Here is a 57,671-nt window from a genome sequence, read left to right on the forward strand (position 1 = left end):
GTGCGTTCGGCGACGATCTGCGCATAGAGCAGCAGGTCGTAATCCAGGCTCATCGCGTATTCCGCCATGCGCGCGTGGTCCACCGAGCCGTGCAGGTTCCAGTGGAAGGGATGAAACAGGAATTTGCTCAAGGCGCAGGCGGTGCGGTGCTCGCCGGCCAGGAACAGGATATTGCCCATGGACTCGACGGTGCCGAGGTTGTGGGTGTCCACCCGGATCGGCAGCGAGCGCAGGAAGTTGTACAGGCTGAAACCGTAGCTGCACTCCCCGCCCATCGTGGCGATGTTCAACTGCAGGCGTTCGGCGCCTTGTTGCAACGCGCGCGAGCAGGTCGTGATCAGGTTGCCGCAGGTGGAGGAATTGATCGGTCCGGTGAAGTGAATGATATGACTGGTCATGCTCACCTCGTATCAGGTCGGTTGCCGAGGACCTGACGGCGCCTCGGCGTCTTCCGTGGATCAGGCGTCGTCGGCCTTCACGTCCTTGCCGGGTGCCTTGTGCTCGGCCAGCTCGCCCAGGTGCTGATAGCGCTTGCGCAGCTCGTGCAACTGCTTTTCGTCCAGATCATCGAGCCCGAGCAAGGCATTGTGCGCGCGCTTGGTCGTGCGCAGCAGTTCGTCGATCTTGATGTGCAACTCATCGGTGTCGCGGTTTTGCGTGTTCTGGATCAGGAACACCATCAGGAAGGTCACGATGGTGGTCGAGGTATTGATCACCAATTGCCACGTATCACTGAAATGAAACAACGGCCCGCTGAGCCCCCAGACCACCACCAGCCCGAAGGCGATACCAAACGTCATCGGCCGGCCCGTCCAGTTGGCCAGCTTCTGCGCGAAACGCGAGAACTTCATGTGGGTGCTCCTCACAACACCATTCGACATTCGGTGGAGAGGCTGGCGAGGGCAAAGTTCAGTCAATCTCACCTGCCGGCGCCACTCGTCCATCGCCCTGAACGCATCGCCAAAACTTCCGGTCGCACGCCATAAGATCCCTCGCAAAGGACACCCCGGTGAGCGAGATCCATATTGGTATTTCCGGCTGGCGCTACGCCCCTTGGCGCAAGCAGTTCTATCCCGAGGGCCTGGTCCAGGCGAAAGAGCTGGCGTTCGCCTCGCGGGCGGTCAGCAGCATCGAGATCAATGGTTCGTTCTACGCCCTGCAAACCCCGCAGCGCTACGCCGAATGGCGCGACGACACGCCGGACGGCTTCGTGTTCGCGGTCAAGGCACCGCGCTACATCACCCATGTGCGGCGGCTGAAAGAGATCGCCGAACCGCTGGCCAATTTCTTCGCCTCCGGCCCGCTGCAGCTTGGCGACAAGCTCGGGCCGATCCTCTGGCAGTTTCCGCCGAGCATGACGTTCGATCCCCAGCGCTTCGCCGACTTCTTCGAACGCCTGCCCCAGGACCGCCATGCCGCCACGCACTGCGCCCGGCAGTGCAGCGCGCGCATGAACAAGGACGGCGCGTTCGACAGCCATGGCGACGGTCCGCTGCGCCATGCCGTGGAGATCCGCAACGAGAGCTTTCGCAACGCCGAGTTTATCGACCTGCTGCGCAAGCACGGCGTTGCCCTGGTGGTGGCCGACACCGCCGGCAAGTGGCCGTACCTGGAAGACTTGACCGCCGATTTCCTCTATCTGCGCCTGCATGGCGATGCCGAGCTGTACGCCAGTGGCTACACCGAATCCGCGCTGGAACGCTGGGCTCAGCGCATCCGTACCTGGAGCCGCGGCCAGCAGCCCGCTGATGCCCAACTGGCCGGGGGGCGCAAGGACGCGGTGAAAGGCGCCAAGGATGTCTATTGCTACTTCGACAACGACCTCAAGGTCCGCGCGCCCTTTGATGCGCGTGATTTGTTGGAGCGGCTGAAGCTTGCGGGTGGGCTGGAGACGGTGCCGGGGGAAGTCTGGGAGGTTTGAGAGAGGGGCGGCGTGCGGGCCTCATCGCGAGCAAGCTCGCTCCTACAGGGGTCGGTGTCGTGGTGACGGTACTGTAGGAGCGGCGCTCGATCGCAGGGCCGGCTCAAGGCGAAATCGGGTCGCTCGCCGGAAATGTCTCTTCCAGTGCGTTATCCACATTGGATTCGTTCGGCTGTTCCGGCTTGCCGTCGCCACAATGGCATTCGCCCATGCTGCACGGCTCTTCGTGGGCATGGCCGCCGGCGCAGGCCTCGCAGCAATAGGCCTGGCCATCGCGGACTACGGCATTGGCGTCCACTTCGCAGGTGCAGCCGGGACAGGCGCAGTGATGATCGGACATGGTCATTTCCTCCTCGTTCATTGTTCTTCGTCATCGCCTTCGGCAGGCGAAACGCGGTCGGTCCAGGGTTTGCCATCCAGCGGCGCCGAGCGGGCCAGTTCGGCCTCATCAAGGCCAAGACCACCGCCAATCTCTGCGCCATCGACGCGACGCAATTCCTGGTCCGCAGGGCCATCGCCACCGCGCTCGAACGCATCACGGGCGCCGGTCTGGTCATACAGCGTGTCGGGGCTAAGGTCGTCGTAGTTGACGTTGTCTTCGTGCTGGCTTTCGGTGAGGGTCTCTCCGCCGCTCATGCCGCTGCGCTCGACGCGCTCACGGGGAAATTCCTCGTCCACCTCGCGGCCCGGACGGGCATCCCCGGCACGGCCCTGGCGCTCGTCGTTGCGGTCGCTGAAGTCCAGTTCGCGCATTTCACCCATGCGGTCCTGGATATCGTCGATTTCCTGGGCCTGATGTGGCGTGGCTTCTGCGGGTTTATCGCTCTTCTCGATCATGACTGCCTCGGTGTCAGATGGGCTCTCATGGAGTCGACTCCCCCACCGCGCCAATGATTCAGACTTTCCGCCATCCGGTCGGCGGCAGGCGGATTGAACTCCTGTCGCCAGCGCCCGCTCCCACTTGAAAGGACGCAGATTCCTCTCGCCATCAATCGGAGCCCGCCATGGCCAAGCCCAAGCCCTTGCAGGAGTACCAGCGCAAGCGCGACTTCGCCGCCAGCCCCGAGCCGGCCGGCAAGCAGGCCCGTCGCAAACCGGCGCAGGCGTTGCAGTTCTGCATCCAGAAACACGATGCCAGCCACCTGCACTACGACTTCCGCCTGGAGCTGGATGGCACCCTGAAAAGCTGGGCGATTCCCAAGGGTCCGTCGCTCGACCCGAGCGTGAAGCGCCTCGCCGTGCACGTCGAAGACCACCCGCTGGACTACGCCAATTTCGAGGGCCACATCCCCGAAGGCCATTACGGCGCCGGTGACGTGATCGTCTGGGATCGCGGCGTCTGGCTGCCCGAAGGCGACCCTCGTCAGGACTATGCCCGCGGCCGTCTGCATTTCGAGTTGCAGGGCGAAAAACTTGGCGGTCGCTGGGCACTGTTTCGTACCCATCTGGCGGGCAAGAAGGAACAGTGGCTGCTGGTGAAATCCGCCGACAAGCAAGCCCGTGACGCCAGCGACTACGACATCCTCGAAGCCGAGCCGGACAGCGTCATCAGCGACCGCAGCCTGCCCTCGACGACGAAACCCGCCACTGCGAAAAAGACCGCCCGCCCCGCTAAAAAAGCCGCCGCGCAAAGCGCCCTCCCCGCGCAGATCAAGCCACAACTGGCGACCCTGGTAGACGCCGCGCCGGACGGCGACTGGCTCTACGAAATCAAGTTCGACGGCTACCGCATCCTCGCCCGCATCGACGCCGGCGAGGTGAGCCTGTTCACCCGCAATGGCCATGACTGGACGTCGAAAATGCCCCATCAGGTCGCCGCGTTGAAGAAGCTCAAAATCCGTTCGGCCTGGCTTGACGGCGAGATGGTCGTCGCCGACGAAAACGGCGTGGCGGATTTCCAGGCCCTGCAAAACGCCTTCGATACCGAGCGCGACGAGCCCATCACCTACTACCTGTTCGACCTGCTGTTTCTCGACGGCCACGACCTGCGCCAATCCCCGCTGCAAGAGCGCCGCGCGGCGCTGGAGAAACTGCTGGCCAAGGCGCCCGACGCCCTGCGCTACTCGGCGGCGTTCGCCGAGCCGGTGGATTCGCTGCTGGAAAGCGCCTGCCAGTTGAACCTCGAAGGGCTGATCGGCAAGCGCCTGGACAGCCTCTACGTCGAGCGCCGCAGCAGCGACTGGATCAAGCTCAAATGCAAGAAGCGCCAGGAATTCGTGGTGCTCGGCTACACCGATCCGAAAGGCAGCCGCAGTGCCTTCGGCGCCTTGTTGCTCGGCCTGCACGACGACGGCGAATTGCGCTACGCGGGCAAGGTCGGCACCGGCTTCAGCACCGCGACCCTGAACAGCCTGCTGCAACGCCTGAGCCCGCTGGAAGTCGAGCGCCCGCCGCTGGCGAAACCGCCCACCGGCGCCGAGGTGCGCGGCGTGCACTGGCTGAAACCGAAGCTGCTGGCGGAAGTCAGTTTTGCCCAGATGACCCGCGACGGCATCGTCCGCCACGCCGTGTTCCACGGCCTGCGCGACGACAAACCGGCCAACGGCATCAACCTGGAGCGCGCCATGCCCGCGAAAAAAAGCGCCAGCCTGCACCTGACCCACCCCGAGCGCATCATCGACGCCAGCAGCGGCACCACCAAACTCAAGGTGGCGGAGTATTACGCGCAGGTCTCGGAACTGATCCTCCCGCACCTCAAGGACCGCCCGGTCGCGCTGGTGCGGGCGCCGGACGGCCTGAGCGGCGAGCTGTTCTTCCAGAAGCACGTCGCCCACCTTGATCTGCCAGGGGTCAAAAGCTACGACAAGGACCAGGCCGGCCAGGCGGCGATGGTCATCAATCGCCAGGACACCCTGCTCGGCGCCGTGCAGATGAACATGCTCGAACTGCACACCTGGAACGCCACCGACAGCCAGTTCGAGCGGCCCGACCGCTTCATTCTCGACCTCGACCCGGATCCCGCGCTGCCGTGGAAAGCCATGGTCGAAGCCACCACCCTGACCCTCACCCTGCTGGATGAACTGGGCCTGCGCGCCTTTCTCAAGACCAGCGGCGGCAAGGGCATTCACGTGGTCGTGCCGTTGGTGCGACGGGCCGGCTGGGACGAGGTGAAGGACTTCAGCCACGCCCTCGTCAATCACCTGGCCGGGCTGTTTCCCGAGCGCCTGTCAGCGGTGTCGGGGCCGAAGAACCGGGTCGGACGGATCTTCATCGACTACCTGCGCAACGGCAAAGGCGCCACCACCGCCTGCGCCTGGTCGCTGCGAGCGCGGGAAGGCATGCCGGTGTCGGTGCCGATCTGGCGCGAGGAACTGGGCGAGATCAAAGGCGCCAACCAGTGGAACCTCGCCAACATCGACGAACGCCTCGCCGAGGGCAACGACCCGTGGCAGGACTACGCCGGCATCCGCCAATCCATCAGCGCCAGCATGCGCAAGCGAATGGGTGGCAAATAATGGACTGGATCGATCTGCTGCAATGGCCGGCAATGCTGGCCACGGTGCTGGCGGCCTGGTGGATCGCCTCGCAGCGACCCGGCCGGCGGCGTATCGGCTTCATCTGTTTTATTGCGAGCAACCTGCTCTGGGCCGTGTGGGGCTGGCACACCCAGGCCTGGGCGTTGATCGTGCTGCAGGCGTGCCTGTTCGCCATGAACCTGCGCGGCCTGCGCAAGAACGACACGCCCGCCACCGCACGTGCCAAGGAGTCAACCTCATGAGCATCATTCAGGATTTCGATCTGGGCAGCCTCGACACCCTGCTGCGCAGCTTCACCGAGCGACCGCAGGCGCTGCACCTGGATACCCAGTTGCCGCTGGTGATGCAATCGCTGCAGCGGGACCACCTCGACCTGCTGCCCTTGCCCGGCCAGGGCCACACCCTGCAACGCTGGCAGACCCTGGCGCGGGTCGCCGGCTGCGACCTGGCCCTGGCCAAGCTCTATGAGGGCCACACCGACGCCTTGGCGATCCTCGCCGAGTGCGGCGCCAGCCACCGGGTCGGACCGGGCATCTGGGGCGTGTGGGCCGCCGAGCCGCCAGACGCGCGCACGCGCATTGTCGAACGCGACGGCGAGCGGGTGATCCTCGAAGGTCGCAAGGCCTGGTGCTCCGGCGCCCTGCAAATCGACAACGCCCTGGTCACCGCCTGGGATGCCGACGAGCAGCCGCAACTGGTGGCCATCGAGTTGTCGCACCCGAGCCAGCGGATCATCGCCGAGGGTTGGCAGGCGGTGGGCATGGCCACCACCACCAGCGTGCTGCTGGAATTCGACCGTTCCCCGGCGGTGGCCATCGGCTCGCCGGGGCAGTACCTGTCGCGGCCCGGTTTCTGGCAGGGCGGCGGCGGCATCGCGGCGTGCTGGTACGGCGCCGCCGAAGCGCTGGCCGACTACCTGCGCGAACACTGCCGCAAGCCGCGCCCGGACCCGCACGCCGAAGCCCACCTCGGCGCGGTGGACGCCGCGCTGTGCGGCGCCCGCGCCACCTTGCGCGAGTGCGCCGCGTGGATCGACGAGCACCCCGGCGGCAACGCCGAACTGCCGGTGCGCCGTGCGCGGGCGCAGGTGGAAAAGGCGGTCAATCAGGTGATCGAGCATGTCGGCCGCGCCCTCGGCGCAACGCCTTACTGCCACAACAGCCACTTCGCCCGGCTCAGCGCCGACTTGCCGGTGTTCCTGCGCCAGAGCCACGCCGAGCGCGACCTCGCGGCATTGGGCCGGCAACTGGCGCAGTTCCCGGCCGGAGCGTGGCAGCTATGAGCCGCGAACTGTTCGAGCGGCCGGCCACCCTGCCCGCCGACTGGCAGCATTCGGCGCACCTGGCCCGAGCGACCTGGATCGAGCCCGAGCAACTCTGTCCGCCCGGCCAACGCCTGGTGGTGGTGGCGCCGCACCCGGACGACGAGATCCTCGCCTGCGGCGGCCTGCTCGCCAGCCTGCGCGGGCGTGAGCAGGACCTGCTGCTGATCTCGGTCACCGATGGCGAGGGCAGCCACCCCGGCTCCACCCACTGGACCGAACACCGCCTGCGCCGCCAACGTCCACAGGAAAGCCGCCATGCATTGCAACGCCTCGGCCTCGACGTGCAGGCCTTGGCCTGGCAGCGCCTGAACCTGAAAGACAGCGCCGTGGCGCGGGATGAAGCCTACCTGGTCAATCACCTGAGCCAGCTTCTCCAGCCGGGTGACCAAGTGCTCTGCACCTGGCGCGGTGACGGCCATTGCGACCACGAAGCGGTGGGCCGCGCCTGTGCCCAGGCGGCTCAGGCCAAGGGCGTCCAATTGCTGGAAGTGCCGGTGTGGGCCTGGTACTGGGCCGAGCCCGAGGACAGCCGACTGCCGTGGGAACGGGCCTGCAAACTGCGCCTCGGCAGCGATGCACTGCAACGCAAGCAGCACGCCATCGCCGCGCATGTCAGCCAGATGGAAACCGATGAGGGCCGTCCGCCGGTGCTGCCGGCGGCGACCCTCGAATGCCTGATGCAACCTTTCGAACTGGTGTTCCGATGAGTGTCGATGCGCAGTATTTTGCCGGGCTGTTCGCCGCCAGCGACGACCCGTGGGCGTTCCGCACTCGCTGGTACGAACGGCGCAAGCGCGAGCTGATCATGGCCAGCCTGCCGCGGCAGTTTCACGAGCGGATCTTCGAACCGGCCTGCGCCAACGGTGAACTCAGCGCCGCCCTTGCCGAGCGTTGCTCCGAACTGCTGTGTCACGACCTCGACCCCACAGCCGTGACGCTGGCGCGAGAGCGCCTGGCCCCGCTTCCGCATGCGCGGGTCGAACAGGGCCGGCTGCCCGGCGACTGGCCGGGTGGCAGTTTCGACCTCATCGTTCTCAGCGAGATCGGCTACTACCTCGATCCCGGCCAGTGGCTGCAGGTGATCGAACAGTCGGTCGCCAGCCTGACCGAAGACGGCGGCCTGCTCGCCTGCCACTGGCTGCACCCGATCGACGGCTGCCCGCAGCAGGGCCGTGAGGTTCATGCGCTGCTGGAGCAACGGCTGCCGCTGTACCGCGTAGTGCGCCATGAAGAAGCGGACTTTTTGCTGGAGTACTGGAGCTGCCAGCCCAGCGTAATCGACCTGGACGAGACCTGCCCATGATTGCCGTGATCATCCCCGCGCATAACGAAGCCGACGCCCTGCCGCGCTGCCTGAGCGCGGTGCAACTGGCAGCCCGCGCTGCAGAAGGGGCCGGACACCGGGTGGAAATCCTCGTGGTCCTCGACCGCTGCGACGACGACAGCGCCCGCATCGCTGCGGCACATGGCGTGGGCACGCTGGAAGTGAATGTGCGCAATGTCGGCCAGGCGCGGCGGGCCGGGGCAGCGCTGATGCTGGAACGCGGCGCGCACTGGCTGGCCTGCACCGACGCCGACAGTTGCGTGCCGCCGGACTGGCTGCTGTGCCAACTGGACTGCGCCGCGGACGCGGTGTGCGGCACGGTGCACGTCGAGCAGTGGCAACCGCAACAGAATGCGGCGTTCCAGGCGCTGTACCTGAGCCGTTATCAGGCGCGGGAAGATCACCGGCATATCCACGGCGCCAACCTCGGCATCTGCGCCCGCGCGTACCAGCGCGTGGGCGGGTTCCCGCCGTTGGCGTTGAACGAGGATGTGGAACTGGTCAACGCCCTGATGGCCAGCGGCGCCCATATCGTCTGGACCGCGCGTAACAGCGTCAGCACCAGCAGCCGGCTGGACAGCCGGGCGCGGGGTGGGTTTGGGGATTATTTGAAATCGTTGGGGGGGTGACGCAACACCTTGGCTTGACGCGCAACCCTGTAGGAGCGGCTGTTAGCCGCGATGGGCCGCATAGCGGCCCCAGAACCATCCAGCGCCTTGCTTCTGGCAGGTCTGGGTCTCACATTCAAGCCTGCTCAAGGTCGAAAGAAATACCGGATGCACACCGCTAACTCGTGCGGGATGGTTTTGGGGCCGCTGTGCGGCCCATCGCGGCTAACGGCCGCTCCTACAGAATGGCAAGCGGCCGACGATTTGCGAGAGGTTCAAATCCCCATGCAGCAATAACGCCTCTCACGAAGCCTTGCGCCCCGTCCTCTTGCTCGCCAGCGCCTTCTTCTTCGGCTCCGCCACCTTGCCACCCTTCCCGCCCAGGCTGCGTTTCAACAGCTCGGTCAGATCGATGATATCGGCGCCCTTGCCGCCGCCGCTTTCCTCGCCCTGTTCCACCACCGAAATCTTGCCCTTGCTGGCCTTCTCCTCCACCAGATCCATGATGGTCTGGCGAAACACGTTCTGGTATTCATCCGGCGTCCAGCTACCGCTCATGTCTTCCACCAGGCGCTTGGCCATCTGCAACTCGCTCTTGTTGACCTTGGCCGTGGTCACACTGCTGTCGAGCTCCAGACTGTCGATGCCGCGCACCTCATCCGGCCAACGCAAGGTGATCAGCACCAGCGCATCCTCCAGCGGCCGCACCATCGCCAGATGCTGCTGGGTGTGCAGCACCAAAGTGGCGAGCGCCACTTTGCCGGTGCTTTCGAGGGTGTCGCGCAGCAACGCATAGACCTTGCCGCCGCGCTTGTCCGGGGCCAGGTAATACGGCGTGTCGAACTGCTGCAAGGGGATTTCCTGCGCGGCCACGAACGAGAAAATATCGATGGTCTGGGTCGCCTCGGGCCGGGCCTTGCGAATCTCGTCTTCGCTGATCACCACATAGCGGCCTTTCTCGTACTCAACGGCCTTGACGATATCTTCCTTGCTGACCTCGTTGCCGGTGACCTTGTTGATCCGCTTGTAGCCCACCGGGTCCATGCTGCGCTGGTCCAGCCAGTCGAAATCGACCCGCTGGCTGCGCGTCGCCGACGCCAGCGCAACAGGGATATGCACCAGGCCGAAACTGATCGCGCCTTTCCAGATTGCTCGTGCCATAACGCGCTCCTAAGAGTGGGTGATCCCAAGCCGGCGATAGCGCACGGCACCGCAGCGCTCACAGCACTGGCAATCCATTTGCTCGACGTCACTGCTCGACATCGAACGCCACTGGCAACCACGCAACAGGCAGATGAAGGTCATCGGCCACCTCCCGGGTACCCGTGAATCGGGCTCTTACAGGTAGTGACTCGCGGGAAGTGGAAAAGGTTTAGCCGGGATGTGTAAACGACCGGTCGGTTGTCACCGGGCCTACCAAACCTGCGAACTGTCCCGGCGCTCCGACCTTCGCGGACGGCACGCCGAGGCTGCGCGGCTCAAGACTGCCAGTTGGCAGCGATCACTAAATCAAGGGCGGCATGCTGGGACTGGCTCAACGAAGTCTGCCCAGCCGGCGGCGGAGCGAAGGCGGACATGGCGTCCACAAGATTTTGCACCTGCGCCTCCAGTAGCACATCGCCGCTGGCCGTCACGAACGACTCGACGCGGTTGGCGCTGCCCTGATACCAGTCCTTGACCGTGATTTTGTCAGTAGTGCCAACAATACTGATCTCCAGGTTCTGGGTACCACTGACCGACTTGAACCACAACTGATCACGGGCGATCCCGTCCATGAAGCGAAGCAGGTCGGCATTGCCCGCCGTCACGCCATTCTCAACCACCGTATCGCTGCCATACGACCTGCCAAACAAATAGGTATCGTGACCTTCACCGCCCACCAGCACATCAGCTCCCGCGCCACCGTCCAGAAAATCGTTGCCCGCCCCGCCAGTGAGAGTGTTAGCCGCGCTATTTCCCGTCAGCCGGTTGTCTGACGCGTTACCAGTGCCGTTAAGCGCGGTGCTACCCAGGAGCGTAAGGTGCTCCAGGTTATTGCCCAGGGTCAGCGAAACGCTCGACTCGACGGTGTCGATACCCTCGTTGACGTTTTCCACTACCACGTCGGTGGCTCGCTCAACCACATAGGTATCGTCACCAAGCCCGCCCTGTAGGGTGTCGGCACCCGCCCTGCCGTCCAGGCGGTCGTTCCCCCCACCGCCAATCAATATGTTGGCAGCGCTGTTGCCCGTTAGCACGTTATCGAGCTCATTGCCGGTGCCGTTCAACGCAGAGTTGCCGAGCAGCAAAAGATTTTCCACGTTAGCCTTGAGTGTCAGGGAGATGGAGCTTTCGACCATGTCGATGCCCTCGCCCAGGTTTTCCTGTACGGAGTCACCGGCATTGTCCACGACATAGGTGTCGTTGCCAGTACCACCAATAAGCGTATCGGCTCCAGCCGCTCCGTCGAGGCGATCGTCACCGCTACCGCCTTCTAGGCGGTCGCTGCCGCTGCCGGCAGTGATCCGGTCATTGCCCGCGCCACCGAGCAGGGTCTGGTTATAGGCCGCAGTAACACCGACCATCACGTCGTCGCCGTCGGTGCCGAGCTGCAACATTAGTGCGGTGTTCAGTGAAGCACTGGTCCAAAGCGTGCCATCGGCGAACTCGATACGCTCCACTTGATAACGGCTACTGGCCTCTAAGAACCAGTCGAGCATCGTCACCCGGTCCTGACCATTGGCATGGCTCAGCACCAGGCTGGTACCCGAGCGGCTGGTGGTGATATCGGATGCGGCGATACCGACTCCGAAACTCAAGGCGTCGGTTCCCGAGAAGGTCCAGTTGTCATCGGAGATCACATCCTGGCCATCGCCCAGATTGAACACGTACCGGTCGGAACCCTGACCACCATTCAGACGATCATTGCCGCGTCCGCCTTCTAGCCGGTCGTTGCCCTCTCCACCGGTCAACGTGTCATTCCCACCGTTGCCCAGCAGCACCTGACTGAACCCAGCGGCAAGGCCGGTGATGATATCGTCGCCCTCACCACCGCTTTGCTGAAGGAACGGCGCCGTCACCTGGGCGCTGGTCCACAGGGTGCCATCAGCGAACTCTATACGCTCCAGTTGATAGCGGGTGCCAGGGTCATAGAACCAGTTAAGGATCGTCACCCGGTCCTGACCATTGGCATGGCTCAGTACCAGGCTGGTGCCCGAGCGGCTGGTAGTGATATCGGATGCGACGATGCCGACTCCGAAACTCAAGACATCGGTTCCCGAGAAGGTCCAGTTGTCATCGGAGATCACATCCTGGCCATCGCCCAGGTTGAACACGTACCGGTCGGAACCCTGACCACCATTCAGACGATCATTGCCGCGCCCGCCTTCTAGGCGGTCGTTGCCCTCTCCACCGGTCAACGTGTCATTCCCACCGTTGCCCAGCAGCACCTGACTGAACCCAGCGGCAAGTCCGGTGATGACATCGTCGCCCTCACTACCGCTTTGTTGAAGGAACGGAGCCGTCACCTGGGCGCTGGTCCACAGGGTGCCGTCAGCGAACTCTATACGTTCCAGTTGATAGCGGCTGCCGGGGTCGCCGAACCAGTTAAGGACCGTCACCCGGTCCTGGTCGTTGCTATGGCTCAGCACCAGACTGGTACCCGAGCGGCTGATTGTGATATCGGATGCGGCGATACCAACCCCGAAATTCAAGACATCGGTTCCCGAGAAGATCCAGTTGTCATCGGAGATCACATCCTGACCATCGCCCAGGTTGAACACGTACCGGTCGGAACCCTGACCGCCGTTCAGCCGGTCATTGCCCACCCCACCAATGAGCACATCATTGCCTTCTCCCGCATTAAGGACATCGTTACCCAGACCACCTTCGAGCATGTCGTTGCCGCTGCCTGAAGTGATGGTGTCGTTCCCACCCAGGCCTGACATCATCTGGTTGCCAGAGTTGGCACCTACCAGAATGTCATCGACCTCCGTCCCCATCGAAGTCATCAAAGGCGCGGTCATCTGGTCGCCGGTCAGGACGGTTCCGTTCGCGAACTCGAACCGTTCCAGTTTGTAACGGCCACCCGCCTCGTAGAACCAGCTTAGGATTGTCACCTGATCCTGGCCATTGGAGTGGCTCAGAACCAGGCTTGTGCCCGAACGGCTGGCGGTGATATCCGACACTGCGATGCCGGTTCCAAAGGCCAATACATCGATATCCGAGGAGAGCAAATGGCTATCGAAGATCACATCCTGGCCGTCCCCCAGGTTAAAGACGTACCGGTCGGCCCCTTGACCACCATTCAGACGGTCGTTGCCCCTCCCACCCTCCCACCTTCCAACCTGTCATTTCCATCGCCGCCTGTAAGCGTGTCATTGCCACCATTGCCCAATAGCGCCTGGTTGAAAGATGCGGAAAGTCCGTTGATGACGTCGTCGCCTTCAGTGCCGCTTTGTTGAAGGAATGGCGCCGTCACTTGGGCTCGGGTCCAAAGGGTGCCATCAGTGAACTCGATACGCTCCAGTCGAGGATGGTCACCCGATCCTGACCGTTGGCGTGGTTGAGGACCAGGTGGGTGCCCGAACGGCTGACGGTAACGTCGGAGGCGGCGATACCAGCTCCGAAGCTCAACACATCGGTGCCCGAGGAGATCCAATTGTCATCGAAGATCACATCCTGTCCATCGCCAAAGTTGAACACGTACCGGTCGTCACCTCGACCGCCGTTCAAGCGATCATTGCCACGCCCGCCGATCAGCACATCGTTGCCATCACCAGCGCTCAACACATCATTGCCGAGTCCCCCCTCAAGCATGTCGCTACCACTACCCGAAGTGATGGTGTCGTTGCCCCCCAAGCCCAACATAGTCTGGTTGCCGGAGTTGGCCCCCTCCAGGGTGTCATCCGCGTCCGTTCCCATCGTGGTCATCAACGCCGTGGTCATCTGATCGCCAGTAATGACAGTGCCGTCCGCAAACTCGAACTTTTCCAGCTTGTAACGACCACCGGCCTGGTAGAACCAGTCGATAATCGTCACCCGATCCTGGCCGTTGGCATGACTGAGAACCAAGTGAGTGCCCGAGCGGCTGGCAGTGATATCGGACGCAGCGACACTGGCTCCGAAGCTCAACACATCAGTGTCTGAGGAAATCCAGTTGTCATCGAAGATCACATCCTGGCCATCGCCCAGGTTGAACACGTACCGGTCAGAACCCTGACCACCATTCAAGCGGTCATTACCCCGCCCGCCTTCCAGCCTGTCACCGCCATCGCCGCCAGTCAGAGTATCGTTGCCGCCATTGCCCACCAGCGATTGCCCGATGCTCACATCCACCGCCGTTAGTATGTCGTCGCCTTCCGTCCCCACGGGGTTGAGCAAGGCACTGCTCAGTTGCGCGCCGGTCCAAAGGGTTCCGTCGGCGAACTCAATGCGCTCGATCTGATAGCGCGGGCCGGTCTGGTTGAACCAGCCCAGCACGGTGATCTGGTCGAGACCGTTGGCATGGCGCAGTAAGAGGTTGGCACCCTGGGTACTGACGCTGATGTCGGAAGCAAGGACTCCTTCCCCAAAGCGCACCACGTCAATATCGCCAATGACCGTGGAGTTCTCCAGAATGACATCCTTGCCATCGCCAAGATTGAACAGGTAGGTATCCGAACCACTGCCCCCTTCGAGGCGATCATTGCCGCTGCCACCGACGAGTACATCGTTGCCCTGCGCTGCGTACAAGATATCGTTGCCCGTACCACTGCTAAGAGTGTCGGCCCCCGAGTAACCATACAGCGTGTCATTGCCGTCAGTGCTGAGCGCAACGGCGGCCATGATCTGCTGCGGCGTCCAGACCGTGCCGTCGTTGAAACGGACTTGCTCAATCTGATAGAAATTGACGCCGTCGTTGATGAAGAAATTGACGACCGTAACTTTATCCGTGCTGCCCGCCAGCGACAGTACCAAGTTGTCACCCGCCCGACTGGCACGCACATCAGCGGTCGCAACAGTGGCATCGAACACGATGACGTCCTGCTTGCCACTGCTACTATCGAAGTTGTTGAGCGTATCCTGCCCCCAACCACGGCTGAAGTGATAGGTATCGGAGCCCGCATCACCGCTCAGATAGTCATTCCCGCTGCCTCCGTCCAAGGCATCATTGCCGGCATCCCCGTACAGGGTGTCGTTGCCCGACAAACCAACCAGGACGTTCGCCTGCACATCCCCATAAAGCTCATCGTTACCGCCTCCGCCCAGCGTATGCCCTAGATCCCCTAACAATTGATCGAAACCTTGCCCCGCAGGATCAGCGGTTTTGCGCAGACTGCTCAGCATTACCTGGTTCCAAACGCCGGGTGCTACGTCAAGTGCGTGCGCGAACGCCAGCAACTGATCTTTGCCGGCAACCGGATCGGCGTTGTAGGACGCTCTGAAGGTTTGCACCAGCGCAGCCACATCGAATGAGTATTGATTGCCGTCGAAGGTCCACAGCAGCCCCGCGACCAACGGCTGGTAGTGAGTCTGCAACATCAACTCCGCAGCAATGGAGTCGGACAAAACCGCGTAAGCCTGCATCAATTTGGCGGCTGCATTAGGCCCGGGATTGCCAGTGCCGACGTTGGTGCCCGAGGACTGAATGAACGATGATCCAAGGAAAGCCTCAAGCGCGTAGATTTTCCGGCCATCGTCGATGTAGCCGCCCCGGCTGCTGCTGCCGTATTGGCTGGCACCACTCCAGGCGAAAATGATCTTGTCCACCAACGTCTGTCGGGCCGTGGCGTTGGTCTCACCCGCGAAAGCCTCAACCAGCTCCTTCAATGTGCCGCTGCCGTCGCGGGCCATCGCTTGGTGCAGACTCGCCACATTGCCAGAGCCCTCAGCGTTAGGCAGCGCCTGTACTTCAGCCCTCAGAGTCACGAGATTGAGGTCGACGGTCCTAGCGTTGTCCACGCTGAACCAGACATCTTTCACATCGTGCACAGCGCCTTGGCTGTTGGTGTACGAACCGGCCTGGCGAATTTCGTTACCGTGCACATCGACCTGGGTCTGGTTGATATACGCAGTGCCAATACTGGCAACGTTGGCCTGGTCGAGGGTAAGCAGTTCTCCCTCGCCGAGCCTAGCGTTGCTGTCACTGTCCTTCCAGATGCGCAACTGGGCAAAAGCGCCATCGGAAGAATCGACCTTGCCATCCTGGTTGCTGTCCAGTTGCGCGAGTGCGGCAAAGCCGTTGGCCGCCTTCTGACCATTGGCCAACACCGTGTGGTTGCCGAACAGTTCGCTGCCGTCGTCAATCCGACCATTGCCGTTGCGATCCCATACCAGCACACCGTCATCCGCACCGACCCAGCCGGTTTGCTCGGCGAAACCGGTGCCGTCATGGTCGAAGTAGATATTGGAGCTCTTGCCGAGGGTTTCGACACCATCGCCATCTAGGTCGAGGATCAAGGGCGAAACCGTTTCGTTGGCTTTGTCGAACAACTGCTTGGTCCAAAACAACCTTTCGAAATTGGCGATGGGCAGTATTTTCCCTTCATAGCCCGCTGGGTTAATTCCACCAGCACCCATGGCGCCCCAGACAAAGTCCACACAACTATTGTTTAACCAATTGTAGTTTTTCACATCAAAACCGTACGCGGCGGGATCGTTGACAAACTTCTTCACTGCCGCGTACTGCGCATCAGAGATTTCTATCGTCTGCGAGTAAGCCACATACTCGTACGTCGAGTTATCTAAATGCGTGATATTTCCAGGGCCTACGGGCGTACCTGATGTTTCCGGCCCAAAACCGTAGGTCCCGGTCTCACCGGCGCCATTCTTCAAGTCGAACCACATATGTCCGCCAAATGAGTTCCCACCATTGGTCAATGATGCTCCAGGCAAGGTGACCTTAACAGTTACGCTAGGCATCGGCAGGACTCTCTACAGTCAAGTAACGGTTAATCATCCAGAATCTAATGAAATACTGTCGACAGGTCATCCCGATATCGCGACCAGGAATCTTTCGAGTGCAAAAAAAAATAGATAGAAAAGAACTTGCGTCAATGTACACCCCGCCAACACGTACACACTGCCAAGCAGCGTCGCTGCAAGCGGTGATACTTTGGGGCGCCGTTTAAACTTTCGACCCGCGAATACAATGGCAATGAGCGCTCCTGGCAATGAAGCCATATGCAAAACGCCAACCATCCCGTCCTGATGCTCGGAACGCCAGTTGATCTGTAAGACTAGAATAAATTCGATGGCCAGTGCTACACCCAGGCCGACAAGGAAGCCTTTGCCTGGTGAAAGCCAAATTGTAATCAGCAGGGCAACCGCAGGAACTGCAAGGTAATAATAAAGCCCCGCATACATTGCATCGCCATATATCATAACTAGCGACGGAACAATCAATGAAATCAAACAAAACCAGACAATATCGTTTCGACACAACTGAGTCATAATCTTCTCCGCACTCAACTAAACCTCAGCGCTCCGACAAACTTTCGCCCACAAGACGTTCAAGCGGACTAAGAAAATAATCAATAACCTTGCGCTTGTCGGTTTTAATTTCAGCGCGCACCGCCATTCCCGCAGATAACGGAAACTGCGTGCCTCCGACCTGCACGCGGTCCTCCTTCAAATGAATAAGAACGCTATAAAGCGGACCGCGCTTTTCATCTTCGATGGCATCTCCGGAAATACTATGAACAACGCCATGGACAACGCCGTACTTAGTGAATGTAAACGTTTCGACCTTGATTTCCACGGCTTGCCCAGGGCGAACAAAACCGATGTCTTTGTTTTCAAGCATGGCCTCCACTTCCACCGGCTGGTTGGCCGGAACGATGGCAAGCAGCGGCTGGGCCTCAGTAACGACCCCACCCTCGGTGTGAATGGCCAATTGCTGCACTGTGCCATCCACAGGAGCAACCAGCCGGGTCAGACGATTGCGCTGTTCGGCTTTGTGTAACTCCTGGGTCAGCGACGCAACCCGCTGGTCCGCCTCATGCAACAGATCAAGGGCAGTGCGCCGGGCCTGTGCCAAAACGCTGACCTGCCGGCGCTCCAGCTCCTTTTTCGAAGCCAACAATTCCACCACGCGGGCCTGCTGCATCTGCAGATCCCGCTCCTGGTTCAGCCGTGATTGCTCCTTCTCCAGCCAGAAGTGCTTGCCAATGATTGCTTTGTCCAGCAAGCGCCGGTAATCCGCCGAGAGTTGGCGGGCAATAGGCAAGGTTTCCTTCAACGATGCGACATTGATCCGGGCTGCCTGGATTTCAGCCATCTGTTGCTCGATCTGGGCCTCCCCCTGATCGAGAGTGGCACGCATTTCCTGGTACTGACTCTGCACCCAGCGTTGTGCGGCAACCTGCCGCGCGGGCGCCGCCTCGGGGATCAAGCCGACGAGCGAGGCAGGCTCACGATTGTTGTCGATCGCCTGCAGAAACACCGCCGCCCGGGCGCTATCGATCTGGGCGGCAAGCAAATCGCTGTCAATCCGCTCGACATCGGCCCCGGTGATTTGCCCATCCAGCTCAACCAGCACCTCACCGGCACGCACCTGCTGACCGTCGCGAACATGAATCGCTTTGACCACGGCGACATCGCTGGGCTGGATGATTTTGGTTTTGCCGCTGGGAATGATCTTGCCGCTGGCCGTCGCCACTACGTCGATCTCTCCGACACAAGCCCAGAGCAGTGCCAAGACACTGAACAGCATTATGGTCCAGAGGATGTAACGCGGTGCCGGGTGCACCGGCTGCTCTTGTAGCGCCAGCGCCGCCGGCAGGAACTGCACCTCGTGGGAGAGGCGCGGCGACGCAGCCATGGCTTTGCGGTTGGCCCATGCGTGACGCCAGACCGCGCGGTAACGCTCCAGCAACGACAGGTCGGCAGCCATCGGCTTCATCAGGCGCCACCTCCCTGCTGCAGGCGATGCAATCGCGAATAATGGCCCGCCTGGTGGGCCAGCAGTTCGGCATGGGTACCCTGCTCCACAATCTGCCCGCGGTCCATCACCACAATCCGGTGCGCATCACGCACCGATGACAACCGATGGGCAATGATGAGGACGGTGCGCCCAGTGCAAATGCCTTGCATGTTGTTCTGGATCACTCGTTCCGACTCGTAGTCCAGCGCGCTGGTCGCTTCGTCGAAGATGAGAACGCGCGGGTCATCGATCAGCGCACGAGCAATGGCTATACGCTGCTTCTGCCCGCCCGACAGCGAAGCGCCATGCTCACCTACGATGGTGTCATAGCCTTCTGGCAATTCGAGTATGAACTCATGTGCACCGACCAGCCTGGCAGCCTCAATGACGGCCTCCATCGGCTTTCCAGGATCGGTGAGGGCAATGTTCTCGCGAATGCTGCGGTTGAATAGCAAGTTGTCCTGTAGCACCACACCGATCTGCCGACGCAGCGAAGACACATCGACCAACGACAGATCCATCCCATCGATCAATACGCGCCCTCGCTCAGGGCTGAACAAACGCTGGATCAACCGCGTCAAGGTGCTTTTGCCGGACCCCGAGCGGCCAACGATACCGATCACCTCGCCGGGTTGAATCAAAAAGCTAACACCGCGCAGCACCTCGGCCCCCTCAGGCCGATAGCGGAACGCCACTTGGTCGAACTCGATGCCCCCGACAGCATGGGCATGCTGCTACGCGCGGTCTGGGTAAGCTCGCTGCGGGCATTGAGAATGTCGCCCAAGCGCTGCACTGAAACACCTGTCTGCTGAAAGTGGCTCCACAACTGAGCCAGCCGCATGATCGGCTGCGAGACACGCCCGGCCAACATGTTGAAGGCAATCAGTTGGCCTACGCTGAGTTGCCCTTGTATCACCAGTTGCGCCCCTGCCCAGAGCGTTGCGACCGTCACTAGCTTGCCTACAAGGGCAACCGATTCACTGGCGATCGACGACAGATTCTGAGTACGGAACCCTGCTGCGACATAACCCGCCAACTGGTTGTCCCACTTGCGCATGAAGTGAGGTTCTACCGCCAACGATTTCAGGGTATCGATGCCGTTGACGGTTTCCACCAGAAACGCCTGGTTTTCCGCACCGCGGGCAAAACTCTCGTTCAGGCGCGCGCGCAACAGAGGAGTAATGAGCAGTGAAATCAGGAAATACAACGGCAATGACAGCACCACGATAAGTGTCAGCCACCCGCTGTAGAGAAACATCACAGCGATAAACACCACCGAGAACAGTACGTCGAGCAGGAGGGTGATGGAGTTACCAGTGAGAAAACCGCGAATATTTTCCAGCTCGCGAACCCGAGCGACCGAGTCCCCCACGCGCCGCGCCTGAAACCACGCCAGCGGCAGGCTGATTAGGTGACGAAACAGCTTCGAACCCAACTCTACATCGATGCGGCTGGTGGTATGTGCGAAGACATAGGTACGCAGACCGCTCAAAGCTGTCTCGAACAGCATGATGCCCAGCAGGCCCATGGCAAGTACATCAAGAGTCGAGAGCCCGCGGTGCACCAATACCTTGTCCATGACCACTTGAAAAAACAAAGGCGTCAGCAGCGCGAAAATCTGCAATACGAACGAAACCAGCAGCACCTCGCCAAGCAACTTGCGGTACTTGACCACTGCGGGGATGAACCAGGTGAAGTCGAAACGTGATGTTTCGCCCGTGGATGAAGCCTGGGTGCGCACGAGAATCAGCTCACCTGTCCAGCGTTGCTCAATCGCCTCAAGGCTGATGACTTCCTGGCGTAGGGTTGACGGGTTGTGGGTCAGTACACGTCCTTGTTCCAGGCGGGCAATGATGAAGAATTCGCCATCCTTGCCAAACGCGATGGCGGGCAGAGGTGTCTGAGTCAGGCGCGAGACACTAGTGGAAACGTAGCGAGCCTTGAGCGAAAGATGTCTGGCGGCCAGCAGTAGAGCGGTCTTGCCGAAGCACCGACCGTCCTCGCCGAATTCGTGAGCCAATTGTTCAGCCGTGACAGCGATGTTGTGGAAGCGGGCGAGCATCACCAGACAAATCAGTCCGGTATCTCTGATGCACTGTGCACCCTCTGCATGCGAATCCATTTGCATGACTCACCTCGGCGGGAGGCTGACGCGGCACGTAAAGGCTGTCACCGCCCGGGGCGGCAACGGCTGCAGCTCGATAAAGTCGTGGGTCTAGAGACGACGCTGAATCCCTGCCATACCTTTTCGGATACTTTCTGGTGACTCCCTTAGAGCAAAGAAGGTCACCTTACCAATGTCAAGAAGCCATCAAGAAAAAGTTGCGACAGCCATCATCCTCCTGGCACCCACGCGACCATCTAGATCGCGTCTGAAAAGTAAGTTGCTGTTCTGCCAAACATCCGTGCGATCAGTTGTCACTGTCCTTGCTCGGCGCCAATTGCGACGCCGGGTTCTCCGCCGGCTGCTGCATCTGCAGCGACGGTTTGCTCGGGTCGGAGTCCTTGCCGGGGTGGTTGGAGTTGTCGAAACAGCCGCCCAGCAGCAACAGGCCAGACAGCAGGAATACCGATGCACTTTTCATGGACAGTGCCCTCCACAGCGCTGCAAAAACAAAGCGGCGCATCGGACCCAGGCCACGATGCGCCAGTCAGACGGGGCACTGTTCATGCCCCGCCAGGTACTGCTGTGATGACGGAAGCTGTGATTACGGAAAGACCCCGCAATCAGGAGCGACCACCCTTGCGGCTGGTGTCGGTGGTTTTTTGCTTGTCCTGATTCATCCCACCCGAGTGCTGGCCGCCTTTGCGTCCGGCTTCTGACGCTTTTTCCCGGTCATTGGCGAAGTTGCCCGGGTTGCCACCCTGCTTGCTACCTGTCTGACCAGTGCTTTTTTCGTTGTTAGCCATGATCTTTCACCTCATTGGAAAGCGAAGGGTGCACGGCTGATGCCGTACATGAATTAGGAGCACGGCTGGCGGGAGGGATTCGGTTTATTTGAGCACTGCCGGACAAGTGGCAGTAAATGACCGCAGGCGCTTGTTTGGCGCGCCAAGGGATTCATCACAAAGGAAAAACACGGGGCAGCGACGCCGCCCCGCGAGGATCACATGTTGCCGTGATCGTGATGCATGGCGTGGCCGCCGGCATCGTTGAGAGCGCGGACGGGCGCCTGCACCTCGATGGATTGCGAGGTGCCCTTGGCGTCCTCGATCACCAGGGTCAGCGGTACTTGCTCGCCTTCTTTCAACTGCTGGTTCAGGCCCATCAACATCACGTGGTAGCCGTTGGCATCGAGCACCACGGCCTTGCCGGCCGGCAGCGCCAGGAATTCCACCGGGCCCATGGTCATCACGTCGCCGTTCATCTTCATCTGGTGGATCTGCACCGTCTTCGCCACCGACGAACGCACCTCCACCAGCTTGCTGTCGCTGTCGGCGGTGAGGGTCATGAAGGCGCCGGAGGATTGCTGGTTGGCGACGGTGGCGCGGGCCCAGGCGTTGTCGACGCGGGTTTGCGCCAGCGCCGGCAACGCAGCGGCGCACAAGGCCAGCACTGCCAGGGCAGGTTTGAACAGGGAACGCATCAGCAAATCTCCATGAGGGTCAGCAGGTCTTCGGCGCATTCCTTGGCGTTCAGCGAATGGGACAGGCCAAGGTACAACCGGCCACGAGAATCGAAGACGAAACTGGTGGAAGAATGGGACACGGTGTAGGTGTCGCCCAACGGCACCTTCTCGTAGAACACGCCGAATTCCTTGGCGGTGGCAGCGATCTGTTCCGGTGTACCAGACAGCGCGGTGAAGGTCGGATCGAACGCCTTCACATAGTCATCCAGCACCTGCGGGGTGTCGCGCTCGGGGTCGAGGGTGATGAACACCACTTTGAGGAAATCGCCATCGCGGCCCATCAGCTTCTTGATCTGCACCGCACGCGCGAGGGTGGTCGGGCAAACGGCCGGGCACTGGGTGAAGCCGAAGAACACCATCGGCATCGAGCCGTAGAAACTCGACAGTGCGTAGGTGTCGCCGTGGACGTCCTTGAGTTTGAAGGAGCGGCCGAGGATCTTGTTGCTGAGGTCCTTGCCGTACTTGAAGTCGAGCTTTGGCGATGTGTCGCAGCCAGTCAGGGCACCGAGCCCCAGCAGGCTGAGCCCGGCGATAACCTTGCGCCGGGTCAGTAAATCATTCATGTAACCGTCCTTTCGGGAAGGTACGAGCCTCACAGCGAAGCCGTTCATTTCATGGTTTTTTGCGAGGCGGCATTTTGTCACGGTCGCTGACACCCCTGCCAGCGCACAGCGCCCGGCGGATGCGACCCGATGTCGCAGTTGCGTAACGGAGTCGTAACAGCGCGTGACGAGACTCGCGAAAGTGGCCACGCGCCAGCATCCGGGTTATTGTCGCCGTTTTTCTGACAGGGATGCGCTCGAAATGCTGTCAGTGCCACTGACACAGCCTGTCAGTGCGCCACGCTAGAGTCGCCGCCAACGTCCACCCGACACAGGACCCGTCATGGCGGCCCACGAACACGACACCCTGGCCCTGCGCCTCGCGGAAATCCTCCGTCTGATGCAATCGGGCGAGCGCCCTACCCGCCTGCAACTGGCCGAACGCTTCGGCGTCAGCGAGCGGACCATCTACCGCGACCTCAACCGCCTGGGCGATGTCATCGAGCCCGGCGCCAACGGCGTCTATCAGCTCGCCAGCCATTACCGCAGCAGCCTGTCGCCCGCCGACCTGCAGACCTTCGCCCGCATCAGCGGCGTCGAGCAGTTGTTTCCGGCCAGCGACCGCCGCTCCTGGCTCGACCTGCTCAAGCCGGGCCCGGCGAGTTTCCTGGTGCGCGACGGCCATTCAGGCGCGAGCCGCCCCGACCACCACGCGTTCCGCCAACTGGGCCAGGCCATCGAGCGGCGCCAGCGCTGCCAGTTGAGCTACACCGGCAAGCTGCGGCGGGTCGAGCCCTACCGGCTGATCCACAACAAGGGCATCTGGTACCTCGCCGCCACCGAAAACGATCACCTGAAAAGCTTCGCCCTCGGGCGCCTCGGCGAGCTGCGCGTGCTGGATGAAACCTTCGCGCCCAACGCCGATATCCAGGCGCAGATCGAAAACGACGATGACGTCTGGTTCGGCCAGGACCGCCTCGACGTCACCGTGCGGGTCGCCGCCAGCAACGCCCACTACTTCCTGCGGCGCAACGTGCTGCCGCACCAGCAACTGATCGAACAGCAGGACGACGGCCAACTGGTACTGCGTTGCCAGGTCAATCACCCCAACCAATTGCTGCCGATCATTCGCTACTGGATTCCCCACGTACGCATTCTCGAACCCGTCTGGCTGCAGCAAAAACTGCGCGACGAACTGACCGACTACTTGCACTGAGGCAGGACACCCCATGACCGAAATGGAAAAGCCGCTGGGCGACGACTACGACAAAGACGACAGCATCGACTTCGAGCAGGTCGCCGAGGAGCAGGCGAAACGCATCGAAGGCGAGCTGTTCGAAAACACCGAGAACGCCAACAAGACCACTGCGGTGATCGCCTCTTTCGTCGCTTCGTGCAATGCGCGTGGCGAGAAGCCGCTGGAGCTGTGGCTGAGTGACGAGTTCCGCAAATATCCGGACCTGTGGAAGGACGAGCAAGACCTGCTGCAGACCAGCCGCGAGGTCATCCAGTCAACCACGGCGTTCAACCGGTCCCGCGAATCGCTGCAAGCGCACCTGGACACCGGCCGCAGCAAGGCCTCGTGGCTGGCCGGCGAGATCGAGAAAAATGCCGCCGTCACCGGCTCCGTGAACGTCGGCCAATACGCCGGCGGTATCGACCGGGCGCTGGCCGACGCCAGCGAAAACGCCCGGAAGATCATCACCACCCAGGCCGGCCCGATCAACCAGAACCCCAACCTCAACGGGTTGATCGCCGAGCAGCATCACGTCGACACCTTCAATATCGACGCCGCCGCCAAGGGCAGCCCTTACCGCGCGCGGGTGGTCGGCTCTCAGGAACTGAACTCGGTCGACATCGAGATCGTCGACGGCAACGGCAATGTGGTCGGCAAATACCAGTCAAAGTACGGCGCCGACGCCAAGGCTACCAATACCCAACTGAACGGCGGTGACTACAGCGATCAGAAACGCCTGGTCCCCGAAGGCCAAAGCGCCGATGTGCCCGACAGCACCGAAGTGATCGAGGTCGACGGGGTCAAGTCCAAGCCGCTGTCCAAGGAAGAAGCCAAGGCCCTGCAGGAAAAGGCCCAGGCCGAGGAAGAGTCACGCCAGTACGATTGGAACGACACCAACCGCATCGACATCGCCAAGCAGATCGGCAAGCAGGCGGTGGTCGGCGCCTGCATCGCGGTGGGCATGCAGGGCACGCGGATCCTTGCCCGACGCGCCTGGAACTGGCTGAACGGCCGGGAAAACCCCAGCGCCAATGACGAACTCAAGGAGTTCTTCGACAGCTCCCTGCGCGCCGGCACCAACACCGCCGCGCAGGTGGCGGTCTCCGGCGCCGTGGTGGTCGCGGTGAAAAACGGCTGGCTCGGCGCAGCGCTGCGCGGCACCCCAGCGGGGCTGATCACCAACATCGCCTGCGTCGGCCTGCAGAACGCCAAGATCCTCTACAAGCTGGGCAAGGGCGAGCTGACCGGCGAAGAAGCCGTCGACGCCATCGGCAACACCACCGTGACCACGACCATGGCCATCGCCGGTGCCACCAAGGGCGCCTCGTTGGGCGCGGCGATCGGCACGGTATTCGGCCCGGTGGGGATTGCCGTCGGTGGTTTCGTCGGGGGCGTGGCCGGCGGTATCGCCGGCGGGCAGATCGGCGAGGTGGTCTATTCGGCCGGCAAGGCCGTGGCCAAGACCGCGCTCAAGACCGTGGCGCGTGTCGTCGAAGGGGCCGGCCGGGCGCTGGAATCCATCGGGCGCGGCATGAGCAATTTCGCCTCTTCCCTCTTCTCCGGCTGGTAAGCACTGATGAACCTGCTCGAACTCAAGGACAAGATCAAATCTCACCTGGTGGCCGGGTATCCGGGGCTGTACATCCACTCCGGCGAAGAGGCGCGGGTCGACGCCATGCTCCAGGACGTCGCCGCGCAACTGAACCTGCATCCCAAGGAATGGAACCTCGGCTACGGCTGGGTGGACTTCTTCAACAAGCAACCGCGGGGCAGCCAGGGCCCGAAGACCGAGCTGGCGGACAGCCTGCCGGCGCTGCTCGACGACGACCTGGACGGCAAGCTTTTCATCATCAAGGACGCCCGCAGCGCCCTGGAAAACCAGCCGCTGGCGGTGGCCCGGCTGAAGCAGTTGCTCAACCGCATCCAGCGCCATCATCGCGGCAAGGCCGCCGTGGTGCTGGTGTCGGAAACCCTGCACATCCCGCCACCGATCGAAGCGCAGATCACCCTGCTGCCACTGCCATTGCCTCGCGGCGAGGAAATCGGCAGCCAGCTCGACAGCGTCTGCCAGCACCTGGAATTGCTGGTGCCGGAACACCTCCGGCAGCGCCTGCACGCCGCCTGCAGCGGCCTGAGCCAGGAAGAAATCCGCTCGGCGCTGGCGATGGTCCGCCTGCAGCACGAACAGATCAACGATGCCGCGCTGGCGCTGATCCAGCACGAAAAGGAACAGATCATCGCCAAGAGCGGTGTGCTGGAAATGCTCCGGGTCAGCGAAAACGCCACGGACATCGGCGGTCTGGAAAACCTCAAGCTGTGGCTGGGACGCCGCGCGCAGATTTTCCGCCGCCTCGGCGAAGCGCATGAAGCGCGGGTGCAGGCGCCCAAGGGCGTGCTGATCGCCGGCATGCCCGGCTGCGGCAAATCGCTGACCGCCAAGGCCGCGGCCGGCCTGTTCCAGTTGCCGCTGCTGCGCCTGGATATCGGCTCGCTGCTGGGCAAATACGTCGGCGAAAGCGAGCACAACATGCGCCGCGCCCTGACCATGGCCGAATCGGTCAGCCCGTGCATCCTCTGGATCGATGAACTGGAAAAAGCCTTCGTCGGCATGACCAGCGGCAGCGGCTCGGAAGTCTCGTCGCGGCTGTTCGGCTATTTCCTGACCTGGATGCAGGAAAAGACCGGCGCGGTGTTCGTCATCGCCACCGCCAACAACATCACCGCCCTGCCCCCGGAACTGCTGCGCAAGGGGCGTTTCGACGAGGTGTTTTATGTCGGCTTCCCCAACGCCGCCGAGCGCGGGGCGATCCTCGATATCCACCTCAAGGGCGAGGAGCTTGAGCTCTCAGCCGAGCAGCGCAGCACGCTGGTCACCCAGTGCCGCGACTACGCCGGCGCGGATATCCAGAACGCCATCAACGAGGCGCGGGAAGCTGCCTTCCTCGACAGCCGCGCGCTGAAGTTCGAGGACGTCGAAGCGGCCATCGAGTTGACCGTGCCGCTGCGCGAAACCCTGCGTGAGCAAGTGGCGAAGTACGAGGATCTGTTCGAAAAACTCAAGCTCAAGCCGGCCTCGGCCTGCGACGGCCTGAGCGTGGCGCAGATGATCCAGATGGCGGACAGCGTCAACGCACTGCGCCGCGAAGAAGTGGCCAGAAGTGAAGATTGCCCGGACGACCTGCTGGAAAAACTCGCGGGCGATCAGGTCGAAGACATCCGCATCGCGGTGTACAGCAACCCCAATTGCCCGGAGCGCGTACTGACCCTGCGGATCAATATCGAGGACGACCATCCCGACTTCGACCTCGACCTGCTGCACCTGGCCTGCGTTCACCCGCAGGCACCGCAAGACCTGCTGGCCAGCGAATTCCATCGCCTCAAATTGAAGCCCGAACACCGGCGCCTGCTGGCGCTGAAGAGCAGCCACGAACCGCTGCTGCGAGAAATGCTGCTGGACAAGGACGCCGAAGTTCGGCGCGCCCTGGCGCAGAACCGCCATATCGGCAACGACACGCAGCGCCAGCTCAGCAAGGACAGCGCGGACAACGTGCGCCTGGCCTTGGCCGGCAATCCGCTGCTGTCCAGCGAGGCGCAGTCGCTGTTGTCGCGGGACGCGGAGGCCGATGTCCGCGAAACCCTCGCCAGGCTGCCGGCCTTGAACGAGGCGGTACAACTGAACCTGGCCCGGGATGAGGACGCCGAAGTGCACCTGGCGCTGGCTTCTCGCGGCGGTGAAGCCGCGTTGCCCGACTCGGTGCAACTGGAACTGGCCAACGACGGCATGGACGTGCGCCTGCAACTGGCCAGCAACCCGGCCATCGGTGCGCCCGCGCAATTGTTGCTGGCCCAGGACAGCCACATTGAAGTGCGCAAGACCCTGGCCCGCCACCCCGCCCTCGCCAGCGCGACCCTGCAATACCTGGCCAAGGACAGCGAATCGGTGCAGATCGAACTGGCCGCCAATCGCAACCTGGGTTCGGCACTGCTGCAACGCAGCCTCGTGCAGAGCGAATCCGCTGATGTCCGTGCGGCGCTGGCCGGCAACGATCACGCCAGCATCGAAATTCTCGGTCTGCTGGCCCGCGACCCGGACCCGGCGGTGCGCGAAAAACTGGTCAGCAACGATGCCATCAACGTGCAGATCATCGACACCCTGCTGCAGGATCCGCACACCGAGGTGCGCGAAGCCATGCTGATCTGGTGCACGGCACTGTCCGCCGAACAGCAGCAACGCATCGTCAATGATCCCGAGCCGAGCGTCCGCGAGCAATTTGCCTGGCACTGCGAACTGAACGACGACGCGCAAGCACACCTCGCCGGCGACACGCCGCAGGTGCGCGAAAACCTCGCACGCAACTACCGCATCGGTGCCAGCATCCAGCAGCGGCTTGCCGTCGACAGCGAGGTCGATGTGCGTCGCGCGCTGGCGCGAAACCTGAGTCTGGGCGGCCCGGTCCAGGCACGCCTGGCGGAAGATCCTGACATTGCGGTGCGTGTCGATCTGGCAGGCAACCTGGAACTGACCGCGCCGGTGTTCGCCGAATTGCTGAAGGACGTCAAGGCGGTGCAGATCGAACTGGCCCGGCATGCCAGCCTGACGCAAGGGCAATATGCGCAGTTGGTCAGAAGCGAGTTCGACGAGGTACGGCAAACCCTGGCCGGCAACACCAGCCTCGGCGAAGACGTGATGCGTGAGCTTGCTCAGGCGACGCCGGCGCCCGCCCTGCACAGCGCCTGGTATGTGATTCCCGAGCCGTCGAAGGTCGACCTGGCCTTGGCGGGCAATGCCAAACTGCCAGCGAACTTGCAAAGCGATTACCACAGCAATTGGGTCAAATCGGCACCGCTGATGGAAGTGCTTGCCGGCAACCCGGCGCTCGATTCAGCGCTGCAAGGGAAGCTGGCAACACACACCGAGTACACCGTCCGCGCGAAGCTCGCGGCCAACCCGAAGCTGGCGCTGGACGTGGCGCAAAAACTGGCCAAGGACTCCACCGTTACCGTGCGCTCGGCACTGATCGGCAGCCAGCCGCTGCCCGCCGATATCGAGGAGCGCCTGTGCGACGACCACTCGTACAGCGTTCGTGTCGACCTGGCGGCCAACCCGCACCTCAGCAAGCGGACCCAACAAGCGCTGGCTGCGGACAATCATGAAGAGGTGCGTACCGAACTGCTCAAGCGGGCCAACGGTCACCCGGGCTACGCCCTGAAATTGCTGGCCCAGAGTCTGCTCGCACAGGACGACGAATTCGAGATTCGCGCCTTGCTGGCCGAACACCCGCACCTGAGTCTCGCCCTGCAAAGCCACCTCGCCGAGGACGACTCCGTCACCGTGCGCAAGGCCCTGGCCGCGCAACCCAGCAATCGCTGGGGCCGGGCACTCAGCGAAGAGGTGCAACTGCGCCTGTTGATAAACAGCGAAAGCAGTGTGCGCGTGGCCCTGGCGGGCAACGCCCAGTTGTTACCTCACGTGCAACTGGCGCTGGCCCGGGACAGCGACATCAAGGTGCGCAAGGCGCTGATCGACAAGAGCAGCAGCTATGGACCTCGCCTGCTGATCGTGGCGCAGAAGACCCTGGCCAACGATGCCAGCGAAGAGGTGCGGATCGCCCTGGCCAGAAAGCTGTTCGGCAGCCATGCACCGCCCAGCAACGAGGAAATCCTGCTGATGCTGGCGGGTGACAGCAGCCTTGAGGTCAAGGAAGCGATCGCCTTCTCCTTGAGCTTCGGCGACGCCCCGTTCAGCGAGGCGGTAATGAACCGTCTGATGGAAGGGCTCGACGAGGAAACCCGAGCGTCGCTGGAGGACATCCTGGCAAGCTGCGACGAGGACTGAGCCGCCGGCAAAAAATGTTCCCACAAGGATCGCCTGAAACTTGTGGGAACAATTACTTCAGGCCTCCCTCGCCAGTTTGCGATGCACCCGCCAAATCCCACAGCCAAACCCGCAACGCCCTCACACCTGTCACAAAACGGCCCACTTCCTGCTGTAGGTACGCCGACGCATCTTCAAGATGCACACGCCTACCGACACCTAAGGATAAGTGCCGTGTTCAAACCGCTAGCCATCGCTGTAGCCCTCGGATCTTCACTGCTGCCTCTGGGCGCCAGTGCCTACGAGTATGGGGAATATGCCGGACAGACCCTGGACCGCCTGATCAACGATTACCCCGGTCGTTACCGTGGCACCACCAACTTCGCCGGCGCCGCCGACTGGATGCAGTCGCAACTGGGCTTCGGCTACCAGACCAGCCGCCAGGACTTCACCTGGGCCGGCACCCGCAATTCGCAGAACGTCATCGCCTCCGCCGCTGGCAGCAACAGCACCTATGTGGTGCTCGGTGCCCACTTCGATACCTATTACGGCCGCCCCACCCTGCAAGGGCTGGACGACAACGCCTCGGGCGCGGCGGTGCTCACCGAGATCGCCCGCAACCTGGGCGGCATCGCCCTCGAGAACGGCCTGGAAGTGGTCGCCTTCGGCGCCGAGGAAGAAGGCCTGCGCGGCTCCCACGCCTACGTCGCCTCACTCAGCGACAGCCAGCGCGCCAACCTGCTGGGCATGATCAACCTCGACAGCCTGATCACCGGCGACAAGATGTACGCCCACGCCGGCAGCAATGCCGTCGCCAACCCGGCCCTCGGCGCCTACCGCGACCAGTTGCTGCGCATCGCCAGCGAACTGAAGATCGACCTGTTCACCAACCCCGGTCTCAACAGCAGGTACCCCGCCGGCACCGGTTGTTGCAGCGACGGTGAAAGCTTCAACGGCCTGAACGTGCCGGTGCTGTTCATCGAAGCCACCAACTGGGAACTGGGCGACCGCGACGGCTACGAGCAGACCGACAACCCGGCGATCCCCGGCGGTTCCACCTGGCACGACCCAGCGGAAGACAACCAAACCGTGCTCACCAACGCCTTCGGCGAAGCCCGCATCGAACAGCGCCTGCGCGACTTCTCGCGCCTGCTGACCCGTCTCGTGCTGGAACTGACCAACGCCGACCTGCTCGCCTCCACCGCGTCCGGCGGCGCCATGGCGCGGCAGATGGAAGACCAGTTGCAGCGCCAGCACCAGGCCATGACCCGCCTGCACGACCGCCGCTGGCTGAGCGTGCTGGGCAGCGAGCGCGCGGTGGGCAGCTTCGATGGCGAAGTGGGTGCCGAGGGCGAGGTCTCACCCGACAGCGGCTTCGACGCACCGGGCAATCCTGAATCGAAACGCCTTGGCGTGCATGTGCTGGGCGACTACCGCCTGAGCCAGGCGGTTACCGTCGGTGCCAGCCTGAGCTTCGAACGCAGCCGCGACAGCCTCGACCATGACGGCCGTGTCGAAGGCGACGCCTGGCAGGTCGGCGCGTTCGCGCTGCTCAACGATGGCGGTCCGCAGTGGCTGGCCGGCGAGCTGAGCGCCGGGCACACCCGCTTCGACACCCAGCGCTCGGTGTTCATCCAGGCCAACGGCGGCCCGGTGCTGCTGGACCAACACCTGTCCGGCGACACCTCGGCGCTGTTCTGGGGCGCGCGGCTGGACGGCGGCTATGACTTCACCTTCGGCGGGCTGAAAACCGGCCCGGTGGCCGGGCTCGACTACGTCCACTACCGCATCGACGACTTCAATGAAGACGAAGCGCTGCGCACCGCCCTGGGTTTCGAAAAACAGGATTACGACACCCTCGAAGCCAGCCTCGGCTGGCGCCTGCACGGCAGCCTCGGCCTCGGCGGCATGGCCCTCAAGCCTTACGCCAGCGTGCGCTGGGTGCGGGAACTGGCCGATGGCCGGCTGGACGAGATCGACCTCACCAGCCGCGCCGACGGCCTGGTGCGCGTGGCCAACCTGAGCGACGTGGACAAGAGCTTCGGCCGCGCGCAACTGGGCGCGCAATTGATGGTGACCGAGCAACTGGGCGTGTTCGCGGAAGCCAACACACGCTTTGCCCATGACGAAGGAAACCAGGCGGGGTATTCGCTGGGGGTGCAGTGGTTGTTCTGACACAAGCGTGATGGCAAGCAAGCTGGCTCCTGTTCTGCAGGAGCCAGCTTGTCGGGACGCCAAACCGTCACGATTGCAGTGCCAACCTGACCTATCCTCAATCAACCACTCAGCCAGGATCCCCACCATGCCCCGCCTCCCTGGCCTCACGACCACCCTGCTGCTTACCCTCCTGTCCCTGCCGACCCAGGCCGCCGAGCCCTGGCACCTGGCCAGCAACGAAGACGGCATCCAGGTCTACCTGCAAGACGTCCCCCACTCCAACTACCAAAGCTTCCGGGGCGTCGCCCTGATCAAGGCCGACGTGCGCACCCTCAGCGACCTCCAGGAAAACCTCCGTGTCGCCTGCAAATGGCTGTACTCCTGCGCCGACATGCGCCTGCTGAAAGTCGAGGACGACAACACCTGGGTCTACCTCACCACCGCCCTGCCCTGGCCCGCCGCCACCCGCGACATGGTGCTCAAGGTGCAGACCGAGCGGAGCGACGACGGCAGCCTGATCCGCCACCTCTCGGCCGTGCCCGGCATGGTGCCGCGGGAATCCGGACAAATCCGTGTCACCCAGTTGCAAGGCACCTGGAGGATGGTTCCCAAGGGCGAACGGGAAACCGAAGTCACCTACGAACTGCAGGCCGAACCCGCCGGCGACATCCCCGCCTGGCTGGCCAACCGCTTCGTTATCGATGCCCCGACCATCACCCTGAAGACCTTGCGCGCCGTGGCCGAACGCCAAGGCATCCACTCAACGGACGAGCCAACGGAGCCCATTCAGTAAATGAATACGACGAATTCCAACATTTAATTTGTGGATGCGAAGCATTGTTCCTATTGTAGGAGCGCAAGCCCGGTAGAACCGCCCTCACCGGCGGTCCCGCGGACACAACAACAAACACCCCCGAGACTTCCCATGTCCAAAACCTACTTCGCCCCTCACGGCGGGCACCCGGCTCAGACCGAGCTGCTGACAGACCGTGCGATGTTCACCGAGTCCTACGCGGTCATCCCCAAAGGCGTGATGCGTGACATCGTCACCAGCCACCTGCCGTTCTGGGACAAGATGCGCATGTGGGTCATTGCCCGCCCGCTGTCCGGTTTCGCTGAAACCTTCTCCCAGTACATCGTCGAAGTTGCCCCGGAAGGCGGCAGCGAGCGTCCTGAGCTGGACAAGAACGCCGAAGCGGTACTGTTCGTCGTCGAAGGTGAAGTCGACATCACCCTGCAAGGCAAGCCGTACACCCTGAAACCGGGTGGCTACGCCTTCATCCCGCCGGCTGCCGAGTGGAGCCTGCGCAACAACAGCAACGCCAATGTCACCTTCCACTGGATCCGCAAGCACTACGAAACCGTAGAAGGCCTGCCGCACCCGGAAGCGTTCGTCACCAACGAACAGGACATCGCTCCAATTCCGATGCCGGGCACCGATGGCGCGTGGGTCACCACCCGCTTCGTCGACATGGCCGACATGCGCCACGACATGCACGTCAACATCGTGACCTTCCAGCCGGGCGGCACCATTCCGTTCGCTGAGACCCACGTCATGGAACACGGCCTGTACGTCCTGGAAGGTAAAGCGGTGTACCGCCTGAACCAGGATTGGGTCGAAGTGGAAGCCGGCGACTTCATGTGGCTGCGCGCCTTCTGCCCACAAGCCTGCTACTCCGGCGGCCCGGGCCCGTTCCGCTACCTGCTGTACAAGGATGTGAACCGCAACGTGCACCTGACGCTGAACCCCAAGCGTTAATGCTCGCGACTCTCGCAGCCTGAACAGAAAAAGCCCGCCCTCCCCGGCGGGCTTTTTTGTGGGCGAATGAGTGCTTGCCTGGAAAAACACAGAAGACCAGAATATCGACCTGAATTGAGGACCTGAATATGCAAAACATTCTTGCCGACGTCGCGGTCAGCGTGTCAGAACTGAAGAAAAATCCCTCCGCAGTCCTGGCAAATGCTTCTGGAATGCCAGTGGCGGTGCTCAACCATAACCGCGTCATGGGCTATATGGTTCCGGCTGAGCTCTACGAATCAATGATGGAGCGCCTTGAAGACCTGGAACTGGTAGAAATCGCCAAGGCCCGCGCAGGAGAAGAAACCATCCCGGTGAATCTGGATGACCTATAGCCTTGAGTTCGTCCCTTCAGCGCTGAAGGAATGGGAAAAGCTTGGGCATACCCTTCGCGACCAACTCAAAAAGAAGCTCAGAGAACGCCTCGAATCACCCCGCGTTCAGGCTGATGCGCTGCGCGACATGCCGAGCCATTATCAAGATCAAACTCAAAGCCTCTGGCTATCGTCTGGTTTACCGCGTCGAAGATGACCGAGTGGTCGTTGTAGTAGTCTCCGTCGGCAAGCGCGAGCGCGGCGAAGCTTACCTGTCCGCCAAGACACGTTGAGCGCTGCACAGCCGCTCACTGCTGATCCAGCAACCGCCCCAGCACCGCGCCCAACTCCTTCACCATCGGCTCCGCCGTCGGCCGATGCACGATCACGATTTCATAGCTGTCCACCACCGGCAGCCCGTCGGCTACCCCGAGCACCCGATGATCCCCGCTCACTGCGCGCGGCGGCAGCAGGCTGATGCCCATGCCATCCGCCACCGCCGCCTGAATCCCGCTGAGACTCGAACTGGTGAACGCAATCCGCCAACGCCGCCCCAGACTCTCTACGGCGCTGATGATCTCGTCCCGGTACAGACCACGGGGCGGAAACGTCACCAACGGGATCGGGTCCAGTTGCAGCGCCGGGTTCTTCGCACTGTCGATCCAGGCCAGCTCCTCCGGCCAGCTCACCACCCCTTCGCGCCCATTGCGCCGCTGCTTCAGCAACACCAGGTCCAGTTCGCCGTTCTCGTAGCTCTGGCTGATATCCCGGCACAGGCCACTGGTCACCTCCAGCTTCACCTGCGGATGTTTGCGATTGAACGCCGACAACACATTTGTCGTCCGCCCCCCAACAAAATCCTCCGGCACCCCCAACCGCACCGTCACCCCCACCGTCGCCCCCGCCAGCGCCTCCGCCATCTGATCGTTCAGCGCCAGCATATGCCGGGCGTAGCCGAGCAGCGTCTGCCCCGCATCGGTGGGTAAAACCTCGCGGTTGCCACGCTCCAGCAGGCGATGGCCGACCATCTCCTCAAGGCGGCGGACCTTCTGGCTGATGGTGGATTGGGTGGAATGCAGGCGGGAGGCCGCCGTGGTGAAACTGCCGCAGTCGGCGACCACAACCACCGCGCGAAGGAGGTCGAGGTCGAAGAGGGTTCTAGTGGGGTTTGGAATGGGGGGCATGGGAGTATTTGAGAAATGAATGAGGTGCAAAGGTTCTAACACGCACCGCGAGGTGGGGCAACGCAACCATCTGCGAGCGCTGTAAGACCAATCCTTCAAATCAGTAGGATCTCGCGCTAGAGTCGGTGGCTATTTGCCAACGAAAGGATGCGGGATGCAGTTTCTTGTGAGGGGACGTGTAAGCCATGGTTAATTACACGTCCGAAAAACTGGTGCCAGGCGCCGTCTATACCCGCGAAGACCTCAAACAGCGCTTCGATATCACCGACGCCACGATCAAGACCGGGATTTTCCAACCTAAAGGCACGCACTCGGTTTGGTTGTTTTTGACGGAACACAAAACAAAAGACCGTACCCAATTTGTCGATCTTCTTTCCGGCGACACGCTACAGATGCAAGGTCAGAAGGCAGGTCGAAAAGACAAACTGCTTATTGACCACAAAACCAATGACCTAGAACTGCTGGTCTTTTATCGGCGTAAAAAATACGAACACCCCGGTGCGGGCTTTCGCTTCGAAGGTATTTTCGATTACGTCGCGCACACGCCAGATACACTCCCCACCCCTTTCGTCTTGCACCGCCGCCCTGGCTCGCTGGATGACGGCGTGCCCAACGAAGTGCCACAGCAACTAAACGCCCAAGGGGTTTTCGATCCCGTCGGAATCGAGGACGCACGCCACCGCGAGTTCGTGTCTATCGTCCGTCGACGCGGCCAACCACGCTTTCGAAAAGAACTGCTGAGGGCTTATCAAAATCGGTGCGCGATCACAGGCTGCGCTATCGAAGCCATTCTTGAAGCGGCGCATATTCACCCCTATCAGGGTGACAAGACGAATGTCGTTTCGAACGGTTTACTGCTGAGGGCCGATATCCATACGCTCTTCGATCTGAACCTGCTTTGGATCGAACCGGATACCCTTCAAGTGCGTTTGGCCGACATTTTACTGTCTAGCGAGTACGCCTCTTTGAATAGCAAGCCCCTGACCGTGCCAGCGAACGAAGCGGATCATCCAAGCACAATAGCGCTGGCCTCTCGGCTACAACTTCCGACCGGGTAATTCGCGGATAAAACAAAGGGCAGTAACGGTAATCCAACCGTCCTGCCCTCTCCGGCCTCAAGCGAATTGCGAGCCCTGAAGAAACATCTCCCGCTCAATAGCGCGGCGTCTCGCCATCTGCATGTCCGGCCGTCCGCGCACTTGAATCCATTTCAGGAATTCCTCGGCGGCCCGGTCGATCGCTCCGGCATTGACGTGGCGGATCAGGATCGAGCTACGAACACGGATCAGCCCATAGTCGAACACCAGCAATAGCAGTGCATCCCATTGACCCTGGCTTACCGGCACTTCAAGCATGCCGGCCAACTGGGTTTCATGGCGGCCGATCTCATGCTCCAGCTTGGCCTCCGCCTCGGCCTGGGTGATGGTCATGCCTGCATGGACATCGCCATAGTGCCCATAACCGATAAACCACAGGCCCGCGGGGTCCTGACGAGCATTGAGGGTCAATCCGGTGCGGCGCTTGAGCAAATCCAGACCTGTCGAGGACAGTCGCATATTCGAGCTCCTTGCAAAAAGTGAGGACAATATTGCCCAAGACTACTTCACTCATCGCCGCCGTGATAGCACTAAGCCTTCACTCAGAAGCGGACTTTTACGCCCACATATCCGGTCCGACCGGGGGCGGGTTCGTAGTAGCGGCCGCCGCTGTCATTGATCCGCAGGTTGTCGTAGTAACGCCGGTCGGTCAGGTTATCCAGCCCGGCATAGGGTTCCACATTCTCCGCCCAGCCCTTGAGCTGGATGCCCGCCCGCAGGTTGACCACCGCGTAACCACCAATCCGCGCGGTGTTGGCGCTGTCAGCGTACTGGCGGTCGTAGACCGAGGTGTTGAGGCGCGCGTACCAGTTGTCGCGGCTGTAGCTCAGTTCACCAAACAGGCTCTGCACCGGAATACCCGGCAGGCGCTTGCCATCGGCGCCGTCGAAACTACGGTAGCTGTAGTCGTTGAGGCTGTAGGCGGTGCTCAGTTGCCAGTGCTCGTCAGGCTGCCAGCGCGCGCTCAGCTCCAGGCCGTCGCGACGGGTGGAGCCGGCGTTGCGGTAGAAGGTGCGGCCATCGACGTAGGGCACCAGCTCGTCGCGGGTGTCGATGCGGTAGACCACCGCCTCGTAGCGCCAGTGGGCGGTCTCGCCTTTGAAGCCTATTTCCTGGTTGAGTGCTTCGGCGGGTTCCAGGCTGCTGTTGAACCCGCCACCGCTCGGGTTGGCCATTTCGGCGACCGTCGGGGTCTCGAACGAGGTCGCGACGCGAGCGTAGACGGTGTGGTTCGGGTCAAGGCGATAGCTGAGGCCGGCGCTGTAGTTGAGGTCACGCAGGGTGCGATCACCGGAGTCGTCGCCGTCACGCAGGAAGCGGTCGTCGACGCTCAGGCGCACGGCGTCATGCCGCAGGCCGAGGCTGAGCACCCAGTTTTCGGTCAGTTCGGTCTGGTTTTCCACGAACAGGCCGAGGCTGGTGGCTTCCTCTCGCTGGCGTGAGGTCAGTGCGCCCTTTTCGCCACCGATGATGTTGTTGTTGCGGTCGCGGTCGTCACGCAGGGATTCCAGGTCGGCGCCAAAGGTCAGCTTGTGATTCAGGCCGAACCAATTGGCGACATGGCTGTAATGCCCGCCTACCCCGCCGAACAGGCGCTCGTAGCTGGTCTGGCCGTTGGCGGCCAGCGGCAGCCGGTTGGTGAAGTCGCGCTGACCGACGTAGCTGCGGAGCTGATAGGTATCCTCGCCCACGGCCTCGCCGTCCCACACCAGCGACAGCCGCTGTTGCCTGATGCGCTCATCGGAATCGAAGCTCAGGCTTTGCGGACGCGCCTGATTGCGATCCGCGCGAACCTGCGCAAGGGTCAGTCCGCCAGGATCTTCCGAACGGTTATCGAGCGCATGCATGGTCAAGGCCAGACGCCCGGTATCGCCCCACCAGCGCAGTTTGCCGGTGAGGTTGTTGGCTTCGCTGGTGGCGTGGTCGCGGTAGCCGTCCATCGTCGTCGAACTGACGGCCACCAGGGCACCGAAATTGCCCTCGGTGCCGCTGGCCTCGATGCTTTGTCGGCGATAGCCGTAGCTGCCGAGGCTGAAGTCAGCGGCAACGCCCGGATGATCGCCCGGTTCACGGGTGTTGATCGCCAGCACGCCGCCGGCACCGTTGCCGTAGAGCACGGCGGCGGGACCGCGGAGGACTTCCATGCGCTCCACCAGGCCGATATCGAGGCCGTCGAGTTCGGTCTGGCCGTCGGGCATGGTCAGCGGCACGCCGTCCACCAGCACGCGAATGCCGCGCACGCCGAAGCTGGATCGCGAACCGAAACCGCGGATCGCCGGGCGCAGGCCCTGGGCGGCGTTGTAACGACTCTGCACGACTACGCCGGGCACGGCGGAGAGCATGTTGCCCAGGGTCAGTGCCTGGTCGCCGCGGCTGTCGGCGGCATCGACGACGCTGGCCGACAGTGCGGCCTGGGCCCATTGGTCACCGGTGCGAGTGGCCGTGATTTCGACCGGTTCGACTTCGACGGAGGAATCCGCCAGGGCGGCGGTGGTGGTCAGCAAGAGTGCGCCGAATGCTGCGCGGCGATGTGCGGCCCGTTGCCGCTCGTTGTTCTTCATGGAGTGTTCCACTGGGTCCCGCGAGGAAGTTTTCCAGGGTGCCGGCTCCGCATTGGCACCTGGGCTGGACGCTTGTCAGGCCGGACCATACGAAAATTGATAGGCATATGGCTACTAAGCAGGAGTTAGAAGTGCGCGGTACTAAGGTGGGTCACTCGAAAGTAGGAGATTGATGAAAATTGAGGCCGCAAAGCGGCCCCAATCCGACTCAATAGAAATACGCCGCCCTGAACTGCAACGAATTATCGATCTTCACCCCTTCACGCACCGTGGTGTCGTGCATCACCTGCCCCATCAACTGCAACTGCTTGCCGACCATGGTCGCCACAGTGAACCCGACCGTGCCGTTGTTGCGGCTGGTGGCCAGGGTCTGGCCGTCGAGGGTTTCGCGCGCGCCCCAGTTGTGGCGGTAGCTGATGGCGGCATAGGTGTCCTGGGTGAAGTTGTAGCGCAGGTGGTTGTGCAGTTGCAGCAGGGTGTCCTTTTTCGCGTCGGTGGAGCGCTGGTCGTCATAGAACTCGGCTTCGGCGATCACGTCCCAACTGATCTTGTCGGTCAGGCCCTTGATGTAGCCCACCTGGAAGTCCACGGCCCAGCGGTTGTTGCTGAGAGCGAAGCCCTGATTCTTGTCGCTGCCGGTTGGCGCGGTGAAGAACACCGACCAGCCGAGGTGCTCGTTGCGCTCCAGATCGCCGATGGTCCACAGGGTGCCGCCGAAGGTGATGTCGCCCAGGCCCGAGGTTTTGCTGTGGCTGGCGCCGATGTCCTGCTGGCCGAAGGGGATGACGATCTGCGGGTCCCAGGTGTATCCGGTGCCGAAGAAATCGGTGAAGTGGATCAGACGCAGGACGCCGACGGTCATGTCCAGGTCGAGGTCGTCAGCGACTTTCTTGCCGCCGGAGTAAACCTTATCGCCGCGCGGGTTCTGCTGATAGAGCACGACCACGTCGGTGCCCTTGGGCAGCGCGGTGTAGTCGCCCGGGTCGGGCTTGACGTCGGCCAGGGCGGACAGGGAGACGCCGAACAGAGCCAGGCCGGCCGTCAGAATCGAGGGGCTGATGATCTTCATGGGGAACTCTCGTTTTTGTTTTTGTTGGCGTGAAGAATCCCGGGCGGCCCCTTTTCAGGGGCCACCAAGGCAGGTTGGGTGACGGTGGGTTTACTGCGCGACGCTGGCTTTCAGGTCGGCCTGCAGGTCATGGGTGCGCTTGACCAGATACTGGCGGATCAACTCCATGTCCTCACGCTTGAGGATGTCGGAGAAGTTCGGCATGCCGCGCTGGATCAACGCACCGCTGACGAACGCCGGGAAGGCCGCGTGCTTGTCCTTGGTCAGGTAGCGCAGGTCCGGGACCACGCCGCCGGCGACCGCGTTGAGGCCATGGCAACCCGCGCACAGGCCGTTGAACATGTTGCGTGCCTGAACCAGTTGCTCGGGGGTCGCCGTCAGCTCCAGGTCAACATTGGGGAACACCGGCGCCTGACGCGGCGGCGGCAATTCGCCCTTCGCGCCGAGCTTGAAGGCGATAATCCGCGATTCCGACTGGACCTTGGCCTTGTTGGTCAGCGAGCCCGTCAGCAGCGGAAGAATCCCACCCCAACCTACGGAAAACGCCACATATTGGTCGTTGCCCACGGTGTAGGTAATCGGCCCGGCCATCACGCCAGAGTTGGCGCGATGCTCCCAGAGTTTCTCGCCCTTGTCGGCGCTGTACGCCACCACCCGACCGTCCGCGGTGCCCTGGAATACCAGATTGCCGCCCGTTGCCAGGGTGCCGCCATTGCCGGCGCTGGCATATTCCTGTTTCCAGGCTGGCGCTTGCTTCACCGGGTCCCAGGCGATCAGCTCGCCGGTCCAGGAATCGCGGATCTGCTTGAAGGTCTTCGGATCTTCCGGCAGATCAGGTACGTCCAGTCCGAAGTTCAACACCGACTTGTTCGGGAAGAACATCGGCTCCTTCGCGGCCTTCAGCTCGGCTAGGGTGTGCTGGGCCGGGATGTAGACATAACCGGTGTTGGGGCTGTAGGACATTGGGTGCCAGTTGTGCCCGCCAAGGAAGCTTGGCTGTACGACTTTCGGCTCCTTGGAGTAGTCCGCGGCGCCGGTCAGCACCGGGCGGCCGGTCTTCAGGTCGATCTCGCTGGCCCAGTTCACCGGCACATAGTTTTTCGCCGAGATCAGCTTGCCGTTGGTACGGTCCAGCACATAGAAGAAGCCGTTCTTCGGCGCCTGCATCAACACCTTGCGGACCTGGCCGTCGACCTTGATGTCGGCAAGGATCATGTGTTGGGTCGCGGTGTAGTCCCAGCGGTCCTGCGGGGTGACCTGGTAGTGCCAGACGTATTCGCCGGTGTCCGGGCGCAGGGCCAGAATCGAGGACACGAACAGGTTGTCACCCTTGCCCTGGCTGCGGAACTGGTAGTTCCACGGCGAACCGTTGCCGGTGCCGATGTACAGCAAATCCAGGTCCGCGTCGTAGGCCATGGAGTCCCAGGCCGTGCCGCCACCGCCCCACTTCACCCAGCCGTCACCGGTCCAGGTCTTGAGGGCCATGGCCATGGCCGGGTTTTCCGGCGGCAGCTTGGGATCGCCCGGCACGGTGTAGAAACGCCAGGCTTCCTTGCCGGTATCGGCGTCGTAGGCGGTGACATAGCCGCGCACGCCGAACTCGGCGCCGCCGTTGCCGATCAGCACCTTGCCTTTGACGATGCGCGGAGCGCCGGTGATGGAATAACTCTTGGAGCGGTCGAGGATGGTGTCCACCGACCAGACTTCCTTGCCGCTGGCTGCATCCAGAGCGATCAATCGACCGTCGAAGCTGCCGACGTAAACCTTGCCGTTCCACACCGCAACACCGCGGTTGACCGGACCGCAGCAGCCCTGACTGAGGTTTTCGGGCGGGACTTTCGGATCGTATTTCCACAGCATTTCGCCGGTGGCCGCGTTCATCGCATAGACGATGCTGAAGGCGCCGGTGGTGTACATGACTCCGTCGACCACCAGTGGCGTGGCTTCGGTGCCGCTATCGATATCCAGGCGCGTGGTCCACGCCATGCCGAGCTGACTGACGTTCTTGTCGTTGACGGCATTGAGCGGGCTGTAGCGTTGCTCGTCGTAGGTACGACCGTGACTCATCCAGTTGCCGGGTTCGAGATTGGCGTTTGTCAGGCGTTTCGCATCGACCTGGGCAGGGTGCGTGCTGTCCACAGCCGAGGCATGCAAGGAGGACAGCAATAACGGGAGACCCGCCAGCAGAAAGAGGGTTTTCATGTGTTTCGGACTCCAGCGACGCATTATTGTTTTTATGAACCCGCGAGGCAGGCCGCCCCCGCGGGTCACGCAATAGCAGAGCTTGCGCTATGTAGGAGTATTAGAAGTTTTGCGGGAGGGCTGCGCTTGACTGTGACCGCCAATCCAGTTGGCATTTTCTGCCAGTAACGAAGGGCTCACTCCTGAAAGGCATGGGCCCGGTAATCGCGGGGCGAAACATCGAACTGACGCTTGAACGCCCGGCTGAAATGGGCCACATCGACAAAGCCCCACTTGAAGGCGATTTGCGTGATCGACTGGCTGCGCAAGGGATGGCTGCACAGGTCATGGGCCACTTTGCTCAAGCGCGTGCGAAGGATATAGCGCGACACACTTTCACCGTGCTCTTCGAACAATCGGTAAAGGCTGCGCACCGAGGTGTGCAACTGATCGGCAAGATAGGCCGGCCCGAGGTCGATATCCTGCAGCGACTCATCCACCAGTCTCAGGGCGGTGGAAAACAGGCTATTGCTCTGCAGCAGATGCTCCTGCCCTTCTGCCTGGCCCGACATCGCCGGCAGCACCAGACTCACCAGCGCACTCTGGATCGCCTGGCCATCCTCGCCATTGGCGGCGCCGTCGCCGAGCATGCCGATCGACTGCACCAGCGAGCGCACCATGCGACTGGAGACATTATTTCGTGAGAGTTTTCCGAAGAGGTTATCGCCCTTGAACTGGCGAGTGACGATATCCCGGGAGAGATGCACCGAGACATTCTCCACCAGCCCCAGCGGCTCGATCTCGAACAACCGCGCCGAGTCCACCAGCGCGATGTCCTCCGGGCCCAGTTCCACTTCCATGCCGGCCTGGCGGATCCGCTGGCGACCGCTGCGTTGGTAGATGAGGAAGCAATGACTGTCATCGCTGTCGACGCCGATCAGCTCGCGGCTGATCAACCGGGCATTCGTGCGGATGTGCGCGGTATCCAGTGCGCCAATGGTCTGGCTGTGGATTTCGCCGATGAAGTGACGGGTGAGACTGGAAGGCAGGGTACTGAAATTGCCGCAGATGCTACGCAAGGAGTGGCACCAGCGTTCGAATCCAATCTGCTCGCTCGATGGCAGGAACATGGTGCCTCCGGAGGGTTATTTTTTTATTAACATATTATCTAAATTACAGGAGGGCAAGCTGAAGGTGCGCAAACGGGTGATTCGGGAGACAGGCTCATTCATAAAAGCCTACGCGTCAACTCGGGATTATCCTGGCGAGCGTTTCCCATAGCCTTGTTTCGCTGTGTTTCGTGAGCAATCATGGCCGCATTTCTCTCTCGGCAAGACTGTCGAAAGAAAATTGCGAGCGTGTAGAAATCCCCTATGAAGGCAGCCATATTTCCGGCCTGTTTGTGCGTGCCGAAGGGGTGAATGGCCCGGCGCCAATTCTGGTTCAGGTCAACGGCCTGGACTCCACCAAGGAAATGAAATACCGCATCGGCCTGCCCGCCTGGCTGGCGAAAAGAGGCGTTGCCTCGCTGATCATCGACCAGCCGGGAACCGGTGAAGCGTTGCGCCTGCACGGCCTGACCGCACGCTACGACAGCGAGCACTGGGCCAGCCCGGTGGTGGACTGGCTGCAGGCGCGCAGTGATATCGACGCCTGCCGCATTGGTCTGGAAGGCGTGTCACTCGGTGGCTACTTTTGTCCACGCGCCGTGGCTTTCGAACCGCGCTTTGCCTGCGGCGTGGTATGGGGCGCCAACCACGACTGGCGCGACGTACAGAAACGCCGATTGATGCAGGAAGGCAACCTTCCGGTCCCGCATTATTGGGCCCACGTGCGCTGGGTCTGGGGAGCTTCCGATAACGACGAGTTCATGGCCATTGCCGAGAACGTTCACCTGGACGGGATTCTCGACCGTATCAAGGTGCCCTTCCTCGTAACTCATGGCGCGAAGGACTCACAGATCCCGGTGAAGTGGGCGCAGCGCACCTACGAGCAACTGATCAACAGCCCGAGCAGAGAACTGAAAATCTTCACCGAACGCGAGGGCGGTGTGCAGCATTCCAGCTTCGACAATCCCGTCAATGTCGGTCAATACATTGCCGACTGGGTGGCTGAAACCCTCGGCGGAACGGTCGCCTGAACCATGAAGTGATCCGAGGCAAGTACGGCCGCCAATAGGCGGCCGTACTTGATCAACAGCTTTCAGACAATCCGGCAGCTTTGCTCAAAGCTCAGGCGTGGGCCTTTCGGTCTCAGCTTTGCCACATCGCCATACCCCAGGCTGCACAGGAAGTTGGTTTTCCAGCGACCATCGGGGAAAAATGCGTCATCGACTTTGTCACTGTCGAAACCGGACATCGGGCCGCAATCCAGGCCAAGCGCCCTTGCCGCCAGAATCAGGTAGGCGCCCTGCAGGCTGCTGTTGCGGAAAGCGATCGCAGCGGCGGTCACCGGGTCGTCTCGCAACATGGCGGCCAGGTCGTATGCGGTGAACAGATGCGGTAGAAACTCAAGGAACTGACTGTCGATGGCGATAATAACTGTCACCGGCGCCGCCAGCATTTTCTCGCCGTTGGCTCCTTTGAGCGCAGGCAACAGACGTTGCTTGGCGTCCTCGGACTGCACGAAGACAAATCGCGCAGGGTTGCAGTTGTTGGCGGTCGGGCCCTGGCTGAGTACCGAGTAAAGCTGTTCGAGCAAGCCATCATCAACGGGCTTTTCCAGCCACCCGTTATGTGAACGGGCGCCCAGGAACAGTTGATCGATCGCTTGATCGGTAAGTGCTTCGCTCAAGATGTCACCTCACGGAATGTTCAAGAAGCGCGAACAATAGAGGCGGATTGATCACCATGAAAGACTCCGGAATCCTTAAGGTGTTACCCAAAAGGTATACGGAGAGCCGAGGTTACTCGGGCATCAAAATTTTTTCATTGTTGTCCAATGCCGCTTGCTCGGCCATGTCGTTGAGAAACTGCGCTGCCGGGGTCAACGGCAACTCCGTGTGGTACACCGAATAGATGGGCGGCGCATCGGGAATCCCCGTCACCATGATCCGCGTCAGCAAATTGGTCGAATTGATAAAGCCGACCCAGTGTTTCGGCAACGGTGCGAGCAGATCGGATGAGGCAACGATGCTGGTGACACTCATGCTCGAAGTCGCCTGCATCACGATGTTGGGCGATGGAAGCCCCGCAAGCTTGAACACGCTGAGCACTTCATCATCGATGTTATCCGCCACGGGTGTGGTCAGCCACTCGGCGCCCACCAACTCTTCGAGTGTGGTCGCATGCTGCAAGGGGTGACCACGACGGCCGACGATGATGCGCGGATTGGCCATCAACGGTTTGATGCTCATGTTGGTGTGCTGCTGGGGTTTGGTTACCGGGCCGAAATACAGATCGATCAAGCCATCCCTGATATCGGCCTCCAGCATCGGATAGGTGCCTTCAACGACCTTCACGCGGATGCCGGGGAAACGTCGCCGAAAGCGGTCCATCGTCAAAGGCAGCAAACCCATCAATGCGGCGCCGGAGCACGCCACGACAATCGACCCTTTGTCGACGCCGCGATGCTGATCCAGCTCGTCGAGCGTGCGCTGGTACTCGGCCTGAATCGCCTTGGCGCGCCGGACAAAAAGCTCGCCGGCCTTGGTCGCTACCATCCCCAACCGGCCCCGCTCGAACAAAGTGACGCCAAGCTCTTCTTCCAGCTCTTTCAAGCTTCGGGAAACGACCGGCTGAGCGAGGCCCAGGCTTCTGGCAGCGGCACGCAGACTGCCTCGCTCAACCACCGCGACCACATAACGGAAGTGGTGCATTTTCATCGCGTGAAGGCCCCTCCTGAGGCGAAAGGAATAGGTATATACCTTTTAGGTAACACCCTAAGTGTTTTGCCATCTTTCGACAAGGGCGGCATCGCACTACAGTTTTCACCCTAGCGCCGGTTCCCGTGAAGTTGTCCGTCGACCTCATTTCAATCGATGTATACGCCGTTCACTGCTTGCCAGCACAGCCTCGGGACTGAAGTGTTCCTTACAAAAACAGCCTGACCAGAAGAGAATTTTGAATAATGGCCTGTATATCAAGAGCGCTAATAGTAGGTGGTGGGGTTGCAGGGCTGTCGGCGGCGATTGCCTTGTCACGCCAGGGCGTCCATTGCGAAGTGGTCGAACTCTACGGCAGGCCGGATGGCGCCTCGATGGCGTTGTCCGGTCGTGCGGCCGAGGCCTTGTTCGAGCTTGGGATATACGAGGAATGCTGCGACACCGGCAGGACTTTTGCCGCTGACTCGACTGCCGCTTCGCTCTATGCCGCCGACGGTCAACTGATTCGCCCATCGCCCAAAAGGCCTGAATGGCCAGGCTCGAAGGATGGCGTCGCCGTTTACCGACCAGCCTTTGCGCACATTCTCGAACATACCGCGAGCACACTCTGCACCCTGCGCAAGGGCGTGACGATCAAGGCCATCGACGACAGCGGCGATTCAGCACAGGTGACCTTTTCCGATGGTGAAACCCGCGCGTTCGATCTCGTCATCGGTGCCGACGGCATCCACTCGCTGACCCGCAAGCTGGTGTTCCCCGAGATCGGCGAGCCTGAGTATTCAGGACAGATCAGCATTCGCTGGATGGTGCCCGGCCCCGCCATCGAGGGTGAAGGCTGGTACACCAGCGACGTTGGCAAAATCGGCTTCTACCATCTGCCGCACCAGAACCTGACCTATGTACCAGCCGTTCTAACGGTTGCCGAACGTACGTGGATGAGCGAAGCCGACGTTCATCAACTGTTCACGCGCTTGCTGGACTCGATTTCGGCAGCGCCGATCAAGCAGTTGCACGAACGCCTCGAGGCGGGCTCATCCCTGATCGGCCGCCCCTTCGACTGGATTCTCGTGCCCCAATGGCATCGCGGCCGCACCTTGCTCATTGGCGACGCCGCCCACGCCACCACTGCCCATCTGGGCATGGGCGCCGGCATGGCGCTCGAAGACGCGGTCGTGCTGGGCCAGTGCATCGGCACCGAAGCGACGCTGCCAGAAGCGCTGGACGCATTCATGCAGCGCCGTTTTGAACGGGTGAAAACCGTCGTCGACAGCAGCGTCAAGCTCTCGCAACTGGAGCAACGGAAAGCGCCAGCGGCGGAAAACGGCGCGGTGATGATGGCTGCCTTGACCGCCATCTCACAACCTTACTGATCCATGCCGGCAAAGCCGGCAACCCGCTGGGAAAGTGATTTCCCTGCCCATTCAATCTGACCAAAAGCGTCTTTCCATGACCAACAAGAACAAGGCAAACGCGCAAGACATCTCCGAGATCAGCCAGCTGCTGTTGAACTGGGGGTTCTATCGCGACCACAAGATGTGGAACGAACTGCAAGCGACCTTTGTCGATGACGGCATCATCCACCTGACCTGGTACGTTGGTTCGATCCAGGGATTTGTCGAAGGCTCGAAAGCGATGTCCAAGAGCCCAGTGAAAACCATGCACGTCATGAAGCCGTCAATCATCAACGTCAACGGCGACCGCGCCATTGCGATCACGCCCGCTTCGATCATGGCCCGTTCCGAGGTTTCCAGCCCCGGACTGGACCTGACCTCGGAGGCGCTGTTCTATGACTTTATCGTCAAGGACAACGGCACCTGGAAAATCTCCCGCCGCTACTGCATCTACCAGAAAGACCGCCTGGACAGCATCGAGCCGTCGCTGGTGTTCTGGTTCAAGAGCTTGTGGATGGACACCAGCCAGTTCCACCCAGCGTACAAATACCTCGGTTTCATGCTCGGCAAGTCCGGCTTCGCCGTGCAACCCGGGCAATACGTCGACAATACCGAGGCGACCCACAAGCTGTACGAAGAAGGCCGGACATGGCTTGCCGAGGCACTCCCGCTGCTGACTGCCTGAGCGCCACCAACACCCTGCGCTGTCGCAGGCCGTTGACCCAAAACAATAAATAGCCCGCCCTTTCAGAAACAGGCGTCACCAGATCTGAAAGGGACAGGTTGAACAGGAAGCGTGTGATGACAACAATAACGAAGGGCGCAAGCTTACTGCGCTCGATTGACGAAATGCCCATGAGCCGCGCACAGATCATGGTGCTGTGCCTGTCCGTACTGCTCGCTGCACTCGATGGCTACGACGTGCTCGCTACCGCCTTTACGGCACCGTCCCTGAGCGTGGCCTGGAGTCTCGATAAGACTTCGTTGGGCATCCTGCTCTCCAGCGGCCTCGTCGGCATGGCGATCGGTGCGCTGGTGCTCTCGCCGCTGGCCGACGTACTCGGGCGTCGCCCTCTGGTGCTCGGCGGTTTGACCCTGATGATCGTCGGTTCACTGCTCTCGGCTTTTTGCGAGAACATTCAGACCCTGGCGGCTTGTCGAATCGTCACCGGGATGGGCATTGGCGTGATGGTGCCGTTGACCATGTCGATTTCCGCAGAGTTCTGCAACGCGCGCCGACGGGCGTTCGCTGTGGCGATCACCACGGTAGGCTTTACCCTCGGTTCAATCATTGGCGGCCTTGTCGCGGCGCCTCTGCTGACGCACTTTGGTTGGCACGCGGTGTACATTTCCGGGGCAATCGCGGGTGTGATCCTGCTGCCCATCGTCCTGGTGGTCTTGCCGGAGTCACCGGCGTTCCTGCTGACCCGTCGTCCCGCCAACGCTCTGGCAAAACTCAATCGCGTGCTATCGCGCCTCAAGCACCCGTTGCTGACCGAACTGCCGCCAAAGCTGGATTCGGAACGCCCTTCTTACAAGGCACTGTTCGGTCCGGAAATCATCGGCGTCACCATTCGCCTGACCCTGGTGTTCATGCTGGCTTCGACCACCACTTACTACTTGCTCAGCTGGTTGCCGCAGTTCATCGCTGACGCTGGATTTCCCCCGGCCACGGGCAGCCGGGTGTCGGCGGCCAGCCATGGGGTCGGAATGATCGGCGCGCTGGTTCTGGGCGCGTTGGCGACCCGCCTGGGTGCCGGACGCGTGGCAGCCAGCGCCATGATCGGCTTCGGCATTTTTGTCGGTGTGTTTGGTTTTACCCCGCCGGTGCTGGTGCTGTTGATGCTGGCCGCCTCGGCTGCGGGCTTCTGTATCTCCGGTGCTACCGGGGTGTTCTATGCAACGATGGCGTCCGCGTTCCCTCCGCTGACGCGCGTCACCGGCATTGGCTTCGTGCTTGGCGTCGGGCGCGTCTCCAGCGTTCTCGGACCTGCACTGGCCGGCTGGTTGTTCACCTCCGGATTCTCTCGCGGCCAAGTGTCGCTGTTCTTTGCGGCGGCGCCGATCCTTGCCGGTTTGATCCTCCTGACCATGCCCAAGGCGAAGAACGCTGTCGCACAGTCAACCGAGGCATTGCCGCGCACTTGAACACAAACTCGGAAAGACGCGTACCCACATTCAATATTCAGGATCGATCATGAAACTTGCTTCGTATCTCGTAAATGGCAACGAACACTTTGGCCTGGTCCGTGAGGACGGCATCATCGACCTCGGCTCCCGGCTTCCAGGAGTATCCACCCTCAAGGCTCTGCTTGAGCGCGGCATGGCCTGCCTCGACAACCTCACCCTGCCGACCAGCGTCGACTATTCACTGAGTGAAGTCAGCCTGCTGCCGGTCATCACCAACCCGGGTGCGATCTTTTGCATGGGCATGAACACCCACTCCCATTGCGCCGAAGTCGCGGCGTTCAGCGGCCATGAGCACTTGCCACCAAAGCCGTACATCTTCACCCGCACTGCCCGCTCCCACGTGGGCCACGAAACGCCGATGGAAAAACCGAACAACAGTCCGCTGTATGACTTCGAAGGTGAAATCGCGATCATTATCGGCAAGCTCGGTCGCCATATCAGCCAGGCCGACGCCCTCAGCTATATTGCCGGTTACGCCTGCTACAACGATGGTTCCCTGCGCGATTATCAATGCCACTCGCCAATGTTCACCGCAGGTAAAAACTTCCCGAAATCCGGTGCATTCGGACCCTGGATGGTCACTGCCGATGAAATCACCGACCCTGCAGCGCTGACCCTGACCACACGCCTCAACGGCGCCATTGTTCAGGAAATGCCTTACGCCGACCTGGTCTACAACTTCCCGCAGATCATCAGCTACATCTCGGAATTTACCGAACTGCAACCGGGCGATGTGATCGTTACCGGCTCTGCTGCGGGTGTAGGTCTGTTCCGTAAACCACAACTGTGGATGCAGGAAGGCGATGTCTGCGAAGTGGAAATTTCCGGCGTCGGCGTTTTGCGTAACCCGATCATCGACAGCCAGGGCATCAACCGCGCACCGGTCAGCAAAACCGACCCGGTTGCAGCATTCAAAGAAGCTCTGGAAATTTACAAAAGCCATTGATTGAGCACATTCAGAACGAGGAAAACGCTGGTCATTTTCCGTGGCGGAGTCGATTCAATGTTTCGTAAAGCAGCAGGGTGCATAGTTGTCGTTGTGGGCGTTCTGGCAGGTGTTGTCTTTTTCATGCCAAGGCCTTCTCCGCCCGTTCTTACCAAACTACTGACCGTGTATGCGACAGTAGCGCCCATAAAGGTCAATCCGGTTCGTGACGGTATCTACTATGTGAGCGGAGGGATGGCCAATAGCGGGTTTATCGTCGCGGACTCCAGCGTCATTGTCATTGACGCACAGATGTTTGCTCCGGCGGCGAAAAAAGTACTGGATGCGATCGCTGAAATCACCCCCAGACCGGTGCGTACGATCATTCTGACGCACAGCGATCCAGACCATGTAAACGGGCTCCCCGCCTACCCCCAGGGCCTTGCAATCATCGCCCAGGAGAACACCGGTCCGGAAATGCAGGAAGCGCTGCGAAACCCGTTGCTGAACACCACGTCCACGCCTCCCGAGTTGAAGGATTACCTACCGACAAAAACCGTCAAGAGCGATGAAGCGGTTGTCATCGACGGGGTGACACTGGAGCTGATTCATATCACCCCCGCGCACACCGACAGCGACCTGATCATTTATCTTCCGGCACAGGAGGTTGTTTTTGCCGGTGACATCCTGACCCCGGAAGTCAGCAAATACCCGGGCATTCATCTCAACAAGCACGGTTCGTCCCTCGGCTGGATCAAGACCATGCAGGCACTGATTGCCCTGAACGCCCAGGTATACGTTTCTGGACACGGCGAGCCACTAAAACGCGCCGATCTGGAGGATCGTCTTCAGACAGCGATACAGCGTCGAGGCGAGATTGAACGCCTGGTGGCGCAACACAAAAACCTCGATGAGATAAAAGCAGCGCTCAACGATCCCCCGCCCAAAGGTCTCGCGAAAATTTTCCCCACGTTCACGGACACGACGTACCAGGAACTGACCCAAAAATAGGTCCCTGACGCCGCCTGGCAGGACGCTCAAACAAAAATAATCAAGTACGGTTAGGGCAGACATACCCATGCAATTTCAAAATTTCGATTTGAATCTGCTGCGCTCGCTGGATGCTTTTCTGACGGAACGCAACGTGACCCGCGCGGCCGAAAGGCTGTTCGTCACCCAGCAAGCGATGAGCGCTTCCCTGCGGCGTTTACGCGAGCATTTCGATGACGAACTGTTGGTTCGCGTCGGACGCAATTTTGAACTGACGCCGCTGGCCAGCGCGCTCATGGAACCGGTAAAGACGTCGCTGCAAAGCATTCAAACGGCGCTGCAAGTGCGGCCCAAGTTCGAGCCTGCAACCGAGCAGCGTCACTTCAAGGTGGCGATGACCGATTACGCAGCCATGGTCCTGATGCCAACGGTGCTGCGCTTACTGCTGGAATCCGCACCCTACACGGTCATCCACGTGGAACGTCTGGATGCGGACAGTTACAACCGATTGGAGCGCGGCGATCTGGACTTCTGCGTCGGCCTGATCGATTGGGAAAACCACAAGATCTACAAGCCCAGCGAACATATTCGTATCGAAGGGCTGTTCCGCGATGATTTTGTCTGTGTGGTCGACCCTGTGCATTTCGACGCCGCCGCAGATATCACCCTGGAGCAATACGTCAACGCGCGGCACGGCCAGGTGTCGTTCGGCAGCGACTGGCGCACCTTGATTGATCGCGGCTGGCTGCGGGCGGGCATCGAACCACGCATTGTGACCAAGGCACCGAGCTTTTCCAGCCTGATCATGATGCTGCCAGGCACACCGCTGGTTGCGACCATCCACCGCAGAATGGCGCAGGCCATGGCCCATGCACTCGGCCTGAAAATCATGGAATGCCCGATCACCATCCGGCCACTGGAAGAATCGCTAGTGTGGCTGGACCGTAACGACACCGATCCCGGCCATTGTTTTATTCGGGATGTGTTCAAAGAGGCAGGCAGGAAAATCTGATCCTCCCAATCATTGTTGGAGCCCGGCTTGCGGCGATGGCGCACATAAAACCGCCTTCGCCGGCAAGCCGGGCTCCTACAGCATTGATGAGTACCCAAGCTCCTGAACAAGCCCACCAATTTGTAGGAGCCCGGCTTGCCGGCGAAGGCGACCATGAGATTGCTATCGTCGGCAAATCGGGCACACACACGTTAAAAGTTGAAGAGCAGACCCAACTTGAACGTCAGCGCGTTATCGATATCGGCGGTAAACGAGGGGTTTTTGGTGTAGCCAACGGCTGGCGAGAGATAGATGCCGCGCGTAACGTGAAACGCATAAGCCGCCGTCGCACTCCATTGCGAAGAGGCGCTGTCGATTCTGCGGCTGGCCAAGACGTCGCGAGCTTCATTGCTGAATACGTTCTTGCCCATCACGAAGGTAGCCTTGTCCAACGGACGAGACTGGAATGGGCCGTAGTAGTAAATCCGCGCTTCATAGTTTTGCGTGAAGAGATTGACATCGGAAGGCGCATACATCGCCGACGCCCCCACATACAGACCGTGAACAGGAATACTTTTGTTCGGCTGCGTCACCTGATAGTCCGCCAATGCCCAGTACGCCTTGTTGGACTCCTCGCCACCTTCGAACGCATTGTATTTGGTCGGGTTGGACACGCCACCCGCCCGCACCCACAACCGGTTGTTCCCCGGCGTTGGCTTACGATCAATACCGACTTCGCCCACATAGAGAACCTTGGCGTCTTCCATCCGCGTATCCAGACCGATGCCATTGTGTTCGACTTCGTAGACCCGCCCGTTTGGCGAGACGCTGCGCTGCGCGCCACCTCGAGCATAAAAGCCGTCATCGCCACGATAAGTCAGGTTGATGGTCGGTGGCGTAGTAACCGGGTCACTCAAACCTGCCTCTACCGGAATGACCGAACCCAGTGTATTGGTCAATGTGGCATCACCCCCGGTGACAGGCCCACATAGGAATACAGGTTCGGCTCAAACCCAGCCTTCAACTCGAGTTTCTTGTCAAAAAAGGTTTGATAGTAACTAAGGCAACCCACCGAAGTGTTATTGGGAGGGTTGGCTGCCACCGTAGAAACGCTGGACACCACGCAACCAATTAACTTGGAGTTCGGAAGCCCCAGGTCATCAAGGCCATAGACGATATCGACAAAATAAGTGGCGGCCATCAAGTCGCCGCCCTGCCCTACATAACTGTCCTTGGGCTTGTCGTTGTTTTGATTGAAGTCCGTTATGCCATTGAGGACGATACGCGGCTCAATGCCGATATTGTGTTTGGCTAGGTCGCTCCGCCAGCCGCCCGTATCTGCAAGCATCGAGTCTTGCAACAACGGGAATCGGGTCGTCAACCCCGTGGCCTGCCAGGTCAAAGAGTTGATCTTCGCCCAATCGGCGTCGCTGGTTTGTCCCTGCGCAGCTGAACTCAGACTTGCAGAACACGTTAGGGCCGCACCGACCGCGCAGCAATACACCAAACTCTTCATACAAATCCCCTGTTATTTTTTTGATAAGGATGTTTTTAAGAACCAATGTCTATTTTTCGACTTGAACCCTGGGAGATTGCATGGGCGGAGTGTTGTTGCATCGAACCGCCCATAGACCTCGAGCACTTGAATTGCGAGCGCTGTTTGAATAGTCCCGGTTCAGTGGCCCCTTGGGAAATCACATGTGCTTGTTGATGGCACCAGTCTTACTTGTGACTGCGTTACACGAGAAAAGGGATGGCGAAGACGTTCCGTTGTCGGCACATCTTCAAGAGAGAGAGGGAATCAGCGAACTTTAGACAACGTTGTCCAGATCAAGCTGGACGATGCGCTCAGCCTCTTCATGGCTGACACCCAGGCCTCGAAGAATGTATTGCACCGCGCTTTCAACGGCGGACACTGGGCGAGCGCCTTGCAAGACCTGGCGTAACAGGAAAAGCATCCCACCAATGATGCAGTCCACCGTGGCATCGACGTCGACCACGTCAAAGTCGTTGGAGTCGTTGCCGATCCTGATGTCACGGGCCAACGGTTTACCCATGATCTCGAGCATGTCGTTGATGCTGTAGATCGAGTAAACCAGAAACCAGCCCCATATCGGGTCAGAAATACCGCGATAGACGCAGATACGAAAATTGGTCCCGACGATCTCGGCGATGCCGGTGGTCGGGGTAACCGCCGCCTCGAAGGACTCGACCATCAGTTTCGCATCGTCGATGAATACCGAGCGGGCGATTTCTTCCTTGCTGGGGAAATAGTTGTAGAACGACCCGAACGACAATTCCGCTTCGTCCGTGATGTCGTTGATGGTGGTGGCTTCAATTCCCTTGCTGCCCATGACCGTGCGAGCGGCACGCAGCAGTTTGTTGCGGGTACGCAGCCGGGCTTTCTCATTGATGCGTGGCTTGCGAACCTCGGGAGATTCAAGTGCACTGTCAGCGTCTTTTTTCGGCGAGGGCGCAGCAGTTTTTGACCGCTTTGGTGGCCGCGGGGAAGGCGCTGTTACTTCATTCATTGAGGTGACCAACATGTGACGTTTTACAGTGGGGGCAAGCATACCCGATTCAACTGTAACCCGACAGAAACCAGGCAGGAGGAACCCGCCGCTGTTCCCGACGAGTCCCTGGCGAGCAATGCCTATGGTTAGAACGCGACCTTGTCACGCCCTTTCAGGCTCATGATTTCCCGCGCCTCATCCGGCGTTGCCACGCTGAAACCGAGGGATTCGATCACCGCCTTGATCGCCGTGACTTGCTCGGCATTGCTTTGCGCCAGCCGGCCCTTGCCTGCCCAGAGGTTGTCTTCCAGGCCGACCCGCACGTGTCCGCCCATCAACAACGACTGCGTGACAATGCGTGTCTGCAATGCGCCCGCGCCGAGCACGGACCAGTTGTAGGTGTCGCCAAACAAGCGATCCGCAGTGCGTTTCATGTGCATGACGTCTTCGGGGTGCGCACCGATACCGCCGCGGATGCCAAATACCGACTGAATGAACAGCGGGTCCTTGACCAGCTGACGATCACGGAAGTGCGCGGCGGTGTAGAGATGGCCAATGTCGTAGCACTCGATTTCAAAACGGGTTTCGTTCTGCGCACAGGCATTCAGGATGTGCGCGATATCCTTGAAGGTATTGCGAAAGATTCGCTCATCGCTGGCCTCCAGGAACGGCTGCTCCCAGTCGTGCTTGAACTCTTTGAAACGTTGCAGCAGTTCGTAGGAGCCGAAGTTCATCGAGCCCATATTCAGCGAAGCGATTTCCGGCTTGAAGCGCATGGCCGGCTCCAGCCGCTCTTCAATCGACATGCTCGGTGCGCCGCCGGTGGTCAGGTTGATCACCACATCCGATTCGCGCTTGATCTGCGGCAGGAACTGTTCGAACAGCGCCGGGGCTTGGCTGGGAATGCCGGTTTCCGGGTCACGGGCATGCAGGTGAACGACCGCGGCGCCCGCCTCGGCCGCTTCGATCGCCGAGCGCGCAATCTGCTCCGGCGTGACGGGCAGGTACGGCGACATCGAAGGCGTGTGGATGGAGCCGGTGATAGCGCAGGTGATGATGATTTTTGGTGCTTTGGCAGCCATGGAAATGTCCCTGAAGTTTGATGTGGAAGTGAAAAGGTCAGGCCAGGAATTCAGGCGACAGCGGCGGCGCCCATTGAGAGAGACCGTCGAGACTCAGCGGTTCGTGGGTCACCGGGGTTGTGTCGTTGACCAGGTCGCCGTCGGTCCAGTGCTCGATCTTGTTACCGGCCGGGTCTAGCCAGTAGTCGAAAACCTGACTGCCTTGCACATGTCGGCCGATGCCCCAGGAGTGCTGGTATTCCTGCTGGGTGAGGAACTGATTGCCGCAGGCCAGATCGTCCCAGTCGAGCACTTCGAATGCGCAATGATCGAACGCCGGTTCCTGAGCGCCCATGTTGATCAGCGCAACGGTATGGTGATCGGTGAACTCACTGCCTAGCCCGCAATGCATGAAGGTTGCGACAGTATTTTCCGGTGCCTCGGCGAAGTAGCTGTCGGAAACACGGAACCCCAGGACGTCCTGGTAGAAACTGAACATCGCCGCGAAGTTGACTGTCTTCAGCACCACATGCCCGAGGCGCATCACATGAGATGGCTGGATCTGAATGCGATTGGTCGTGCCGAGTCGGCGACGCTGCTCGGCATTGTTCAGCACCAGCACGGGACGCACGTCCTGCGGAGCGATCACGTTGCCACCGTACAGAAGATCGACGCGCAGACCATCGGGGTCTTTCAACGTCACGATCCAGCCTGCACCCAACTCCGCGTTTTCGCAGACTTCGCTCTTGAAGTGAGCGCCGATGCGTTGCAGTTCCTCGAGGCTGTCCACTCGAAAACCCACGCCGAGCGCTTTCTTCGGACCATGCTCAGCGATGTAGGCTGGATATCCGCCGTTACAGGCTGCCATTTGCAAAGACGAGGCCGTTCGCGCGTGGAGCCTCAGGCCAAAGTCCTGCAGGAATTTTTCCTGTACATCCAGATCTTCGACCTGGTAACGGACATAGGCGATATCGCGTACAACAATCATGTCGTTCTCCTTTTGTAGTTGTTGAATCGGAGGGGGCAATCGGTTTTTCCATTAGCCCACGTCAAACCAGCAAGTGGCAGGATCGAGGGCGTGAAGCTGCTTGTAGGAGCCGGAGTAGAAAAGCAGCGGGCGTCCATCCGACTCCTCCAGCGCCACCACATCGGCGGTATAGATCAGGTGATCGCCACCTTCGTGAACGGAATTGGCCCGGACCGCGAGTTGCACGAGGGCATCCTCCAGTACCGGCGCCTCACCGATCGTGCGATGCCCCGGTTGCTGGTCCGCAACCGGGCGACCACCGAAGTGGCTGCTCAGTGATTCATGTTCTTCACGCAAAAAATTGATACCGAACGCGTCTCCGGGTTTGATACCCGCGGCGAATCGCGCCTGGTTGCGCACCGCGATCAGTACCATCGGCGGATCAACCGACAACGACATGAACGCGTTCGCCGTCATGCCGCTGAAGCGCCCTTCGTGCATGAAGGTCACCACGGTGACGCCGGTTGCGAATTTGCCCATTACGCGGCGAAAAACCCGCGCATCAATATCTTCGACTTGCATGCCCTGACTCCTGGTTGAGACGTCGTGCTCACCGCTTAAATGAGCGGAGTGCCTGCCGTATTGCCGCAGAGGATTCGGCCGTAAGTTTCGAAATTGAGGCTGGGGTTGACGATGCCGT

Annotated in this window: 51 protein-coding genes and 3 pseudogenes (2 of these 54 only partly in view); 23 read left to right on the forward strand and 31 right to left on the reverse strand. The window is 61.0% G+C overall.

Features of this window, described 5'->3' with window-relative positions:
- Both NTD88_RS05470 and NTD88_RS05475 read right to left on the reverse strand, forming a co-directional pair.
- Positions 1-398: the 5' portion of an ATP-dependent Clp protease proteolytic subunit gene (locus tag NTD88_RS05470; protein ID WP_095159844.1), read on the reverse strand. Its footprint begins 154 nt before the window's first position; only the first 398 of its 552 coding nucleotides appear in the window; the start codon lies at positions 396-398; the stop codon falls past the left edge of the window.
- A gap of 60 nt (positions 399-458) precedes the next feature.
- Positions 459-851, reverse strand: coding sequence for a low affinity iron permease family protein (locus tag NTD88_RS05475; protein WP_095159845.1), 393 nt, complete (start codon positions 849-851; stop codon positions 459-461).
- A gap of 158 nt (positions 852-1,009) precedes the next feature.
- On the opposite strand from NTD88_RS05475, the gene NTD88_RS05480 reads away from it, so the two are divergent.
- Positions 1,010-1,921, forward strand: coding sequence for a DUF72 domain-containing protein (locus tag NTD88_RS05480; RefSeq protein WP_262154194.1), 912 nt, complete (start codon positions 1,010-1,012; stop codon positions 1,919-1,921).
- A 103-nt stretch (positions 1,922-2,024) separates the two neighbouring features.
- Here the strand turns inward: NTD88_RS05480 and NTD88_RS05485 are convergent, their stop codons facing one another.
- Together NTD88_RS05485 and NTD88_RS05490 are read right to left on the reverse strand one after the other, a co-directional pair.
- Positions 2,025-2,261 (reverse strand): metallothionein, encoded by a 237-nt coding sequence (locus NTD88_RS05485; protein ID WP_262154193.1) that lies wholly within the window; start codon positions 2,259-2,261, stop codon positions 2,025-2,027.
- A gap of 17 nt (positions 2,262-2,278) precedes the next feature.
- The gene (locus NTD88_RS05490; RefSeq protein WP_110970914.1) at positions 2,279-2,758 is read right to left on the reverse strand and encodes a phosphotransferase system, HPr-related protein; all 480 of its coding nucleotides are present in this window, start codon (positions 2,756-2,758) and stop codon (positions 2,279-2,281) included.
- A gap of 167 nt (positions 2,759-2,925) precedes the next feature.
- Between NTD88_RS05490 and ligD the strand changes: the two genes are divergently transcribed.
- Genes ligD through NTD88_RS05520 form a run of 6 tightly spaced genes read left to right on the forward strand, consistent with a single transcriptional unit; the run spans position 2,926 to position 8,674 of the window.
- Positions 2,926-5,376: a DNA ligase D gene (gene ligD, locus NTD88_RS05495; protein WP_262154192.1), complete on the forward strand. Its 2,451-nt coding sequence runs from the start codon at positions 2,926-2,928 to the stop codon at positions 5,374-5,376.
- Complete coding sequence (locus NTD88_RS05500) at positions 5,376-5,639, forward strand: hypothetical protein (protein WP_095159260.1); 264 nt, start codon at positions 5,376-5,378, stop codon at positions 5,637-5,639. The genes ligD and NTD88_RS05500 overlap by 1 nt, the downstream gene beginning before the upstream one ends.
- The gene (locus NTD88_RS05505; protein WP_262191713.1) at positions 5,636-6,679 is read left to right on the forward strand and encodes an acyl-CoA dehydrogenase; all 1,044 of its coding nucleotides are present in this window, start codon (positions 5,636-5,638) and stop codon (positions 6,677-6,679) included. The genes NTD88_RS05500 and NTD88_RS05505 overlap by 4 nt, the downstream gene beginning before the upstream one ends.
- Positions 6,676-7,428: a PIG-L deacetylase family protein gene (locus NTD88_RS05510; RefSeq protein ID WP_095159258.1), complete on the forward strand. Its 753-nt coding sequence runs from the start codon at positions 6,676-6,678 to the stop codon at positions 7,426-7,428. The genes NTD88_RS05505 and NTD88_RS05510 overlap by 4 nt, the downstream gene beginning before the upstream one ends.
- Positions 7,425-8,024, forward strand: coding sequence for a class I SAM-dependent methyltransferase (locus NTD88_RS05515; protein ID WP_095159257.1), 600 nt, complete (start codon positions 7,425-7,427; stop codon positions 8,022-8,024). The genes NTD88_RS05510 and NTD88_RS05515 overlap by 4 nt, the downstream gene beginning before the upstream one ends.
- Positions 8,021-8,674: a glycosyltransferase gene (locus NTD88_RS05520; RefSeq protein ID WP_095159256.1), complete on the forward strand. Its 654-nt coding sequence runs from the start codon at positions 8,021-8,023 to the stop codon at positions 8,672-8,674. Before NTD88_RS05515 ends, NTD88_RS05520 begins: the two co-directional genes overlap by 4 nt.
- 282 nt (positions 8,675-8,956) lie before the next feature.
- On the opposite strand, the gene NTD88_RS05525 is transcribed toward NTD88_RS05520, so the two are convergent.
- From NTD88_RS05525 to NTD88_RS05575, 12 genes and pseudogenes are all read right to left on the reverse strand, one after another.
- Positions 8,957-9,814, reverse strand: coding sequence for a Ku protein (locus NTD88_RS05525; RefSeq protein WP_262155240.1), 858 nt, complete (start codon positions 9,812-9,814; stop codon positions 8,957-8,959).
- Positions 9,815-9,823: 9 nt separating this feature from the next.
- Positions 9,824-9,958 (reverse strand): PSPA7_2676 family Cys-rich small protein, encoded by a 135-nt coding sequence (locus tag NTD88_RS05530; RefSeq protein WP_256680117.1) that lies wholly within the window; start codon positions 9,956-9,958, stop codon positions 9,824-9,826.
- Between the two features lie 173 nt (positions 9,959-10,131).
- Positions 10,132-12,885 carry a calcium-binding protein gene (locus tag NTD88_RS05535; protein ID WP_262155241.1) on the reverse strand — a complete coding sequence of 918 codons (2,754 nt, stop codon included), beginning with the start codon at positions 12,883-12,885 and terminating at the stop codon, positions 10,132-10,134.
- A 53-nt stretch (positions 12,886-12,938) separates the two neighbouring features.
- Positions 12,939-13,112, reverse strand: coding sequence for a hypothetical protein (locus NTD88_RS29095; RefSeq protein ID WP_410017254.1), 174 nt, complete (start codon positions 13,110-13,112; stop codon positions 12,939-12,941).
- Positions 13,109-16,534 carry a calcium-binding protein gene (locus NTD88_RS05540; RefSeq protein ID WP_262155242.1) on the reverse strand — a complete coding sequence of 1,142 codons (3,426 nt, stop codon included), beginning with the start codon at positions 16,532-16,534 and terminating at the stop codon, positions 13,109-13,111. Before NTD88_RS05540 ends, NTD88_RS29095 begins: the two co-directional genes overlap by 4 nt.
- Positions 16,535-16,600: 66 nt before the next feature.
- Positions 16,601-17,065: a hypothetical protein gene (locus NTD88_RS05545; RefSeq protein WP_143502147.1), complete on the reverse strand. Its 465-nt coding sequence runs from the start codon at positions 17,063-17,065 to the stop codon at positions 16,601-16,603.
- A gap of 25 nt (positions 17,066-17,090) precedes the next feature.
- Positions 17,091-18,506, reverse strand: coding sequence for an HlyD family type I secretion periplasmic adaptor subunit (locus NTD88_RS05550; protein WP_262127671.1), 1,416 nt, complete (start codon positions 18,504-18,506; stop codon positions 17,091-17,093).
- An 8-nt stretch (positions 18,507-18,514) separates the two neighbouring features.
- Positions 18,515-20,658: pseudogene (locus NTD88_RS05555) on the reverse strand (type I secretion system permease/ATPase).
- 289 nt (positions 20,659-20,947) lie between these two features.
- Positions 20,948-21,121, reverse strand: coding sequence for a hypothetical protein (locus NTD88_RS05560; protein ID WP_175651696.1), 174 nt, complete (start codon positions 21,119-21,121; stop codon positions 20,948-20,950).
- A 142-nt stretch (positions 21,122-21,263) separates the two neighbouring features.
- On the reverse strand, positions 21,264-21,446 hold the full coding sequence (locus tag NTD88_RS05565) for a general stress protein (RefSeq protein ID WP_095159252.1): 183 nt from the start codon (positions 21,444-21,446) through the stop codon (positions 21,264-21,266).
- Positions 21,447-21,643: 197 nt separating this feature from the next.
- Positions 21,644-22,123, reverse strand: a complete 480-nt coding sequence (locus NTD88_RS05570; protein WP_262155243.1) for a copper chaperone PCu(A)C — start codon at positions 22,121-22,123, stop codon at positions 21,644-21,646.
- Positions 22,123-22,728, reverse strand: a complete 606-nt coding sequence (locus NTD88_RS05575) for an SCO family protein (protein ID WP_110970904.1) — start codon at positions 22,726-22,728, stop codon at positions 22,123-22,125. The genes NTD88_RS05570 and NTD88_RS05575 overlap by 1 nt, the downstream gene beginning before the upstream one ends.
- Positions 22,729-23,050: 322 nt before the next feature.
- Here NTD88_RS05575 and NTD88_RS05580 point away from each other — a divergent pair, with 322 nt between their 5' ends.
- The 8 genes and pseudogenes from NTD88_RS05580 (at position 23,051) to NTD88_RS05615 (ending at position 34,321) form a co-directional block, all read left to right on the forward strand.
- Positions 23,051-23,923, forward strand: coding sequence for a helix-turn-helix transcriptional regulator (locus NTD88_RS05580; protein WP_262155244.1), 873 nt, complete (start codon positions 23,051-23,053; stop codon positions 23,921-23,923).
- A gap of 13 nt (positions 23,924-23,936) precedes the next feature.
- Positions 23,937-25,514 (forward strand): hypothetical protein, encoded by a 1,578-nt coding sequence (locus tag NTD88_RS05585; RefSeq protein ID WP_262155245.1) that lies wholly within the window; start codon positions 23,937-23,939, stop codon positions 25,512-25,514.
- Between the two features lie 6 nt (positions 25,515-25,520).
- Positions 25,521-29,780 (forward strand): AAA family ATPase, encoded by a 4,260-nt coding sequence (locus NTD88_RS05590; protein ID WP_262155246.1) that lies wholly within the window; start codon positions 25,521-25,523, stop codon positions 29,778-29,780.
- 213 nt (positions 29,781-29,993) lie between these two features.
- A complete protein-coding gene (locus tag NTD88_RS05595) occupies positions 29,994-31,934 on the forward strand; it encodes an autotransporter outer membrane beta-barrel domain-containing protein (protein WP_262155247.1) in 1,941 nt (646 codons plus the stop codon).
- 127 nt (positions 31,935-32,061) lie between these two features.
- Complete coding sequence (locus NTD88_RS05600; RefSeq protein WP_262155248.1) at positions 32,062-32,709, forward strand: START domain-containing protein; 648 nt, start codon at positions 32,062-32,064, stop codon at positions 32,707-32,709.
- A gap of 132 nt (positions 32,710-32,841) precedes the next feature.
- Complete coding sequence (locus tag NTD88_RS05605; RefSeq protein ID WP_110970898.1) at positions 32,842-33,675, forward strand: bifunctional allantoicase/(S)-ureidoglycine aminohydrolase; 834 nt, start codon at positions 32,842-32,844, stop codon at positions 33,673-33,675.
- A 128-nt stretch (positions 33,676-33,803) separates the two neighbouring features.
- Positions 33,804-34,049 (forward strand): type II toxin-antitoxin system prevent-host-death family antitoxin, encoded by a 246-nt coding sequence (locus NTD88_RS05610; RefSeq protein WP_095159245.1) that lies wholly within the window; start codon positions 33,804-33,806, stop codon positions 34,047-34,049.
- Positions 34,039-34,321: pseudogene (locus NTD88_RS05615) on the forward strand (type II toxin-antitoxin system RelE family toxin). The gene NTD88_RS05610 and the pseudogene NTD88_RS05615 overlap by 11 nt, the downstream one beginning before the upstream one ends.
- A 15-nt stretch (positions 34,322-34,336) precedes the next feature.
- On the opposite strand, the gene NTD88_RS05620 reads toward NTD88_RS05615, so the two are convergent.
- Positions 34,337-35,212 (reverse strand): LysR substrate-binding domain-containing protein, encoded by an 876-nt coding sequence (locus NTD88_RS05620; protein WP_095159243.1) that lies wholly within the window; start codon positions 35,210-35,212, stop codon positions 34,337-34,339.
- Between the two features lie 185 nt (positions 35,213-35,397).
- Here NTD88_RS05620 and NTD88_RS05625 point away from each other — a divergent pair, with 185 nt between their 5' ends.
- A complete protein-coding gene (locus NTD88_RS05625; RefSeq protein ID WP_262155249.1) occupies positions 35,398-36,270 on the forward strand; it encodes an HNH endonuclease in 873 nt (290 codons plus the stop codon).
- Positions 36,271-36,327: 57 nt separating this feature from the next.
- On the opposite strand, the gene NTD88_RS05630 is transcribed toward NTD88_RS05625, so the two are convergent.
- The 5 genes from NTD88_RS05630 to feaR form a co-directional block, all read right to left on the reverse strand.
- Positions 36,328-36,768: a lysozyme gene (locus NTD88_RS05630; protein ID WP_262155250.1), complete on the reverse strand. Its 441-nt coding sequence runs from the start codon at positions 36,766-36,768 to the stop codon at positions 36,328-36,330.
- Between the two features lie 83 nt (positions 36,769-36,851).
- The gene (locus NTD88_RS05635) at positions 36,852-38,870 is read right to left on the reverse strand and encodes a TonB-dependent receptor family protein (protein WP_262155251.1); all 2,019 of its coding nucleotides are present in this window, start codon (positions 38,868-38,870) and stop codon (positions 36,852-36,854) included.
- 208 nt (positions 38,871-39,078) lie between these two features.
- Positions 39,079-39,939 (reverse strand): transporter, encoded by an 861-nt coding sequence (locus tag NTD88_RS05640; RefSeq protein ID WP_095159240.1) that lies wholly within the window; start codon positions 39,937-39,939, stop codon positions 39,079-39,081.
- Between the two features lie 90 nt (positions 39,940-40,029).
- A complete protein-coding gene (locus NTD88_RS05645; protein WP_262155252.1) occupies positions 40,030-42,141 on the reverse strand; it encodes a PQQ-dependent dehydrogenase, methanol/ethanol family in 2,112 nt (703 codons plus the stop codon).
- A 176-nt stretch (positions 42,142-42,317) separates the two neighbouring features.
- A complete protein-coding gene (gene feaR / locus NTD88_RS05650) occupies positions 42,318-43,250 on the reverse strand; it encodes a transcriptional regulator FeaR (protein ID WP_095159238.1) in 933 nt (310 codons plus the stop codon).
- Between the two features lie 206 nt (positions 43,251-43,456).
- On the opposite strand from feaR, the pseudogene NTD88_RS05655 reads away from it, so the two are divergent.
- A pseudogene (locus NTD88_RS05655) lies at positions 43,457-44,260 on the forward strand (alpha/beta hydrolase family protein); the annotation flags it as partial.
- 62 nt (positions 44,261-44,322) lie between these two features.
- On the opposite strand, the gene NTD88_RS05660 reads toward NTD88_RS05655, so the two are convergent.
- Together NTD88_RS05660 and NTD88_RS05665 are read right to left on the reverse strand one after the other, a co-directional pair.
- The gene (locus NTD88_RS05660) at positions 44,323-44,913 is read right to left on the reverse strand and encodes a malonic semialdehyde reductase (protein WP_262155253.1); all 591 of its coding nucleotides are present in this window, start codon (positions 44,911-44,913) and stop codon (positions 44,323-44,325) included.
- Between the two features lie 112 nt (positions 44,914-45,025).
- Positions 45,026-45,943 carry a LysR family transcriptional regulator gene (locus NTD88_RS05665; RefSeq protein WP_262155254.1) on the reverse strand — a complete coding sequence of 306 codons (918 nt, stop codon included), beginning with the start codon at positions 45,941-45,943 and terminating at the stop codon, positions 45,026-45,028.
- Between the two features lie 245 nt (positions 45,944-46,188).
- Between NTD88_RS05665 and NTD88_RS05670 the strand changes: the two genes are divergently transcribed.
- The 6 genes from NTD88_RS05670 (at position 46,189) to NTD88_RS05695 (ending at position 52,451) form a co-directional block, all read left to right on the forward strand.
- Positions 46,189-47,313, forward strand: coding sequence for an FAD-dependent monooxygenase (locus NTD88_RS05670; RefSeq protein ID WP_262155255.1), 1,125 nt, complete (start codon positions 46,189-46,191; stop codon positions 47,311-47,313).
- A 76-nt stretch (positions 47,314-47,389) separates the two neighbouring features.
- On the forward strand, positions 47,390-48,019 hold the full coding sequence (locus NTD88_RS05675; protein ID WP_262155256.1) for a nuclear transport factor 2 family protein: 630 nt from the start codon (positions 47,390-47,392) through the stop codon (positions 48,017-48,019).
- Positions 48,020-48,117: 98 nt separating this feature from the next.
- The gene (locus tag NTD88_RS05680; protein ID WP_410017255.1) at positions 48,118-49,482 is read left to right on the forward strand and encodes an MFS transporter; all 1,365 of its coding nucleotides are present in this window, start codon (positions 48,118-48,120) and stop codon (positions 49,480-49,482) included.
- Positions 49,483-49,531: 49 nt separating this feature from the next.
- Positions 49,532-50,470 carry a fumarylacetoacetate hydrolase family protein gene (locus tag NTD88_RS05685; RefSeq protein WP_262155258.1) on the forward strand — a complete coding sequence of 313 codons (939 nt, stop codon included), beginning with the start codon at positions 49,532-49,534 and terminating at the stop codon, positions 50,468-50,470.
- Between the two features lie 57 nt (positions 50,471-50,527).
- Positions 50,528-51,460 (forward strand): MBL fold metallo-hydrolase, encoded by a 933-nt coding sequence (locus tag NTD88_RS05690; RefSeq protein WP_262155259.1) that lies wholly within the window; start codon positions 50,528-50,530, stop codon positions 51,458-51,460.
- A gap of 67 nt (positions 51,461-51,527) precedes the next feature.
- Positions 51,528-52,451 carry a LysR family transcriptional regulator gene (locus NTD88_RS05695; RefSeq protein WP_262155260.1) on the forward strand — a complete coding sequence of 308 codons (924 nt, stop codon included), beginning with the start codon at positions 51,528-51,530 and terminating at the stop codon, positions 52,449-52,451.
- A gap of 191 nt (positions 52,452-52,642) precedes the next feature.
- On the opposite strand, the gene NTD88_RS05700 is transcribed toward NTD88_RS05695, so the two are convergent.
- From NTD88_RS05700 to NTD88_RS05730, 7 genes are all read right to left on the reverse strand, one after another.
- On the reverse strand, positions 52,643-53,389 hold the full coding sequence (locus NTD88_RS05700; protein ID WP_262155261.1) for a carbohydrate porin: 747 nt from the start codon (positions 53,387-53,389) through the stop codon (positions 52,643-52,645).
- On the reverse strand, positions 53,386-53,946 hold the full coding sequence (locus NTD88_RS05705) for a hypothetical protein (RefSeq protein WP_262155262.1): 561 nt from the start codon (positions 53,944-53,946) through the stop codon (positions 53,386-53,388). Before NTD88_RS05705 ends, NTD88_RS05700 begins: the two co-directional genes overlap by 4 nt.
- 295 nt (positions 53,947-54,241) lie before the next feature.
- Positions 54,242-55,003, reverse strand: a complete 762-nt coding sequence (locus NTD88_RS05710) for a TetR/AcrR family transcriptional regulator (RefSeq protein ID WP_262155263.1) — start codon at positions 55,001-55,003, stop codon at positions 54,242-54,244.
- A gap of 86 nt (positions 55,004-55,089) precedes the next feature.
- Entirely contained in the window at positions 55,090-56,025 is a 936-nt protein-coding gene (locus tag NTD88_RS05715) for a 3-keto-5-aminohexanoate cleavage protein (RefSeq protein ID WP_262155265.1), read from the reverse strand.
- Between the two features lie 37 nt (positions 56,026-56,062).
- The gene (locus NTD88_RS05720) at positions 56,063-56,992 is read right to left on the reverse strand and encodes a VOC family protein (protein WP_262155266.1); all 930 of its coding nucleotides are present in this window, start codon (positions 56,990-56,992) and stop codon (positions 56,063-56,065) included.
- 51 nt (positions 56,993-57,043) lie between these two features.
- A complete protein-coding gene (locus NTD88_RS05725; RefSeq protein ID WP_262155267.1) occupies positions 57,044-57,553 on the reverse strand; it encodes a flavin reductase family protein in 510 nt (169 codons plus the stop codon).
- Positions 57,554-57,588: 35 nt separating this feature from the next.
- Positions 57,589-57,671, reverse strand: the 3' end of a protein-coding gene (locus NTD88_RS05730) for an acyl-CoA dehydrogenase family protein (RefSeq protein WP_262155268.1). The gene runs 1,147 nt beyond the window's last position; 83 of the gene's 1,230 nt are visible here — the last part of the coding sequence; its start codon lies off the right edge, out of view; it ends in the stop codon at positions 57,589-57,591.

Origin of the sequence: Pseudomonas sp. 20P_3.2_Bac5, assembly GCF_025466035.1 — a bacterium.
GTDB lineage: Bacteria > Pseudomonadota > Gammaproteobacteria > Pseudomonadales > Pseudomonadaceae > Aquipseudomonas.

What these genes read in the sequence shown, in the direction of transcription:
- NTD88_RS05475 (WP_095159845.1), bottom strand. Translation starts at nt 851, where the DNA reads ATGAAGTTCTCGCGTTTCGCGCAGAAGCTGGCCAACTGGACGGGCCGG.
- NTD88_RS05485 (WP_262154193.1), bottom strand. Translation starts at nt 2,261, where the DNA reads ATGTCCGATCATCACTGCGCCTGTCCCGGCTGCACCTGCGAAGTGGAC.
- NTD88_RS05490 (WP_110970914.1), bottom strand. Translation starts at nt 2,758, where the DNA reads ATGATCGAGAAGAGCGATAAACCCGCAGAAGCCACGCCACATCAGGCC.
- ligD (WP_262154192.1), top strand. Translation starts at nt 2,926, where the DNA reads ATGGCCAAGCCCAAGCCCTTGCAGGAGTACCAGCGCAAGCGCGACTTC.
- NTD88_RS05500 (WP_095159260.1), top strand. Translation starts at nt 5,376, where the DNA reads ATGGACTGGATCGATCTGCTGCAATGGCCGGCAATGCTGGCCACGGTG.
- NTD88_RS05505 (WP_262191713.1), top strand. Translation starts at nt 5,636, where the DNA reads ATGAGCATCATTCAGGATTTCGATCTGGGCAGCCTCGACACCCTGCTG.
- NTD88_RS05510 (WP_095159258.1), top strand. Translation starts at nt 6,676, where the DNA reads ATGAGCCGCGAACTGTTCGAGCGGCCGGCCACCCTGCCCGCCGACTGG.
- NTD88_RS05515 (WP_095159257.1), top strand. Translation starts at nt 7,425, where the DNA reads ATGAGTGTCGATGCGCAGTATTTTGCCGGGCTGTTCGCCGCCAGCGAC.
- NTD88_RS05520 (WP_095159256.1), top strand. Translation starts at nt 8,021, where the DNA reads ATGATTGCCGTGATCATCCCCGCGCATAACGAAGCCGACGCCCTGCCG.
- NTD88_RS05525 (WP_262155240.1), bottom strand. Translation starts at nt 9,814, where the DNA reads ATGGCACGAGCAATCTGGAAAGGCGCGATCAGTTTCGGCCTGGTGCAT.
- NTD88_RS05530 (WP_256680117.1), bottom strand. Translation starts at nt 9,958, where the DNA reads ATGACCTTCATCTGCCTGTTGCGTGGTTGCCAGTGGCGTTCGATGTCG.
- NTD88_RS05540 (WP_262155242.1), bottom strand. Translation starts at nt 16,534, where the DNA reads ATGCCTAGCGTAACTGTTAAGGTCACCTTGCCTGGAGCATCATTGACC.
- NTD88_RS05545 (WP_143502147.1), bottom strand. Translation starts at nt 17,065, where the DNA reads ATGACTCAGTTGTGTCGAAACGATATTGTCTGGTTTTGTTTGATTTCA.
- NTD88_RS05550 (WP_262127671.1), bottom strand. Translation starts at nt 18,506, where the DNA reads ATGGCTGCCGACCTGTCGTTGCTGGAGCGTTACCGCGCGGTCTGGCGT.
- NTD88_RS05560 (WP_175651696.1), bottom strand. Translation starts at nt 21,121, where the DNA reads ATGAAAAGTGCATCGGTATTCCTGCTGTCTGGCCTGTTGCTGCTGGGC.
- NTD88_RS05565 (WP_095159252.1), bottom strand. Translation starts at nt 21,446, where the DNA reads ATGGCTAACAACGAAAAAAGCACTGGTCAGACAGGTAGCAAGCAGGGT.
- NTD88_RS05570 (WP_262155243.1), bottom strand. Translation starts at nt 22,123, where the DNA reads ATGCGTTCCCTGTTCAAACCTGCCCTGGCAGTGCTGGCCTTGTGCGCC.
- NTD88_RS05575 (WP_110970904.1), bottom strand. Translation starts at nt 22,728, where the DNA reads ATGAATGATTTACTGACCCGGCGCAAGGTTATCGCCGGGCTCAGCCTG.
- NTD88_RS05580 (WP_262155244.1), top strand. Translation starts at nt 23,051, where the DNA reads ATGGCGGCCCACGAACACGACACCCTGGCCCTGCGCCTCGCGGAAATC.
- NTD88_RS05585 (WP_262155245.1), top strand. Translation starts at nt 23,937, where the DNA reads ATGACCGAAATGGAAAAGCCGCTGGGCGACGACTACGACAAAGACGAC.
- NTD88_RS05590 (WP_262155246.1), top strand. Translation starts at nt 25,521, where the DNA reads ATGAACCTGCTCGAACTCAAGGACAAGATCAAATCTCACCTGGTGGCC.
- NTD88_RS05600 (WP_262155248.1), top strand. Translation starts at nt 32,062, where the DNA reads ATGCCCCGCCTCCCTGGCCTCACGACCACCCTGCTGCTTACCCTCCTG.
- NTD88_RS05605 (WP_110970898.1), top strand. Translation starts at nt 32,842, where the DNA reads ATGTCCAAAACCTACTTCGCCCCTCACGGCGGGCACCCGGCTCAGACC.
- NTD88_RS05610 (WP_095159245.1), top strand. Translation starts at nt 33,804, where the DNA reads ATGCAAAACATTCTTGCCGACGTCGCGGTCAGCGTGTCAGAACTGAAG.
- NTD88_RS05620 (WP_095159243.1), bottom strand. Translation starts at nt 35,212, where the DNA reads ATGCCCCCCATTCCAAACCCCACTAGAACCCTCTTCGACCTCGACCTC.
- NTD88_RS05625 (WP_262155249.1), top strand. Translation starts at nt 35,398, where the DNA reads ATGGTTAATTACACGTCCGAAAAACTGGTGCCAGGCGCCGTCTATACC.
- NTD88_RS05630 (WP_262155250.1), bottom strand. Translation starts at nt 36,768, where the DNA reads ATGCGACTGTCCTCGACAGGTCTGGATTTGCTCAAGCGCCGCACCGGA.
- NTD88_RS05635 (WP_262155251.1), bottom strand. Translation starts at nt 38,870, where the DNA reads ATGAAGAACAACGAGCGGCAACGGGCCGCACATCGCCGCGCAGCATTC.
- NTD88_RS05640 (WP_095159240.1), bottom strand. Translation starts at nt 39,939, where the DNA reads ATGAAGATCATCAGCCCCTCGATTCTGACGGCCGGCCTGGCTCTGTTC.
- NTD88_RS05645 (WP_262155252.1), bottom strand. Translation starts at nt 42,141, where the DNA reads ATGAAAACCCTCTTTCTGCTGGCGGGTCTCCCGTTATTGCTGTCCTCC.
- feaR (WP_095159238.1), bottom strand. Translation starts at nt 43,250, where the DNA reads ATGTTCCTGCCATCGAGCGAGCAGATTGGATTCGAACGCTGGTGCCAC.
- NTD88_RS05665 (WP_262155254.1), bottom strand. Translation starts at nt 45,943, where the DNA reads ATGAAAATGCACCACTTCCGTTATGTGGTCGCGGTGGTTGAGCGAGGC.
- NTD88_RS05670 (WP_262155255.1), top strand. Translation starts at nt 46,189, where the DNA reads ATGGCCTGTATATCAAGAGCGCTAATAGTAGGTGGTGGGGTTGCAGGG.
- NTD88_RS05675 (WP_262155256.1), top strand. Translation starts at nt 47,390, where the DNA reads ATGACCAACAAGAACAAGGCAAACGCGCAAGACATCTCCGAGATCAGC.
- NTD88_RS05685 (WP_262155258.1), top strand. Translation starts at nt 49,532, where the DNA reads ATGAAACTTGCTTCGTATCTCGTAAATGGCAACGAACACTTTGGCCTG.
- NTD88_RS05690 (WP_262155259.1), top strand. Translation starts at nt 50,528, where the DNA reads ATGTTTCGTAAAGCAGCAGGGTGCATAGTTGTCGTTGTGGGCGTTCTG.
- NTD88_RS05695 (WP_262155260.1), top strand. Translation starts at nt 51,528, where the DNA reads ATGCAATTTCAAAATTTCGATTTGAATCTGCTGCGCTCGCTGGATGCT.
- NTD88_RS05705 (WP_262155262.1), bottom strand. Translation starts at nt 53,946, where the DNA reads ATGAAGAGTTTGGTGTATTGCTGCGCGGTCGGTGCGGCCCTAACGTGT.
- NTD88_RS05710 (WP_262155263.1), bottom strand. Translation starts at nt 55,003, where the DNA reads ATGCTTGCCCCCACTGTAAAACGTCACATGTTGGTCACCTCAATGAAT.
- NTD88_RS05715 (WP_262155265.1), bottom strand. Translation starts at nt 56,025, where the DNA reads ATGGCTGCCAAAGCACCAAAAATCATCATCACCTGCGCTATCACCGGC.
- NTD88_RS05720 (WP_262155266.1), bottom strand. Translation starts at nt 56,992, where the DNA reads ATGATTGTTGTACGCGATATCGCCTATGTCCGTTACCAGGTCGAAGAT.
- NTD88_RS05725 (WP_262155267.1), bottom strand. Translation starts at nt 57,553, where the DNA reads ATGCAAGTCGAAGATATTGATGCGCGGGTTTTTCGCCGCGTAATGGGC.